The sequence below is a fragment of the Streptomyces sp. NPDC051172 genome, from assembly GCF_040682555.1.
Classification (GTDB): domain Bacteria; phylum Actinomycetota; class Actinomycetes; order Streptomycetales; family Streptomycetaceae; genus Streptomyces.
Map to the genome: position 1 here is coordinate 1 of NZ_JBFBBE010000066.1, position 53,805 is coordinate 53,805.

Annotated in this window: 44 protein-coding genes and 3 pseudogenes; 25 read left to right on the forward strand and 22 right to left on the reverse strand. The window is 71.4% G+C overall.

All coding sequences use genetic code 11. From position 1 onward, the window contains the following. Window positions 1-63: 63 nt before the first annotated feature. Complete coding sequence (locus AB0N07_RS31900) at window positions 64-774, reverse strand: hypothetical protein (RefSeq protein ID WP_365840994.1); 711 nt, start codon at window positions 772-774, stop codon at window positions 64-66. Between the two features lie 47 nt (window positions 775-821). Between AB0N07_RS31900 and AB0N07_RS31905 the strand changes: the two genes are divergently transcribed. Further along, window positions 822-1,010 carry a DUF5703 family protein gene (locus AB0N07_RS31905; RefSeq protein WP_005485166.1) on the forward strand — a complete coding sequence of 63 codons (189 nt, stop codon included), beginning with the start codon at window positions 822-824 and terminating at the stop codon, window positions 1,008-1,010. A gap of 114 nt (window positions 1,011-1,124) precedes the next feature. On the opposite strand, the gene AB0N07_RS31910 is transcribed toward AB0N07_RS31905, so the two are convergent. Together AB0N07_RS31910 and AB0N07_RS31915 are read right to left on the reverse strand one after the other, a co-directional pair. Then, a complete protein-coding gene (locus AB0N07_RS31910; protein ID WP_365840995.1) occupies window positions 1,125-1,973 on the reverse strand; it encodes a chaplin in 849 nt (282 codons plus the stop codon). A gap of 203 nt (window positions 1,974-2,176) precedes the next feature. Further along, a complete protein-coding gene (locus AB0N07_RS31915; protein WP_365840997.1) occupies window positions 2,177-3,487 on the reverse strand; it encodes a lipase family protein in 1,311 nt (436 codons plus the stop codon). Between the two features lie 222 nt (window positions 3,488-3,709). Between AB0N07_RS31915 and AB0N07_RS31920 the strand changes: the two genes are divergently transcribed. Both AB0N07_RS31920 and AB0N07_RS31925 read left to right on the forward strand, forming a co-directional pair. Continuing rightward, window positions 3,710-4,894, forward strand: a complete 1,185-nt coding sequence (locus AB0N07_RS31920; RefSeq protein ID WP_365840999.1) for a sensor histidine kinase — start codon at window positions 3,710-3,712, stop codon at window positions 4,892-4,894. Then, window positions 4,891-5,559, forward strand: coding sequence for a response regulator transcription factor (locus AB0N07_RS31925; protein ID WP_365841001.1), 669 nt, complete (start codon window positions 4,891-4,893; stop codon window positions 5,557-5,559). Before AB0N07_RS31920 ends, AB0N07_RS31925 begins: the two co-directional genes overlap by 4 nt. Here AB0N07_RS31925 and AB0N07_RS31930 read toward each other — a convergent pair. Continuing rightward, window positions 5,556-5,974, reverse strand: a pseudogene (locus AB0N07_RS31930) (VOC family protein). The gene AB0N07_RS31925 and the pseudogene AB0N07_RS31930 overlap by 4 nt on opposite strands. 209 nt (window positions 5,975-6,183) lie before the next feature. Between AB0N07_RS31930 and AB0N07_RS31935 the strand changes: the two are divergent. Then, window positions 6,184-8,283 (forward strand): MMPL family transporter, encoded by a 2,100-nt coding sequence (locus AB0N07_RS31935; protein WP_365841073.1) that lies wholly within the window; start codon window positions 6,184-6,186, stop codon window positions 8,281-8,283. Window positions 8,284-8,406: 123 nt separating this feature from the next. Here AB0N07_RS31935 and AB0N07_RS31940 read toward each other — a convergent pair whose 3' ends face one another. After that, window positions 8,407-11,085 (reverse strand): FAD/NAD(P)-binding protein, encoded by a 2,679-nt coding sequence (locus AB0N07_RS31940; RefSeq protein WP_365841003.1) that lies wholly within the window; start codon window positions 11,083-11,085, stop codon window positions 8,407-8,409. Between the two features lie 440 nt (window positions 11,086-11,525). Here AB0N07_RS31940 and AB0N07_RS31945 point away from each other — a divergent pair, with 440 nt between their 5' ends. The 3 genes from AB0N07_RS31945 (at window position 11,526) to AB0N07_RS31955 (ending at window position 14,418) form a co-directional block, all read left to right on the forward strand. After that, complete coding sequence (locus AB0N07_RS31945; protein WP_365841005.1) at window positions 11,526-12,914, forward strand: glycoside hydrolase family 16 protein; 1,389 nt, start codon at window positions 11,526-11,528, stop codon at window positions 12,912-12,914. A 65-nt stretch (window positions 12,915-12,979) separates the two neighbouring features. Further along, window positions 12,980-14,002 (forward strand): NADP-dependent oxidoreductase, encoded by a 1,023-nt coding sequence (locus tag AB0N07_RS31950; protein ID WP_365841007.1) that lies wholly within the window; start codon window positions 12,980-12,982, stop codon window positions 14,000-14,002. A 5-nt stretch (window positions 14,003-14,007) separates the two neighbouring features. Beyond that, window positions 14,008-14,418, forward strand: coding sequence for a MerR family transcriptional regulator (locus tag AB0N07_RS31955; protein WP_365841009.1), 411 nt, complete (start codon window positions 14,008-14,010; stop codon window positions 14,416-14,418). Window position 14,419: 1 nt separating this feature from the next. On the opposite strand, the gene AB0N07_RS31960 is transcribed toward AB0N07_RS31955, so the two are convergent. Next, entirely contained in the window at window positions 14,420-15,325 is a 906-nt protein-coding gene (locus AB0N07_RS31960; protein ID WP_365841011.1) for an AraC family transcriptional regulator, read from the reverse strand. 146 nt (window positions 15,326-15,471) lie between these two features. Here AB0N07_RS31960 and tkt point away from each other — a divergent pair, with 146 nt between their 5' ends. The 8 genes from tkt (at window position 15,472) to AB0N07_RS32000 (ending at window position 26,059) form a co-directional block, all read left to right on the forward strand. Beyond that, window positions 15,472-17,547 carry a transketolase gene (tkt, locus tag AB0N07_RS31965; protein WP_365841013.1) on the forward strand — a complete coding sequence of 692 codons (2,076 nt, stop codon included), beginning with the start codon at window positions 15,472-15,474 and terminating at the stop codon, window positions 17,545-17,547. Between the two features lie 19 nt (window positions 17,548-17,566). Further along, a complete protein-coding gene (gene tal / locus AB0N07_RS31970) occupies window positions 17,567-18,712 on the forward strand; it encodes a transaldolase (RefSeq protein ID WP_365841015.1) in 1,146 nt (381 codons plus the stop codon). Beyond that, a complete protein-coding gene (gene zwf, locus AB0N07_RS31975; RefSeq protein ID WP_365841017.1) occupies window positions 18,709-20,262 on the forward strand; it encodes a glucose-6-phosphate dehydrogenase in 1,554 nt (517 codons plus the stop codon). The genes tal and zwf overlap by 4 nt, the downstream gene beginning before the upstream one ends. After that, window positions 20,259-21,194 (forward strand): glucose-6-phosphate dehydrogenase assembly protein OpcA, encoded by a 936-nt coding sequence (gene opcA / locus AB0N07_RS31980; RefSeq protein ID WP_365841019.1) that lies wholly within the window; start codon window positions 20,259-20,261, stop codon window positions 21,192-21,194. The genes zwf and opcA overlap by 4 nt, the downstream gene beginning before the upstream one ends. Then, entirely contained in the window at window positions 21,187-22,851 is a 1,665-nt protein-coding gene (gene pgi / locus AB0N07_RS31985) for a glucose-6-phosphate isomerase (protein ID WP_365841021.1), read from the forward strand. Before opcA ends, pgi begins: the two co-directional genes overlap by 8 nt. Window positions 22,852-22,853: 2 nt before the next feature. Further along, entirely contained in the window at window positions 22,854-23,732 is an 879-nt protein-coding gene (gnd, locus tag AB0N07_RS31990; protein WP_365841023.1) for a phosphogluconate dehydrogenase (NAD(+)-dependent, decarboxylating), read from the forward strand. 7 nt (window positions 23,733-23,739) lie between these two features. Then, a complete protein-coding gene (locus AB0N07_RS31995; protein WP_365841025.1) occupies window positions 23,740-24,327 on the forward strand; it encodes a histidine phosphatase family protein in 588 nt (195 codons plus the stop codon). Between the two features lie 265 nt (window positions 24,328-24,592). Then, window positions 24,593-26,059, forward strand: a complete 1,467-nt coding sequence (locus tag AB0N07_RS32000; RefSeq protein ID WP_365841027.1) for a membrane-associated oxidoreductase — start codon at window positions 24,593-24,595, stop codon at window positions 26,057-26,059. Here AB0N07_RS32000 and AB0N07_RS32005 read toward each other — a convergent pair. Beyond that, on the reverse strand, window positions 26,046-27,845 hold the full coding sequence (locus AB0N07_RS32005; protein WP_365841029.1) for a TIM barrel protein: 1,800 nt from the start codon (window positions 27,843-27,845) through the stop codon (window positions 26,046-26,048). The genes AB0N07_RS32000 and AB0N07_RS32005 overlap by 14 nt on opposite strands. A 113-nt stretch (window positions 27,846-27,958) precedes the next feature. Beyond that, window positions 27,959-28,840 carry a shikimate dehydrogenase gene (locus tag AB0N07_RS32010; RefSeq protein ID WP_365841031.1) on the reverse strand — a complete coding sequence of 294 codons (882 nt, stop codon included), beginning with the start codon at window positions 28,838-28,840 and terminating at the stop codon, window positions 27,959-27,961. Between the two features lie 141 nt (window positions 28,841-28,981). Between AB0N07_RS32010 and AB0N07_RS32015 the strand changes: the two genes are divergently transcribed. Continuing rightward, window positions 28,982-29,647, forward strand: coding sequence for a TetR/AcrR family transcriptional regulator (locus tag AB0N07_RS32015; protein ID WP_365841033.1), 666 nt, complete (start codon window positions 28,982-28,984; stop codon window positions 29,645-29,647). Between the two features lie 220 nt (window positions 29,648-29,867). Next, window positions 29,868-31,208, forward strand: a complete 1,341-nt coding sequence (locus AB0N07_RS32020) for an MFS transporter (protein ID WP_365841035.1) — start codon at window positions 29,868-29,870, stop codon at window positions 31,206-31,208. A 513-nt stretch (window positions 31,209-31,721) separates the two neighbouring features. Here the strand turns inward: AB0N07_RS32020 and AB0N07_RS32025 are convergent. From AB0N07_RS32025 to AB0N07_RS32035, 3 genes are read right to left on the reverse strand one after another with little or no spacing between them, the layout of a single operon-like run. After that, complete coding sequence (locus tag AB0N07_RS32025) at window positions 31,722-32,063, reverse strand: VOC family protein (protein WP_365841037.1); 342 nt, start codon at window positions 32,061-32,063, stop codon at window positions 31,722-31,724. Window positions 32,064-32,116: 53 nt separating this feature from the next. Further along, the gene (locus AB0N07_RS32030; protein WP_365841039.1) at window positions 32,117-32,551 is read right to left on the reverse strand and encodes a VOC family protein; all 435 of its coding nucleotides are present in this window, start codon (window positions 32,549-32,551) and stop codon (window positions 32,117-32,119) included. A 51-nt stretch (window positions 32,552-32,602) separates the two neighbouring features. Next, window positions 32,603-33,013, reverse strand: coding sequence for a VOC family protein (locus AB0N07_RS32035; protein ID WP_365841041.1), 411 nt, complete (start codon window positions 33,011-33,013; stop codon window positions 32,603-32,605). A gap of 702 nt (window positions 33,014-33,715) precedes the next feature. Between AB0N07_RS32035 and AB0N07_RS32040 the strand changes: the two genes are divergently transcribed. Beyond that, the gene (locus tag AB0N07_RS32040; RefSeq protein WP_365841043.1) at window positions 33,716-35,014 is read left to right on the forward strand and encodes a hypothetical protein; all 1,299 of its coding nucleotides are present in this window, start codon (window positions 33,716-33,718) and stop codon (window positions 35,012-35,014) included. A gap of 82 nt (window positions 35,015-35,096) precedes the next feature. Here AB0N07_RS32040 and AB0N07_RS32045 read toward each other — a convergent pair whose 3' ends face one another. Both AB0N07_RS32045 and AB0N07_RS32050 read right to left on the reverse strand, forming a co-directional pair. Further along, window positions 35,097-37,187 carry a tetratricopeptide repeat protein gene (locus tag AB0N07_RS32045; RefSeq protein WP_365841045.1) on the reverse strand — a complete coding sequence of 697 codons (2,091 nt, stop codon included), beginning with the start codon at window positions 37,185-37,187 and terminating at the stop codon, window positions 35,097-35,099. A 133-nt stretch (window positions 37,188-37,320) separates the two neighbouring features. Beyond that, window positions 37,321-37,758, reverse strand: coding sequence for a PPOX class F420-dependent oxidoreductase (locus AB0N07_RS32050; RefSeq protein WP_365841047.1), 438 nt, complete (start codon window positions 37,756-37,758; stop codon window positions 37,321-37,323). A gap of 87 nt (window positions 37,759-37,845) precedes the next feature. Here AB0N07_RS32050 and AB0N07_RS32055 point away from each other — a divergent pair, with 87 nt between their 5' ends. The 3 genes and pseudogenes from AB0N07_RS32055 to AB0N07_RS32065 all read left to right on the forward strand — a co-directional run bounded on the left by AB0N07_RS32055 (window position 37,846) and on the right by AB0N07_RS32065 (window position 41,172). Further along, window positions 37,846-38,421: a TetR/AcrR family transcriptional regulator gene (locus AB0N07_RS32055; RefSeq protein WP_365841049.1), complete on the forward strand. Its 576-nt coding sequence runs from the start codon at window positions 37,846-37,848 to the stop codon at window positions 38,419-38,421. Beyond that, window positions 38,418-39,795, forward strand: a pseudogene (locus AB0N07_RS32060) (MFS transporter). The gene AB0N07_RS32055 and the pseudogene AB0N07_RS32060 overlap by 4 nt, the downstream one beginning before the upstream one ends. Before the next feature lie 147 nt (window positions 39,796-39,942). Continuing rightward, complete coding sequence (locus tag AB0N07_RS32065) at window positions 39,943-41,172, forward strand: serine hydrolase domain-containing protein (protein ID WP_365841051.1); 1,230 nt, start codon at window positions 39,943-39,945, stop codon at window positions 41,170-41,172. 70 nt (window positions 41,173-41,242) lie between these two features. On the opposite strand, the gene ribA is transcribed toward AB0N07_RS32065, so the two are convergent. Then, entirely contained in the window at window positions 41,243-41,902 is a 660-nt protein-coding gene (ribA, locus tag AB0N07_RS32070; RefSeq protein ID WP_365841053.1) for a GTP cyclohydrolase II, read from the reverse strand. 38 nt (window positions 41,903-41,940) lie between these two features. Between ribA and AB0N07_RS32075 the strand changes: the two genes are divergently transcribed. Further along, a complete protein-coding gene (locus AB0N07_RS32075) occupies window positions 41,941-42,747 on the forward strand; it encodes a creatininase family protein (RefSeq protein WP_365841055.1) in 807 nt (268 codons plus the stop codon). Window positions 42,748-42,851: 104 nt separating this feature from the next. Here the strand turns inward: AB0N07_RS32075 and AB0N07_RS32080 are convergent. From AB0N07_RS32080 to AB0N07_RS32100, 5 genes and pseudogenes are all read right to left on the reverse strand, one after another. Further along, window positions 42,852-44,093 (reverse strand): annotated as a pseudogene (locus AB0N07_RS32080) (lysylphosphatidylglycerol synthase transmembrane domain-containing protein); the annotation flags it as partial. After that, window positions 44,090-45,103 carry a class I SAM-dependent methyltransferase gene (locus AB0N07_RS32085; RefSeq protein WP_365841057.1) on the reverse strand — a complete coding sequence of 338 codons (1,014 nt, stop codon included), beginning with the start codon at window positions 45,101-45,103 and terminating at the stop codon, window positions 44,090-44,092. The gene AB0N07_RS32085 and the pseudogene AB0N07_RS32080, both read right to left, overlap by 4 nt. After that, window positions 45,100-46,308, reverse strand: a complete 1,209-nt coding sequence (locus AB0N07_RS32090; RefSeq protein WP_365841059.1) for a glycosyltransferase family 4 protein — start codon at window positions 46,306-46,308, stop codon at window positions 45,100-45,102. The genes AB0N07_RS32085 and AB0N07_RS32090 overlap by 4 nt, the downstream gene beginning before the upstream one ends. Continuing rightward, window positions 46,305-46,703, reverse strand: coding sequence for a 6-carboxytetrahydropterin synthase (locus AB0N07_RS32095; protein ID WP_115910305.1), 399 nt, complete (start codon window positions 46,701-46,703; stop codon window positions 46,305-46,307). The genes AB0N07_RS32090 and AB0N07_RS32095 overlap by 4 nt, the downstream gene beginning before the upstream one ends. A gap of 116 nt (window positions 46,704-46,819) precedes the next feature. Beyond that, window positions 46,820-47,800 carry a dehydrogenase gene (locus AB0N07_RS32100; protein ID WP_365841061.1) on the reverse strand — a complete coding sequence of 327 codons (981 nt, stop codon included), beginning with the start codon at window positions 47,798-47,800 and terminating at the stop codon, window positions 46,820-46,822. A 108-nt stretch (window positions 47,801-47,908) separates the two neighbouring features. Between AB0N07_RS32100 and AB0N07_RS32105 the strand changes: the two genes are divergently transcribed. Beyond that, window positions 47,909-48,685, forward strand: a complete 777-nt coding sequence (locus AB0N07_RS32105; RefSeq protein WP_365841063.1) for a CDP-alcohol phosphatidyltransferase family protein — start codon at window positions 47,909-47,911, stop codon at window positions 48,683-48,685. Between the two features lie 7 nt (window positions 48,686-48,692). Here the strand turns inward: AB0N07_RS32105 and AB0N07_RS32110 are convergent, their stop codons facing one another. Then, on the reverse strand, window positions 48,693-48,851 hold the full coding sequence (locus tag AB0N07_RS32110) for a GNAT family N-acetyltransferase (protein WP_365841076.1): 159 nt from the start codon (window positions 48,849-48,851) through the stop codon (window positions 48,693-48,695). Window positions 48,852-49,310: 459 nt separating this feature from the next. On the opposite strand from AB0N07_RS32110, the gene AB0N07_RS32115 reads away from it, so the two are divergent. Beyond that, complete coding sequence (locus AB0N07_RS32115) at window positions 49,311-50,267, forward strand: ATP-binding protein (RefSeq protein ID WP_365841065.1); 957 nt, start codon at window positions 49,311-49,313, stop codon at window positions 50,265-50,267. A gap of 59 nt (window positions 50,268-50,326) precedes the next feature. Next, on the forward strand, window positions 50,327-50,719 hold the full coding sequence (locus AB0N07_RS32120) for an SCO5389 family protein (RefSeq protein ID WP_365841067.1): 393 nt from the start codon (window positions 50,327-50,329) through the stop codon (window positions 50,717-50,719). Between the two features lie 42 nt (window positions 50,720-50,761). On the opposite strand, the gene AB0N07_RS32125 is transcribed toward AB0N07_RS32120, so the two are convergent. Next, window positions 50,762-52,405 carry an APC family permease gene (locus AB0N07_RS32125; protein ID WP_365841069.1) on the reverse strand — a complete coding sequence of 548 codons (1,644 nt, stop codon included), beginning with the start codon at window positions 52,403-52,405 and terminating at the stop codon, window positions 50,762-50,764. Between the two features lie 167 nt (window positions 52,406-52,572). Then, window positions 52,573-53,805, reverse strand: a 1,233-nt coding sequence (locus tag AB0N07_RS32130; RefSeq protein ID WP_365841071.1) for a GH1 family beta-glucosidase, incomplete at its 5' end; no start/stop codon positions are given.

Consider the following 53,805-nt stretch of genomic DNA (forward strand, 5'->3'; position numbering starts at 1 on the left):
GAGATCGACGACGGCCGCCTAGCCGGCGTGAACGCCGCCGCCGTAGATCGGTCCGGCTCCGCGCTAGCGGTCCGCGTCCAGTGGCTCCAGGTCCTCGTCGCCGTCCAGGTCGGTGTCGAGTTCGTCCTCGAGGTCGTCGTCGTTCACGCCGGCTAGGCGGCCGTCGTCGATCTCGTCGTCGAAGACCGCGCTGACGTCGAAGCGGCAGACCACCCGCTGCGGATCGATCTGCTCGAACGGCGCCTCCAGCCAGTCGCCCGGCTCGGCCGGTTCGTCCGCGGCCGTCACCCAGAGCGTGGAGTCGCCCTCCTCGAGGCCGAACTCCTTGTGGCGCGAGGCGATCTCGTCCGGTTCGAACTCCCCGAACAGCACGCCCAGCGCCCCGTGCACGGTCGCGGAGGTCTCCGCTCCCCGCCCGTCGTCGTCCGCCGCCTCCACCCGCTGCGCCTGCGCCAGCAGCCGATGCTGGTCCGCCACGGCGTAGTCGCGGCGGATCAGCACACTCAGCGCGTTCGGCTCCTCGGGGCCCGTGTACGGCGGCAGCGTGTCCTCCGCACCGGGGATCTCGAAGGGCGTGACCTCGTCGTAGCGGTCGTAGAGCAACTCGTCGTACGTCTCGGCGGCCGCGGCCAGCTCGTTGAACGCCTCGTAGACGGCCTGGTCGTCCTCCCCGGACCTGCGTTCGACCGCGGCCAGGTGACGGTCGAGCGCGGTCTTGACCGCCTCGGCGGCGGCTCGTACCTCGGCAGCGGTGGGCTGCGCAGCATCAGACATAGTGCAGACGCTATCCGTACCGGGCCCCAGCCCGCACAATAGATGCGATGCCGGAATACGAATTTGTCGACGTGTACGTTCCGCGCGGGGTGTCCCGCAAGGACGCCACACGCCTGCTGACGGACCATGCGGAGTACGGACACTGGGAGTTGGACCGTCTGAGCCTGCTGCGCGACGGCAGCCGCAGGGTGCGGTTGCGCCGGCGGATCATCCGCCAGGTGCGGGCCACGTGGTGAGCTGAGGCGAGGACGGAGACGACGGAAACGGAGCGGGCCCCGCCAGCACGGGGCCCGCTCCGTTCTGCGCACCGTAGGGGAAGTTTGCGGTGCTTGGCGTGAATGTGCGCCGGTTCAGACCGAGGCACGCGCCTTGCGGTACATGACCGCGCCCGCCAGCAGCGCCCCTGCGCCCACCGGGAGCACGACGCCGATCGGCAGGTCACTGCCGGTGTGCGCGAGCTGCGCGCCGCCCTGCGGCTGGGTCACCGTCTGGGCGCCCGGGTGGTTGGTGTGCGAGGAGCCGCCCGGCGTGCTCGGGTTGCCGGGGTGGTTCGGGTTGCCCGGGTGGCCAGGGGTGCCCGGGTGGCCGGGGGTGCCCGGGTGGCCGGGGGTGCACGGGTGGCCGGGGTTGCCCGGGTGACCGGGATGACCCGGGTGTCCCGGATTGCCGGGGTGTCCGGGGTTGCCGGGGTGCCCCGGGTTCCCGGGCGGCGGCGTCTGGTTGCCGCCTCCCGGAGGCGTCGTGTGCCCGCCGCCAGAACCGCCGTTGGTGCACTCGTTGTCCTCGGCGGCGTTGCCGATGCCGACGATGTTGACGCTGTTGCCGCAGACATTGACCGGCACGTCGACCGGCGCCTGGACGGTGTTGCCCGAGCCGATGCCGGGTGAGTCACTGGAATGTCCGCCGGCCTGGGCTCCGCCGCCGGAACCGCCGTGCTCGCCGGACGAGCTGCCGCCGCCCTTGTTGCTGCACTCGTTGCCGCTCGCCGGGTTGAGCAGTCCGACGACGTTGACCGTGTTGCCGCAGACGTTCACCGGCACATGTACCGGCGCCTGCACCGTGTTGCCGGACAGTACGCCGGGCGAGTCCGAGGCGGAGCCGTTCGCGCCCGAGTCGGCGTGGGCGTAACCGCCCGCCGCGGCGAGCACGCCGGTCGCCGCCATCACGGTCATCAGGCCCTTGCGGGTGACCTGTCGCATTGCTGAATTCTCCCTGCCTTCATTCCTGACCTGGAATCCCGCGAAATCCCACCTGGAAATTCGCGAAACGGCCGGGGGGGGGGCGCGGGGGGGGGGGGCGGCGCGCGGCGGCCGGGGGGGGCGGGCCCCGGCGGGGGGGGTTGCGCCACGCGGCATTTCGCGGGCCCTGGGGTGGCGGCCGGCGAAGGAGCCGTAGAGACGCCTCAGCAGTTGCCGGGCATCGGTTTGCCCGCGAACCGGTCGGTGAGCCAGTTGACCGAGTCGCCGATGGCCTGCGGGTCGCCGAGGAGATGGTCGCCGGCGTACGAGGTCCACTGCGTGGCTATCCCCGCGTCGCAGTAGGCGCGACGGGTGGCCTGGCCGGTCGCGGCGGGGATCACCTCGTCGAGGAGGCCGCGGTACTGCAGGACCGGGAAGCCGATCTCGTAGCGGGCCCCGGATCCGGACGGGCCCACGCCGACGCCGAGTCTGTTGGTGTCGGCGATCTCGCCCCAGGTCGTGCCGTCGGGGCCGCGCAGGGCGTAGAGCTGGTCGAGGGTGAGCCTGTCCTTGGTGTAGTTCTCGATGTGGACGCCGGTGAAGCGTGCGACGGTGCCGACCGCGCAGAGCGACTCGGCGTCCTTGACCGCCTGGCGGCCCGTGTCGTTGAGGAGTCCGTCGAACGGCATGTCCGGGTGGGTGACCGACAGACCGATCACCGCGTCCACCAGGAACCCGGCGAACGCCCCGCCGTCGAGCGAGTTGCCGACTTGCTTCAGGTCGCCCGGGATCCCGCCGGACGCCACACCGGCCACCTTCACCTCGGGGGCGTACGACTTGGCGAGCTGCGCGGCCCACAGACTGCCCGAACCGCCCTCCGAGTAGCCCCAGATCCCGACCTGGGCATCGGGGCTCACCCCGCTGCCGGGCAGCCGGTAGGCGGCGCGTACGACGTCGAGGACCGCGTGTGCGGCGTCGGCGCCGGAGACGTACGGATGGACCTGGCCGTCCAGGTATCCGGCGCCGTCGGTGGCCGCGACGGCGAACCCGGCCTTGAGCAGCGCCGCGATGTTCGGCCCCTCGTAGGCGTCCTGGTACTCGCCGGCGAGCTGCTTGGAGAAGGCGCACTGCGGTCCGATGCCGAGGGTGCCGGGCACGAAGGCGACCAGCGGTCGCTCGCCCGGGCCCTGCCACGCCTCGCGGGGCACGATCACCGTGCCGGCGACGGCGTCCTTCCTGCCGTGGCCGTCGGTGGAGCCGTACAGCACCTTCCATGCGGTGATCGGGGTGCCGGTTCCCACCATGGGCAGGGAGTCGACCGTGCGGCAGGCGATGACCTCGCCCGGCGCGGCGCTCACGCTCACCGGTGGTCGGTAGATGGCGGCATCGGTGTCGCTGCACGCCCCGCTCGTTCCGGCCGAAGCAGTCACGGCCGGAACGGCCAACAGCCCGCCGAGCAGGGCTCCGGCCCCGATGAGTGCGGCTCTCCGGTTGCGCGGCTTCTTCGTGTGGTTCTTCGTGTGGTTCTTCGTCACCTCAGAACGTCCCTTCTGCGTGGTGACCGGGAGCCGCGAGGTTACGGACGAGTAGGTAAGCGCTGATAGTTAAAGGGCGACAAAGCGGAAGCGGTCCGCTGCGCTCCGCTGACAAAGCAGGTCGGAGGCGACCAATGCCGACTTGGATATCCCTCTCCCCGGCGAGGCCCCGCCCAGGGACCCTCGCGATACTGGAACGGCCCTTGCCCCGAGGAGCCGCCCATGTCACCGCAGTCCTGGTTCACGCAGGCCGCCGCGCGCCTGCGGTCGGCGAATCCGTACGCCGTCGACGCCGCCCTCGCCGGGCTCGTCCTGTTCGCCGTCTCGCTCCAGTGGCTCTTCCCCGACGAGGGGAACGACCGGCTCACCTGGCAGGGCTGGCTGCTGGGTGCCGCGACGGCGGTGCCGCTGGTGTGGCGGCGGCGGGCGCCGTTCGCGACCGCGTGGGCCGTGTCGGCGGCCACGCCCGCGATGGCCGTCTACCACGCGCCCCCGCCCGGTGTGGTGTGGGGCGGCCTGGTCGTCCTCTACACCTTGGCCGCCCGGGCCCTGCCCTGGCAGCGGCGCGTGATGCTGGTCGGCTGGGTGATCGGGGCCACCGTCACCATGCAGCAAAAGGAGAACGCCCGGCCCTTCGAGTACGCCTTCCACCTGCTCTGCATCGCCTGCGCGTACTCGCTCGGGTGGCTGGCCCGCGTCCAGCGCGCCTACACCGCGGAACTGGAGGACCGGGCCCGGCGGGTGGAGCGGGAGCGCGTCGCGGACACCGCACGGACCATCGCCCGGGAACGCGCCCGGATCGCCCGGGACATGCACGACATCCTCGCCCACGCGGTGAGCCTCATGGTCGTCCAGGCGGAGGCGGGACCGGTCGTGGTGCGCAGTGATCCGGACCGTGCGGAGGCCTCCTTCGACGCGATCGCGGCGGCCGGGCGGGACGCGATGGCGCAGCTGCGACGGATCCTCGGCGTGCTCAAGGAGGAGCAGGACAACGGCACTTCACCACAGCCGGGCGTGGCGGCGCTCCCGCAGCTGCTGCGGCAGGTCGGCGAATCGGCGGGCCTGCGGGTGGAGTTGCACACCACGGGCAGCCCGCGTCCCCTGCCCGCGGACGCCGAAGTCGCCGCCTACCGCGTGGTGCAGGAGGCCCTGACCAACACGGTGAAGCATGCGTACGCTGCCTGCGCGACCGTCGAACTCGACTGGACGGAGGACCTGTTGACCCTCACGGTGACCGACGACGGACGGGGCCCGGTGGCGCCCGGCGGCGGGCACGGGCTGATCGGCATCCGGGAGCGGGCCGCCGCGTGCGGGGGCAGCGCCGAGGCCGGGCGCGGACCGGACGGCGGCTTCCGGGTCGTCGTACGCCTGCCTGCCGCCGCCGACCGTCAGGCGGCCCTCGGGTGAGCATCCGGGTGGTCGTCGCCGACGACCAGGAACTGGTCCGCAGCGGTTTCAGCATGATCCTTCAGGCGCAGCAGGACATCGAGGTGGTCGCCGAGGCCGGCGACGGCGAGCAGGCGGTCGCGGCGGTCCAGCGGCACAGGCCTGACGTGCTGCTCCTGGACATCCGGATGCCGGTCATGGACGGCCTGGAGGCGGCGCGGCGGGTCTGCGCGCACTCCAGCTGCAAGGTCGTCATGCTGACCACGTTCGACCTGGACGAGTACGTGTACGAGGCGCTGTACGCGGGCGCCAGCGGCTTCCTCCTCAAGGACGTGCGCCGCGACGACCTGGTGCACGCCGTACGGGTGGTCGCGGCCGGCGACTCGCTTCTCGCACCGACGGTGACACGGCGGCTGGTCGCGGACATCGTGCGGCGACGCCGCGAGCAGGCCGCCGACCCGGTCGTCCCCCAGCGGCTGGACGCCCTGACCGCCCGCGAGGTGGAGACGCTGCGGCTGCTGGCCCGCGGCCTGTCCAACGCCGAGATCGCCACGGCCTTCTTCGTGAGCGAGCACACCGTCAAGACCCATGTCAGCAACGTGCTGAGCAAGCTGGGGCTCAGGGACCGGGTGCAGGCGGTGATCTGCGCGTATGAGACGGGGCTGGTGACGCCGGGGGCCTCCTAGTCCGCCCGGTCTGCCTCATCGCCCAGATCCTCGAAGAGGGTCAGTTGGTGGGCGCCCGGAGCTTCGAGCCGGGAGTTCAGCGAGTTCCACGGGGTGCGCGTCGGCTCGGCGAGCACCTCGGCCCCTGCGGCGGCCAGTCGTGCCGTGGCGACGCCGGCGTCGTCGACCTGGAAGGCGACCCGGATGTGCCCGGCCACGCGGTGCCCCACCTCGACGTCGTCGATGAAGGCGACATGGTTCGGGTCGGTCACAGCGTGGCGCGGCCCGCTTCGAGGACGGTGACTCTTCCGTCGGGAGACGAGAAGGCGGCACGCTCGGGCAGGCCGAGGGCATCACGGTAGAAGCGCAGGGCCTCGTCGTAGTCGGGTGCCGTGACGACGAGACGGAGTTCGCGGACGGCGGGTTCATCGGGCATACGGACTCCTCCGAGATCGCGGTTGCTCTGCCCCGTCGACTCCGGCGCCCGTGCGCAGGATTCCCGCCGTCTCCCTCTCGGGAGTGAGCCGGACGTCTGTCTCCCTCGTACGACCGAGGCCTTGAAACCACTCCCTCCGGCGATCCGCCACACCCTCCGTCACCACGAACCTGAGGGCGATGAGAACCGACGACCCACCGGGAGGGACCGTGCTCTCCACACTCGCCCGGGCGGCGACCCGCCGCCCGCTGACCGTCATCCTGCTGTGGATGCTCTTCCTGCTGCTCGGCTTCGGGCTGGGGACGGGCGTCTTCGGGCGGCTCTCCGACAACGTGCCCGAGGTGCCGGGCACCGAGTCGGAGCGGGCCGCCCAGTACCTGGACCGCGTGGACCCGACGGGTGAGTCGATCACCGCCGTCGTCGCGGGGACCGCCGTCTCCGACCCCGGTCTGCGCGAACAGGTCGAGCGGGCCGTGACGGACGTACGAGACATCGCCGGTGTCGCCGCGGTCCCGGACCCGTACCGGACCCGCGGTCTGACCGCCACCGACCGGCAGGCCCTGATCGTCCCCGTCACCTTCAAGGGCGGGCTCGGCGACGGCGCCGAAAAGAAGGCGGTGGACGCGGCGGCCGACCGCATCAAGCGGATCGACGCGCCCGAAGTACACGTCAGCGGGGGCCCGTTGCTCGGCAAACAGCTCGGTGAGCGGGCCCAACAGGACGTGAAGAACGCCGAGTTGATCTCACTCCCCGTCGTCCTCGCCCTGCTGCTCGTCGTGTTCGGTGGGCTGCGCGCGGCCGGACTGCCGCTGGTGATCGCGGTGAGCGGGATCGCGGGCGCCTTCCTGGCACTGTTCGGGTTCAGCCAGGTCACCGACATCTCGGTGTACGCGATCCAGGTGACGACCATGCTGGGCCTCGGACTCGCCGTGGACTACGCCCTGCTGATGCTGGTCCGCTTCCGCGAGGAGCGCCGCAGCACCGAGGACGTCGTGGAGGCGGTGCACCGGACGGTCGCCGCGGCCGGTCGGACGGTGCTGTTCTCCGGGCTCACGGTGGCCGTCTGCCTGGCCGGTCTGCTCGTCTTCCCCAGCGTTTTCCTGCGCAGCATGGGCCTGGCGGTGGCCGCCGTGGTCGCCATCGACATGCTGGCCGCGCTGACGCTGCTCCCGGCGCTGCTGGCCAGGTTCGGCGCGAAGATCGCCCCGGCGAAGGCCGCGCCGGAGGGTGAGGAGGGCCGTTTCTTCGCCCGGGTGGCCCGCTTCTCGGCCCGCCGCCGCGTCGCCGTCCTGGCCACGGTGGTCCCGGCCCTGCTCGTCCTGGCACTGCCCGTCACCGGTATGAGGATCGAGATCGGCGACGCCACGCAGTTGCCCGCGAGCACCGAGGCACGCCAGTTGTACGACACGGTCGACGCGCACTTCCCGGCGGGCACGGGGGTCTCGCCGGTCACCGTCGTCCTGAAGCCGGGCACCGACTCCACGACCGCCGACCGGATCCTTGCCCTCTCTTCGACGGCACAGTCCCGCGAACTCCCCGGCGGAGGGACTGTCGTACAACTCCAGCCGTCGGGCCGGGTCGACGGCAAGGAGGCCACCGACCTGGTCGATCGGGTACGGGACCTGCGCGGCACCGAGCCGGTCCTGGTCACCGGGCAGGCCGCCCGTCTGGTCGACTTCCGTGCGATGCTGTCCGACCGGGCGCCCTGGGCCGCCCTGACGGTGCTGTCCGGCATCTTCGTCCTGCTGTTCGCGTTCACGGGCTCGGTGCTGATCCCGTTGCGCACGATCCTGACCACGCTGCTCAGCCTGGGCGCGGCGCTCGGCATGGTGGTGTGGGTCTTCCAGGACGGCCACCTGGCGGGCGCACTGGGCGCCGAGGGCCTGGGTGCGCTGAGCCTGACCGCCCCGCCCCTGATCGTCGCGATCGCCTTCGGACTGGCCATGGACTACGAGCTGTTCATCCTGGCCCGGATGCGCGAGGCCCGGCACCTGACCGGCGACGACCAGGAGGCGGTGGTGACCGGCCTGCGCCGCTCCGGCCGCGTGGTCACCTGCGCCGCCCTGCTCCTCGCCGTCGTCTTCGGCGCCTTCATGACGGGCGGCTTCTCCCCCATCCTCCAGATCGGCCTCGGCCTCACCCTCGCAGTCCTGATCGACGCAACGGTCGTACGCATGCTGCTGGTCCCGGCGACGATGACCCTGCTGGGGCGCCACGCATGGTGGGCCCCGCGGCCGCTGCGGCGACGGCACGACAGGTTCGGCTTGCACGAAGAGGCGACGGAACAAGCGGAGTTGGTAAGCCGCTGACCCGGGTCGGCACACCCCGCGCCCCAAAGGGGCGCGGGGCTGTATCGATATGCGGCTCCGCCGCGTGGGCGCGACCAGCCACGACGGCGCCGCAGACGAACGACAAGCCACCTCGTGGAGCGCTTACGCAGACAGACCCGCCCGCATCCGCCGGTCCCGCGGAGCCTCCTTCCGATCCAACCGCGCATCCAACAGCCGACGCGCGGCGTCAGACCGCCCCGCCGACACCAGCGCATACAGCAACGTCTCCTCGACGACCTCCCGTTGAGCGGCACTGCCGCCAACGCGCCGCAGCACCGGCAACACCGCGTCAAGCCCCCGTACGGCGTCCTGGAACCGCTCCTCCACCACCGCGGCGAACGCCTCGCACAGCGGCACGATCACCTCCCGCTGCACCTCGTCGGCACCGGCGGCATGGTCCCGCAACCGCCGCAGCGCCGCCAGATCCCCCGCGGCGGCGAGAGCCACGGCCGCATGCAGGGCGGTGAAGGCGGTGGCCGGACGCTCCAGGACGTCCAAGGCGACCGCGGAAAGGACATCCCCCGCGGGCAGCTCGCCCCGCCAGCTGTCGCTCAGCCGGGCCCGCCACAGCAGCGACCCCGAGTCGACGAGTGCCCGCACCCCGGTCACCACCCGCCCCGGTGCGAGCTGCGCGAACCAGCGCCTGCGCACCGCTGCCGGGTCGTCGAGGGCGAGTTCGTGCAGGGCGATGTGCCAGGAGAAGTGGGCCCGGTGGACGGCGCCCCGCCCCTGCCCGGACACCCAGCCGTCCAGCCAGTCGCGGCCCGCCTGGTGCACGCCGGACTCGTAGTGGACGTGGGCGAGCGCGTGCACGGCATGTCCGGAGGCCGGCTCCACGGCCAGGGCGCGGTGGGCGAGTTCGCCGGCCTCGTGCAGCCGGCCCTGCTCCTGCCGGAGGAAGGCGAGCAGCGAGGTGTGGAACCAGTGGCCGTCGTAGGCGGGAGAAGTCCGCTCGACCAGTCGCAGCGCGTGGTCCTCGTCGAGGTCGGTGACGCCGGAGAAGGCGATGGTGGGCACTGCGGCAGCGAGCGCGAGGGCATCGGAAGGGTACGCGTCGAGGTGGCGTACGAGAGCGGTGTCGCCGTCATCGCCGTGCACCCGGCGCGTGACCACGGCCACGAAGGAACGCTCCCGCTCGTCGGCGTGTTCGCGTGCGGAGCGCTGCGCCTCGGCGAGTGCCCGCGGTACATCGACGGCGGCGCCGCACTCGTGGCCCAGCAGGGCGAGGGCCGCATGGCCGAGGGCGAACCCGGGGTCGAGCGCCACGGCCCGGGCGAAGGCGTCCTCGGCGCCGGCGCGGACCTTCAGGACCCGGTTCAGGCCCGAGCGGTAGGCGGCGGCCGCCTCGGCGTGGGTGGACAGGGCGAGTCCGTGCCCGTCGACGGGACGGCGGGAGAGGCGGGGCCTGCCCGTCGTCCCCGTCAGCGGGGCCAGCAACTGCACCGCCAGGGCTGCCGCCTGGACGCGGATCTCGGGGATCGCGGTCGTCTCCCACAGTTCGCCGCGGCGCGGGGCGCCCAGCGTGAACAGCGGGCGCTCGGCGCGGCCTTCCGAGTCCAGCAGCCGCCCCTCGCGGGTGGCCACGCCCATGCCGAGGGGGCCCGGCACCGCGGCCCCGGACGCGAACAGGGAGCGCCACAGCGGGTCGTCGAACCGTCGGCCCGGTCCGGTGCAGTCGATCACCCAACCAACCTTCAGCGTACGGCCGTTGGAAAGAGCGACCATGAGTTGGCCGTCGTGCTCGACCACTTCCGTCACCGCGCCGGTGTGGACGGTGAGCCGTCGGGCCGTACGGGCCCGGATGACGGACTCGGCGGTGGCGGGGGCCATGCGGTGGCGGTGCGTGTTCCACAGGGCGCCCTCGCGGGCGAGGAACTCGGCCCGGTCCTCGGGGGTGAGGCTCTCCCAGAGGCGGGCGGTGTGCGGGCGCAGGCTGTCGAGGGCGGGGCGCCAGTCCCCGTGGGTGCGCACGGAGCGGCTGATGTGACGGTAGACGGCCCTGCGGAGGCGGCCCAGCGAGGTGTCGTCGAGGCCCTCGGGCGCGCCCATCGGGCCGGCCGGGGTGAGGGCGTGCGGCTGCGGCAGCAGACCGCTGCGGGAGAGGGCGTGGACCGTGCGGCCGGGACGGTCGAGGGTGAGGGAGAGGTCGACGGCCGTCAGACCGGTGCCGACGAGGAGGACGTCGGCGGTGTCGGAGAGCGGTCCGTCCAGCCCGCCCGTCGCCCAGGGCGCCGCGATGAAACGGGCCGAGGCGCGCAGGGCGGGCGGGGCCCAGCTCGCGGAGGGGGCGGCCGGGCCGGTGGCCAGGACCGCGCTGTCGGCGGCGAGATGTCCCCCGTCGGCGAGGCGGAGCTCCAGCCCGCCCTCGGGGGTGCCGGTACAGCTCTCGGCGCGGGTGCGCAGCCGGCGTACCGTCACCGTGCCCTGGGCCCGGACGATGGCCTGCGCGAGGGTGTCGGCGAGATAGGCGCCGTAGCGGTAGCGGGTGGCGAAGTCGGCCCCGGTGACGGATGGTTCGCCGTGCCGGCACAGCCAGCGGGTGAAGTGGCCGGGGTCGTCGGGGTAGCAACTCATTCCGCCCGCGGGCACGTTGAGGCGGTGGCGCGGATCCCGGGTGGCGTACGCGGTGCCGCGGCCTGCCTCCGGGGCCGGGTCGAGAAGGACGAGGCCGAGCGGTGTCCGGCGGCGCGCCGCCGTCTCGCAGAGCTGGACGGCGGTCAGTGTGCCCGCCGCGCCCGCTCCGACGACGGCCACGGTGTGCGGCTCGCGGACTTCGGTCACGTATACCTCCGGCGTTGTTCGGTCGCTCAAGCCCGGGGCGGGCCGCACATACTCTGTTCACAGCCCCGAGGGCTGAGACAACCGTGGTTTCGGGCGTTCTGAAGGCGACTCCTCACCGGAATCTCAGGAATCGGCCCGGAAATTCAAAGGATCAACAAATTTACGGCTCGGCGGGCGCAGCGGACGACACGGCGAAGGTCGCCTCCGCGAAGGCCGCGGCGAAGAAGCCCCGGCTGGAACCTGTCGTGGGCGGAGCGGAAGGCGGGGAGCACGCTTTAACACCTTTGCACCCTTCAGGGCATGAACTTCCACGCCGGGAAAGGACTTTCCTTGCTTTAACTCTTGACGGTTCCGGTGACGGAGAGCACATTGGGCCCACTTTGAGAGCGCTCTCAAGGGCACCCGCAGCACCCATCACTCCGTACCCGGGAGGCACCCCCATGAGTGCAACCTCCGGCATGCCCAGACGGCGACGCGCGCTCCTCGCCGTACTCAGCACGCTCGGCCTGGCGGCCGTGCTCGCCACGGCCGCCACCCAGTCCGCCGACGCCTCGGCGCCCGCACCCCCGTCGGGCTGGACACAGCTCTTCCTCGACGACTTCAACGGCTCGGCCGGAACCGGCGTCAACACCTCCAACTGGCAGTACGACACCGGGACTTCGTACCCCGGCGGAGCCGCCAACTGGGGCACCGGCGAGGTCGAGACGATGACGAACAGCACCAGCAACGTCTCGCTCGACGGCAGCGGCAACCTGAAGATCACCCCGGTCCGCGACTCCGCCGGCAACTGGACCTCGGGCCGTATCGAGACCAACCGCACCGACTTCCAGCCCCCGGCCGGCGGCAAACTGCGCGTCGAGGCCCGCCTGCAGATGCCCAACGTCACCGGCGGTGCGGGCGCGGGCTACTGGCCGGCGTTCTGGATGCTGGGCGCCCCCTATCGCGGCAACTACCAGAACTGGCCGAGCGTCGGCGAGCTGGACATCATGGAGAACGTGCAGGGCATCAACAAGGTCTGGGCGACGATGCACTGCGGTACGAACCCGGGCGGCCCCTGCAACGAGACGACGGGCCTCGGAAATTCGATCGCGTGTCCAGGCACCACCTGCCAGTCCGGCTTCCACACCTACACCATGGAGTGGGACCGTTCGGTCAGCCCCGAGGCGATCCGCTTCTACGTCGACGGCGTCAACTACCAGACCGTCACGGCCGATCAGATGGACGCCACGACCTGGGCCAATGCCACCAACCACGGTTTCTTCGTCATCCTGAACGTGGCGATGGGCGGCGCCTTCCCGGCTGCGTTCGGCGGCGGCCCGACCAGTGCCACGGAGTCCGGCCACCCGATGCTCGTGGACTACGTCCAGGTCCTGTCGAGCGGCGGCGGGAGCACCACCACACCCCCGCCCTCCGGTAACCGTGACGCCTACAGTGCCATCCAGGCGGAGTCGTACGACAGCCAGTCCGGCACCGTCACGGAGAGCACCACGGACACCGGCGGCGGCCAGGACATCGGCTCCCTGGCCAACGGCGACTGGGCCCTCTACAAGGGCGTCGACTTCGGTTCCACGGCGGCCACGCAGTTCTACGCACGCGTGGCGAGCGGCGCCGGGTCCGGGGTGAGCGGCCTGGTCGAGGTGCGCCTGGACAGCCGTACCGCCGCACCGATCGGCAGCTTCGCCCTCGCCAACACGGGCGGCTGGCAGTCCTGGAAGACGGTCCCGGCCAACATCGGCGCGGTGACCGGCACCCACGACGTCTATCTGACCTTCACCAGCGGCCAGCCGGCGGACTTCGTGAACGTGAACTGGTTCGACTTCGGGCACTGACCGGGCGGGCGGCGGCGCGGGACGACTTGACCTTCACGTATGGGTCAACCCCTAGCGTCGCCGCCATGACCACTTCCGCTGTGAAATCCCGTACGGGCCTGGAGGTTCGACTCGCCTCCCGGCCCGACGGCCTGCCCACCCCCGACGACTTCGAGATCGCCGAGGTGCCGGTGCCCGATCCGGCCCCCGGCCAGGTGCTGGTCCGCAACCTCTACCTGTCCCTCGACCCCGGCATGCTGACGCTGATGTCGGCCGAACCCGCCGTACCCCGGCCCCGCTACGAGATCGGCGAGGTGCTGTACGGGGACGCCGTCGGCGAGGTGATCGCCTCGGCCGACCCCTCCCTGACGGAGGGCGCCCTGGTGGTGCACCGGCTGGGCTGGCGGGAGTACGCCGTGGCCGGGGCGGAGGTCTTCCGGCGCGTCGACCGGACCGCCTACCCGACTCCCTCGCTCCATCTCGGCTTCGGCCTGGTCGCCTACGTCGGACTCGTCCATGTCGCCCTGCTGCGGCCCGGCGAGACGGTGTTCGTCTCCAGCGCGGCGGGCGCGATCGGCTCTCTCGCCGGGCAGATCGCCCGGCTCAAGGGCGCGGCGCGGGTGATCGGCAGCGCGGGGTCACCGGAGAAGGTCCGGCACCTCACCGGCAGGCTCGGCTTCGACGCGGCCTTCGACCGCCATGACGGCCCCGCCCTGGACCGGTTGCGCGAGGCCGCCCCCGAGGGCATCGACGTCTACTTCGACAACGTGGGCGGCGAGCAGCTGCGGGCCGCCGTCGAGGTGATGAACCCCCATGGCCGCATCGCCGTCTGCGGGGCACTCGCCCGCCAGAGCTCAGGCCGCCCCGACCAGGGCCCCGGAGACCTGCTGACCGTGGCCGCCAAGCGGCTGACCATCCGCGGCTTCACCGTCGTCGACCACCTGGACAAGGCGGCCGAGTTCGGGCAGCAGTTCCGCGGCTGGCTGCGCGAAGGGGCGATCGTCTACGACGAGACGGTGATCGACGGGCTGCCGAACGCCCCCCGCGCCCTGACCGACCTCGTCCGTGGCGCATACACCGGGAAGACCGTGGTACGGCTGGGGAGTTGACCCCCGTGGACAACGAGAGAGGTGACACGGAAGTGAGCGAGATGCTGATCGGTGACCTGGCCGCGCGGACCGGCACGACGACCCGCGCCCTGCGCTACTACGAGGAGCAGGGCCTGCTGGAGTCCGGGCGGAGCGCGGGGGGTTACCGCGTCTACGGGCCCGGAGCCCAGACGCGCGTGCGCAACATCCGCGATCTGCTCGCTTCCGGGTTCACCGTGGAGAACGTCAAGTCCTTCGTGCGCTTCCTGGACAGCGACCTGCCCGAGGTGTTCGCCTACGCGGACTCCTGCGCCGGGAACTACGAGGTCGGGGCCCAGCGGGTGGCCGAGCTGACGGAGCGGATCGAGGCGCTGACCAGGATGCGGGACACCCTGGTGCGGCGCATGCCGTGGCTCGGCGCCCCGGCCGCGTCCTGAGTCACCGCAGCTCCGCCCGGAACGCCGCCAGCGTCAGCTCCGTGTGCTGCTGGAAGAACTTGGAGAAGTTCGCCGCGTCGGGAAAGCCGATCGCCGCGCCCACCCGGCCGATCGGCAGGTCCGTGTGGGCCAGCAGGCGTTTCGCCTCCAGGACGACCCGCTTGTCGATGAAGCCCTTGGGCGTCTGACCGGTCGCGGCGCGGACCGCGCGGACGAGGGTGCGGCGGGAGTAGCCGAGGGCGTCGGCGTAGGCGCTGACGCTGTGGTTGGTGGCGAAGTCCTTCTCCACGGCGTCGCGGAACAGCGTGAACGTCGTGTCCGACTGACGGCGTGCCGCCTCCGCGGAGCTGGCCGCCAGATGGGCGAGGCGCAGCAGGAACGCTGTCAACGAGTGGCGCAGCACCGCGGTGTGCAGGCTGAGCGGCAGGGTCGTATTGTCCTCGTACTCGCGTTGGAGTTGGGCGAGGGCGGCCCTGAGGGCGGTGAGCTGGGCCTCGTCGGGGTGGAGCAGGGGGGGCAGGTCGTAGCGGTAGAGGCCGGTGGCCTCCACCGTGGCGCGCGGCAGAAAGCCGGGTTGCATGGTCAGCACGGTTCCGCGGTACCCGCTCGTGGGCGAGAAGCGGTGGACCTGGCCGGGACGGATCCACAGCAGTTCGCCGGCCGCCGCCTCGTACTCGGCGAAGTCGATCATGTGGCGGACCGGGGCGCCGTCGAAGAGCATCACGACATGGAAGTCGATACGGTGCACGCGCTCCAGCGGGGCCTCGGCGTGCCAGGTGTGGCCGGCCCCCATGGGGCCGACCTGCATACCGACTCCGCCCACACTCAGCTCGACCGGGAAAGGGAACGTTCGGATGCCGTCCACCCCACCGTCACCGTCTCCACCTTGGATGGTTCTGCCCGCCATGTCCTACTCGCGCCGCCTCGGTCGTGCCGTCGGTGTCCCACTTTCACCACAGGCTGACACACAGCGACCTTCCCTCGGAAAAGTCAGACTTTTAAGTTTGAACGCATCAGAGCCGTTCAGTCGCTTCGATCGAGGACTTCTTGAAGATGAGTACCCAGACTCCGGACAGCTTCGAATGGACCGAACTCGACCGGCGTGCCGTCGACACGGCGCGTCTGCTCGCGGCCGACGCCGTGCAGAAGGTCGGCAACGGCCACCCGGGCACGGCGATGAGCCTGGCCCCGGCCGCGTACACGATCTTTCAGAAGGTGATGCGTCACGATCCCGCGGACCCCGAGTGGACCGGCCGGGATCGTTTCGTGCTGTCCCCCGGCCACACCTCGCTGACGCTCTACACGCAGCTGTTCCTGGCCGGGTACGAGGTCGAGCTCGATGATCTGAAGGCGTTCCGGACGCATGGTTCCAAGACGCCCGGCCACCCCGAGTACGGGCACACCGCCGGCGTCGAGACCACCACCGGGCCGCTCGGCCAGGGTGTCGCCAACGCGGTGGGAATGGCGATGGCCGCCCGCTACGAGCGCGGTCTGTTCGACCCGGAGGCCCCCGAGGGCACCTCCCCCTTCGATCACACCATCTGGGCGATCGTCTCCGACGGCGACCTGGAGGAGGGCGTCTCCGCCGAGGCCTCCTCGCTGGCCGGCCACCAGAAGCTCGGCAACCTGGTCTTCCTCTACGACGACAACCACATCTCCATCGAGGGCGACACCGCGACGGCGTTCTCCGAGGACGTCCTGAAGCGCTACGAGGCCTACGGCTGGCATGTGCAGCGCGTCGAGCCCTCGCTCGGCGGCGACATCGACGTACCGGCCCTCTACGCGGCCCTGAAGGCGGCGCAGGCCGAGACCGAGCGGCCCTCGATCATCGCGATGCGCACGATCATCGCCTGGCCCGCCCCGAACGCGCAGAACACCGAGGCCTCCCACGGCTCCGCACTCGGTGCCGAGGAGATCGCCGCCACCAAGCGCGTCCTCGGCTTCGACCCGGAGCAGTCCTTCCAGGTCGACGCCGATGTGCTGGCCCACGCCCGCGAGGCCCTGGACCGCGGCGCCGAGGCGCATGCCGCCTGGGACAAGCAGATCGACAAGTGGCGCGGTGCCAACCCGGAGCGCGCCGAGCTGTTCGACCGGATCGTCGCCGGCCAGCTGCCCGAGGGCTGGGAGGACGCCCTGCCGGTCTTCGAGGAGGGCAAGGCCGTCGCCACCCGCGCCGCCTCCGGCAAGGTGCTGCAGGCGCTCGGCGCGATCGTCCCCGAACTGTGGGGCGGCTCCGCCGACCTGGCCGGCTCGAACAACACCACCATCGACAAGACCTCGTCCTTCCTGCCGAAGGGCAACCCGCTCCCGGAGGCCGACCCCTACGGCCGCACCGTCCACTTCGGCATCCGCGAGTTCTCGATGGCCGCCGAGATGAACGGCATCGCGCTGCACGGCAACACCCGTATCTACGGCGGCACCTTCCTGGTGTTCTCCGACTACATGCGCAACGCGGTGCGGATGTCGGCCATCATGCAGCTCCCGGTGACGTACATCTGGACGCACGACTCCATCGGTCTCGGCGAGGACGGCCCGACCCACCAGCCGGTCGAGCACCTGGCCTCCCTGCGCGCCATCCCGGGCCTGAACGTCGTACGCCCGGCCGACGCCAACGAGACCGCGATCGCCTGGGGCGAGATCCTCAAGCGGCACGCCACCGACCCGGCCCCGCACGGCCTCGCCCTCACCCGCCAGGGTGTGCCGACGTACGCGCCCAACCCCGATGCGGCGAAGGGCGGTTACGTCCTGAAGGAGTCCTCTGCCGAGACCCCGGACGTCGTCCTGATCGCCACCGGCTCCGAGGTCCAGCTCGCCGTCGCCGCGCGCGAGCAGCTGGAGGCCGAGGGGATCGGCACCCGGGTGGTGTCGATGCCGTCCGTGGAGTGGTTCGAGGAGCAGCCGCGGGAGTACCGCGAGCGCGTCCTTCCGCCGTCCGTGCGGGCCCGCGTCGCCGTGGAGGCAGGGATCGGTCTGACGTGGTACCGCTACACAGGTGACGCAGGACGCATCGTCTCCCTGGAGCACTTCGGCGCCTCCGCCGACGCCAAGACCCTGTTCGCCGAGTTCGGCTTCACCCCCGAGAACGTCGCCGCCAAGGCCCGGGAATCCCTGGCCGCCGCCCGCGGTTGATCCGATCGCCAGAAAGAAGATGATCAAAGTGACCGAAGCAACCGCGACCGCGGGAGCACTCAAGCGCCTGTCCGACGAGGGCGTCTCCATCTGGCTGGACGACCTCTCCCGCAGGCGGATCGAGTCCGGCAACCTCGCCGAACTCGTCGAGAACAGCAACGTGGTGGGCGTGACCACCAACCCGTCCATCTTCCAGGCCGCCATCGGCTCCGGCGAGGGCTACGAGGAGCAGCTCGCCGACCTCGCCGTCCGCGGTGTCACGGTCGAAGAGGCCGTACGGATGATGACCACCGCCGACGTCCGCGCCGCCGCCGACATCCTGCGGCCCGTGTACGACGCCACCGGCGGCCGCGACGGCCGGGTCTCCATCGAGGTCGACCCGCGCCTGGCCCACGACACCAAGGCGACGATCGCCGAGGCCAAGCAGCTGGCGTGGCTGGTCGACCGGCCCAACGTCATGATCAAGATCCCGGCGACCAAGGCGGGCCTCCCGGCCATCACCGAGGTCATCGGCCTGGGCATCAGCGTCAACGTCACGCTGATCTTCTCCCTGGAGCGCTACCGCGAGGTCATGGACGCCTATCTCGCCGGCCTGGAGAAGGCCGCCGCGAAGGGCCTCGACCTCTCGACCATCCACTCCGTGGCCTCCTTCTTCGTCTCCCGCGTCGACTCCGAGATCGACAAGCGGCTGGACGGCCTCAGCTCCCCCGAGGCGTCCGTCCTCAAGGGCAAGGCGGCGCTCGCCAACGCCCGTCTCGCCTACGAGGCGTACGAGGAGGTCTTCGGTGGTGAGCGCTGGACCGCCCTCGCCGGCGCCAGGGCCAACAAGCAGCGCCCCCTGTGGGCCTCGACCGGCGTGAAGGACCCCTCGTACAAGGACACCCTGTACGTGGACGAGCTGGTCGCGCCCGGCACCGTCAACACCATGCCGGAGGCCACCCTCAACGCCACCGCCGACCACGGCGAGATCACCGGCGACACGGTGACCGGCGGCTACGCGCAGGCCCGCGCCGACCTGGCCGCCGTGGAGGCCCTCGGGATCTCCTACGACGAGGTTGTGCAGAAGCTCGAGGACGAGGGCGTCGCCAAGTTCGAGACGGCCTGGCAGGACCTGCTGGACGCCGTCACCAAGTCCCTCGACAGCAAGGGAGTTGAGACGGAATGACCGAGCACGCCACCGTCGACTCCGCGCTCGACTGGACCAACCCCCTGCGCGACGACCGCGACCGCCGGCTCCCGCGCATCGCGGGCCCGTCCGGGCTCGTCATCTTCGGCGTCACCGGCGACCTGTCCCGCAAGAAGCTGATGCCCGCCGTCTACGACCTCGCCAACCGCGGCCTGCTCCCGCCGGGCTTCTCCCTCGTCGGGTTCGCCCGCCGGGACTGGGAGGACCAGGACTTCGCGCAGGTCGTGCACGACGCGGTCCGCGAGCACGCCCGCACCGAGTTCCGTGAGGAGGTCTGGCAGCAGCTCGCCGAGGGCATGCGGTTCATCCCCGGCGACTTCGACGACGACACGGCGTTCAAGCAGCTGAAGTCGGCCGTCGACGAGCTGGACGCCTCCCGCGGCACCGGAGGCAACTTCGCCTTCTACCTGTCCGTGCCGCCGAAGTTCTTCCCCAAGGTGGTCCAGCAGCTCAAGAAGCACGGCCTGGCGAACGGGCGTGAGGGCTCCTGGCGGCGCGCGGTGATCGAGAAGCCGTTCGGGCGCGACCTGGCGAGCGCCCGCGAGCTCAACGCGATCTTGCACGACGTGTTCGAGCCGGACCAGGTCTTCCGCATCGACCACTACCTGGGCAAGGAGACCGTCCAGAACATCCTGGCGCTGCGCTTCGCCAACCAGATGTACGAGCCGATCTGGAACCGGTCGTACGTCGACCACATCCAGATCACCATGGCCGAGGACATCGGCATCGGCGGCCGGGCCGGCTACTACGACGGCATCGGCGCCGCCCGTGACGTCATCCAGAACCACCTGCTGCAGCTGATGGCGCTCACCGCCATGGAGGAGCCGATCGCGTTCGACGCGGAGTCGCTGCTCACCGAGAAGCTGAAGGTCCTGAAGTCCGTGCGGCTGCCGGAGAAGCTGGGCGAGCACACGGTCCTCGCGCAGTACGCGGAGGGCTGGCAGGGCGGCGAGAAGGTGGCCGGCTATCTGCAGGAGGACGGCATCGACCCGAACTCCAAGACCGACACCTACGCGGCCATCAAGCTGGAGGTGGACAACCGCCGCTGGGCGGGCATCCCCTTCTACCTGCGCACCGGCAAGCGCCTGGGCCGCCGCGTCACCGAGATCGCGGTGGTCTTCAAGCGGGCGCCGCACTCCCCCTTCGACTCCACCGCCACCGAGGAGCTCGGACAGAACGCCATCGTCGTCCGGGTCCAGCCCGACGAGGGCATGACGGTCCGGTTCGGCTCCAAGGTGCCGGGCACCTCGATGGAGATCCGGGACGTGTCGATGGACTTCGCCTACGGCGAGTCCTTCACCGAGTCCAGCCCGGAGGCGTACGAGCGGCTCATCCTGGACGTGCTGCTCGGCGACGCCAACCTGTTCCCCCGTCACCAGGAAGTGGAAGAGTCCTGGAAGATCCTCGACCCGATCGAGGAGTACTGGGCGCGGCACGGCAAGCCCGCGCAGTACGCCTCGGGCAGCTGGGGACCCGAGGAAGCCGACGAGATGCTCGCACGAGACGGACGGAGCTGGCGCAGGCCATGAAGATCGACCTGACCGACACCACGGCAAGCAAGATCAACAAGGCGCTGGTGCAGGGCCGCCGCGCCATCGGCACACCGGCCGTGGGCATGGTCCTGACGATGGTCATCGTCACGGACGAGGAGAACGCCTACGACGCGATCAAGGCGGCCGAGGAGGCCTCGCACGAGCACCCCTCGCGCACCCTGGTCGTCATCAAGCGGCACGCCCGCACCCCGCGCGACCGCATGGCCTCCAAGCTGGACGCCGAGGTCCGGGTGGGCGCCGACGCCGGCACCGGCGAGACGGTGGTGCTGCGCACCTACGGCGAGGTGTCCGACCACGCCGACTCGGTCGTCCTGCCGCTGCTGCTGCCGGACGCTCCGGTCGTCGTGTGGTGGCCGGTGGACGCGCCCGAGGTGCCCGCCAAGGACCCGCTGGGCGCCCTCGCGCAGCGCAGGATCACCGACCTGTACGCCGTCGAGAACGCCGCCGAGACCCTGGAGCAGCGGGCCCGCTCCTACGCGCCCGGCGACACCGACCTGGCCTGGACCCGGCTGACGCCGTGGCGCTCGATGCTGGCGGCGGCCCTGGACCAGGCCCGCACCCGGATCGTGTCGGGGGCGGTGGAGGCCGAGGCCGAGAACCCGGCGGCCGAACTGCTGGCGCGCTGGCTGGAGGCACGGCTGAACGTGAAGATCGACCGTGTGGTCACCGCGGGCCCGGTCGTCACGGCCGTGCGTCTGGGGACCGCGGACGGCGAGATCGTCATCGACCGCCCCGAGGGCCCGCTGGCCACGCTCACCCTGCCCGGCCAGCCCTCGCGCACCCTCGCGCTGAAGGTCCGCACCACCTCCGAACTCATCGCCGAGGAGCTCCGCCGCCTCGACGCCGACGAGATGTACGCCGTCGCCCTGCGGGGCGAGGCCACCAAGGAGAACCTCTCCCATGTCTGACTCCCCGAAGCTCACCCGGCGCCCCGAGTGGACCGCTCTGGAGGACCACCGCGCCCAGGGCCAGCCGGTGCTGCGTGAGCTGTTCGCAAGCGACCCCGGCCGCGCCGAGCGGTACGTCGTGCGCGTCGGCGACCTGCGCATCGACTACTCCAAGCACCTCGTCCACGACGAGACCCTGGCGCTGCTGCAGGAACTGGCCGCCGCCACCGACGTGTTCGGGCTGCGCGACGCCATGTTCCGCGGCGAGAAGATCAACGTCACCGAGGACCGGGCCGTGCTGCACACCGCGCTGCGCGCCCCGCGGGACGCGGTGATCGAGGTCGACGGCGAGAACGTGGTGCCCCAGGTGCACGCCGTGCTGGACAAGATGAGCGACTTCGCCGAGCGGGTACGCTCCGGCGCCTGGACCGGCCACACCGGCAGGCGCATCAGGAACGTCGTCAACATCGGCATCGGCGGCTCCGACCTGGGCCCGGCGATGGCGTACGAGGCGCTGCGCACCTTCACGGCCCGCGAGCTGACGTTCCGCTTCGTCTCCAACGTGGACGGCGCCGACCTGCACGAGGCGGTACGGGACCTGGACCCGGCGGAGACCCTGTTCATCGTCGCCTCCAAGACCTTCACCACGATCGAGACCATCACCAACGCCACCTCGGCCCGTTCCTGGCTGCTGAACGGGCCCGGCGGGCTCGGCGAGGAGAAGGCGGTCGCCAAGCACTTCGTGGCGCTGTCCACGAACGCCGGCAAGGTCACCGAGTTCGGTATCGACCCGGACAACATGTTCGAGTTCTGGGACTGGGTCGGCGGCCGCTACTCCTTCGACTCGGCCATCGGCCTGTCGCTGATGATCGCGATCGGCCCGGACCGCTTCCGGGAGCTGCTCGACGGCTTCCACACCGTCGACGAGCACTTCCGGACCGCGCCCGCGGAGGCCAACGCCCCGCTGATCCTCGGCCTGTTGGGCATCTGGTACGGCAATTTCTTCGGCGCCGAGTCCCATGCGGTGCTGCCGTACTGCCACTACCTGTCGAAGTTCACGGCGTATCTGCAGCAGCTGGACATGGAGTCCAACGGCAAGTCGGTCGACCGCGACGGCCATGTGGTGGGCTGGGAGACCGGCCCGGTGGTGTGGGGCACGCCCGGCACCAACGGGCAGCACGCCTACTACCAGTTGATCCACCAGGGCACCCGGCTCATCCCCGCGGACCTGATCGGGTTCGCACGTCCGGCGGCCGAGCTCGGCGACGAACTGGCCGCGCAGCACGACCTGTTGATGGCCAACCTGTTCGCGCAGGGCCAGGCGCTGGCCTTCGGCAAGACCGCCGACGAGGTGCGCGCGGAGGGGATCCCCGAGGAGCAGGTGCCGCACCGCACCTTCCACGGCAACCACCCCACCACGACGATCCTGGCGAAGGAACTGACCCCGTCGGTCCTCGGCCAGCTGATCGCCCTCTACGAGCACAAGGTGTTCGTCCAGGGCGCCGTCTGGAACATCGACTCCTTCGACCAGTGGGGCGTCGAGCTCGGCAAGGTCCTCGCCAAGCGCGTCGAGCCCGCACTGACCCAAGGCGCGGACGTCCCCGGCCTCGACCCCTCCACCACCGCTCTCGTGGCCGCGTACCGCGAGCTCAAGAACGCTCAGGAAGAAGTGAACTGACCATGCAGATCGGACTCATCGGGCTCGGCAAGATGGGCGGCAACATGCGCGAGCGGATCCGCCGCGCCGGCCACACCGTCATCGGCTACGACCGCAACCCCGACCTCTCCGACGCGGCGAGCCTCGCCGAACTGGTCGACAAGCTCGAAGCGCCGCGCGTGGTGTGGGTGATGGTCCCGGCGGGCGCCCCCACCCAGTCCGTCGTCGACGAGCTCGGCGGCCTCCTCTCCCCCGGCGACACGGTCGTCGACGGCGGCAACTCCCGCTGGACGGACGACGAGAAGCACGCCGGGGAGCTCGGAACCAAGGGCATCGGCTTCGTCGACGCGGGCGTCTCCGGCGGTGTGTGGGGCCTGCAGAACGGCTACGCGCTGATGGTCGGCGGCGACAAGGAGCACGTCGAGCGGCTCCAGCCGATCTTCGAGGCGCTCAAGCCGGAGGGCCCGTACGGCTATGTCCACGCGGGCAAGGTCGGCGCCGGGCACTTCTCCAAGATGGTCCACAACGGCATCGAGTACGCCATGATGCAGGCCTACGCCGAGGGCTGGGAGCTGCTGGAGAAGATCGAGTCGGTGGACAGCGTCCGGGATGTGTTCCGCTCCTGGCAGGACGGCACGGTCATCCGTTCCTGGCTGCTCGACCTCGCGGTCAACGCCCTCGACGAGGACGAGCACCTGGACAAGCTGAAGGGCTTCGCGCAGGACTCCGGTGAGGGCCGCTGGACGGTCGAGGCGGCCATCGACAACGCGGTGCCGCTGCCCGCCATCACGGCTTCCCTTTTCGCGCGGTTCGCCTCCCGCCAGGACGACTCCCCGCAGATGAAGATGATCGCGGCCCTGCGCAACCAGTTCGGCGGACACGCCGTCGAGTCGAAGGAGTAGCGCAGTCGTGGGGGACCTTCTCCTGGTCCGCCACGGCGAGACGGAGTGGAGCGTGTCGGGACGGCACACCAGCTGGACCGACCTGCCCCTCACCCAGCACGGTGAGGAGCAGGCCAAGTCGCTCGCTCCACTCCTCTCGCAGCGGACCTACGCACTTGCACTCACCAGCCCGCTCGGCCGCGCGATACGCACCGCCGAACTCGCGGGCATCACCGGCACGGTGGTCGAACCCGACCTGCACGAGTGGGACTACGGCGGCTACGAGGGCATCACCACCGTCGAGATCCACCGCACCCGCCCCGACTGGTACCTGTGGACCGACGGCGTGCCGCCCGGCCCCGAGGGACACCCCGGCGAGTCCCCCGCCCAGACCGGGCAGCGCGCCGACCGCGTACTGTCCCGCGTGGACGCGGCCCTCCCCGACGGTGACGTGATCCTCGTGGCTCACGCCCATTTCCTACGCGTCCTGACGGCCCGCCGCCTGGGCCTGCCGCCCGCGGACGGCCGCCTGTTCCAACTGGCAACGGGCACCGTCAGCCGCCTGTCGACCGAACACGACCGCCCGGTGATCGCCGAGTGGAACACCCGGCCCTGACACTCCGGGGCGGGGGGCTGTATCGATGTGCGGCTCCGCCATGCGGGCGCGACCAGCCCCGACGGCACCGCAGCCGAAAGACGGAGCAGCACATCGGCACCCCCCGCGGAGCGGCTGAAGCACGTCTCCGTACCCGTTCAACACCCCCGGGCATCCGGCCGCAGACCCATCACCTGGAACGGGAGTACTACGAGCGCTGCTTCGTGAACGGAGTGACCGTCACCCACCGGCGGCAAGCGGAGCTCTGGGATTAGAGTCCCGCTCTGTGGAGATCAACGATCTGACGCCGGCCGAGCAGCAGGTGTGGCGGGCGTTCTCGACGGGGGCGACGGTCGACTTCCGGGAGGGAGGCGACGACGAGGACACGGCGGAGGGTGCGCGGTGGGGGCCTGAACGGAGCGTCAGGGCAACAGTGTTGCGGGCTCTGCTCCTCAACGGCCCCCGGGTGCCGGGGGAAGTGGCCGCGCTGAAGGTCCAAGGCGCCCGGATCACCGGCATCCTTGACCTGAGGCACGCGACGGTCGACAGCATCGTCCATCTGAGCCACTGTCACTTCGCCGACGCCCCGGACCTCTCCGGCGCCCACCTCCCCTACCTCAACCTGCGTGACTCCGTGCTGCCCGGCCTGATGATCGCGCGGGCCCGCGTGGACGGCAGCGTCCGGCTGACCCGGTGCCGGTTCACCGGAGTGGTGCACCTGGGCGGGTCGCACATCTCCGGGGTGCTGTTCCTCGAACGGGCCGAGTTCGCCGCGGCGCCGGGGTCCGAGCCGGTCCTGAAGCTCAGCCACGTCACCATCGAGGACGACCTGTGCGCCCCCGGGCTGCGCACCCACGGCGAGATACGACTCGACGGCGCCGCCGTCGCCGGATCCGTCGACCTCAACGACGCCCGGCTCCACCACCCCGGCAACGCCGTCCTCGACGCCCAGACCCTCGTCGTGGAAGGGGACCTCCTGATGCGGCGCGTGGAGGCGACAGGCTGGGTCGGCCTGCGGGGCGCACGCATCGCGGGTCGCTTCGACCTGTCGTACTCCCGCCTGTCGAACCCCGACGACTCGGCCCTGCGGGCGAGCAGCTGCACCATCGGCGAGCTCTGGCTGCGCAAGGGCCCGCCCCTGGACGGACGGCTCAATCTGCGCCGCGCCCAGGTGGACGTCCTGTTCCTGGAACCGGAGGTGGTGCCCGCCGAGGTCTATCTCAGCAACCTCGTCTACACCACTCTCACCCCCCACGAACCCGCCGAGCGCCGCCTCCCCATGCTGGAACGCGATGCCGAGGGCTATGTCCCACACGCCTACGAGCAGTTGGCCACCGCCTACCGCCGTGTCGGCGACGACCACGCCGCCCGCCTGGTCCAGCTCGCCAAGCAGCGCCGCCTGCGCTCCACCCGTGCCTGGTACGGCCGCCTCTGGGGCTACGTCCAGGACGCCACCGTCGGCTACGGCTTCCGCCCGCTGCGCGCAGCCGTATGGCTGCTGTCGCTCCTCGCCATCGGCTCGACCGCCTACGCGCTGCACCACCCCCACGCGCTCAAGGCGTCGGAGGCCCCGCACTTCAACCCGGTCTTCTACACCCTCGACCTGCTGCTGCCGGTGATCTCCTTCGGCCAGGAGGAGGCGTTCGCGCCGGACGGCTGGTACCAGTACCTCGCCTACGCCCTGATCATCACCGGCTGGATCCTGGCCACGACGGTCGTCACCGGCGTGACCAGAACCGTCAGCCGCCAGTGAGCCGCCGCGCGGCATGCTGCGCGGCCAGCCGCACGGGCGCGTTCTGGGCGCCGTACCCCTGGTATCCGCCGTCACGCTGGACGAGCTCGAAGAAGACCCGACCCACGGTCCGCGTGTAGCAGTGCCGGAACTCCCCGCACCGATCCCGGTCATAGAGGATCCCGAGCTCGCGATACGTCTCCAACTCCCCCTCGGCGAACTCGAACCGGGCCGCAAGGTCGTCGTAGTAGTTCGCCGGCATCGCCAGCAGCAGCCCGCCCGCCTTGCGGAAGCGGCGCGCCGCGGCCACCACGTCGTCCGTCGCCAGCGCGATGTGCTGGGCACGGACCGTGTCGTCGGCGGGCGCGGCACCGACGGACAGGGCGATGCGGACGCTGCCGTCGGCGGCGGTCACGGCACGACTGCGCAACAGACCGTACGGGTCGGCGACGTCCACGCTCTCCTGGGCCGACAGGCCGAGCACGCTGCGGTGGAAGAGGGTGGCCTCGTCGAAGTGGTGCCAGGGCTGGACGAGAGCGAGATGGTCGATGCGCCGCATGTCCGGGGCCGCCGGGCCTACGTGCTCGACGTCCTCGAAGTCACCGCGCCAATCGGGCAGTTCGGGCCGACCGGTCGCGCAGAAGAACAACTCCGTGCCGTCCGGGGCCGCCACCGCATCCAGCGGGGCGTCCTCGCTCGCCCGACGGCGCGGCAGCACGGGCGCCAGCAGCGCCTCGGCACGCCGGGCGGCGCCCGCCGGGTCCGGGGACTCCAGACCGATCGCGGCGAGCCCGGTGCCGTCGCGCCGGGCGGCCGGCCCGGTGTTGACGAGCACCCGGGCCTCCCCCGCCTGCCACAGATCGACCGGCTTGCTGCGGTGCCGCGCGGTCCGGGCGAAACCGAGGGCCCCCAGCACCTCGCTGACCGGCTCGGCGTCGGGAGTGACCAGCTCGGCAAAGGCGACCCCCGTGGGGACCACAGGGGCGGGCAGCTCGGCCAGCCCCACCGCCTCCTGGAGCACCAGCAGCGACCGGTGTGCGTCCACGGCCGTCGGCCCGGCCTCGGCCTGCCGGAAGACGTCGTTGAAGACCTCCAGGGAGAGCGGCCCGGCGTACCCGGTGCGCAGCACATGCCGCACGAGCCCGGCGACGTCGAAGCCGCCCTGCCCCGGGAAGCAGCGATAGTGGCGACTCCACTGCAGGACGTCCATCGCGAGCAGCGGAGCATCCGCGAGCTGCAGAAAGAAGATCTTCTCGCCCGGGATGCCCTCGATGCCCTTGGGATCGGACCCGCGGGAGAGAATGTGAAAGCTGTCGAGACAGGTACCGAGCGCGGGATGGTCCGCCGTCTCGACGACATGCCAGGCATGGTCGTACGTACTGACGTGCCGCCCCCAGGCAAGCGCCTCGTAGGCGACACGGATCCCGAAGTCCTGGGCCAGATCGGCGAGTCGGCTGAGCTGCTCGGCGGCGAGGGCATCGTCGTCCACGGCCAGCGGACTCACACTGGAACAGACGAGGACCGTATCGGCCCCCAGCCGCCGCATGACCCCGAACTTGTGCCGAGCCCGACGCAGATTGCGCGCGAACTCGTCCTCCGGGACGGCTTCGATGTCCCGCATGGGCTGGTAGAGGTCGATGCCGAGCCCGAGATCGACACAACGGGCCCGGATCTCCTCGGGACTGAGGGGACTCGCAAGCAGGTCGTTCTCGAAGATCTCGACCCCGCCGAACCCGCCCCGGGAGGCGGCGGTGAGCTTCTCGGTCAGAGATCCGCTGAGCGAGACGGTGGCAATGCATGTGCGCATGACGGTGCCCTTTCAACTTGCGTCACTGCAGCGCCCCTTCAGGGGCGCGGGGCTGTGTTCGATGTGCGGCTACCGCCGCGTGGGCGCGACCAGCCACAGACAACCCGCACGCGTCACACGGCCCCGCCAACCGAGCTCTCCACAGCAATCTCCGAGAAGTCGGCAAGCATCCGCCCACTGTCGGGCTCCCGCCCCGTGAACAACCGGAACGCATCCGCAGCCTGGAACACAGCCATCCCACCCCCATCCAAGGTGGCGCAGCCCACCGCCCGAGCGGCCCGCAGCAACTGCGTCTCCAGGGGCCGATAAACCACCTCGGCAACCCACAGCCCCGGATGAAGCAGCTCAGCAGCGAAGGGCAACCCCGGATGGGCCGCCATCCCGGTAGGCGTGGCATGCACAACCCCGTCGGCCGAGCCGAGCAGCCGACCGAGCTGATCAGGAGTACCGGCGGCCGCCCGGCCGGCACCGAAGTGCCGGTTCAGACCATCGGCAAGATCCGCGGCCCGATCACCCAACGCATCGACAACGGTGACCCGCTCGGCGCCCAGCGTGAGGATGGCGTGCCCAACGGCCGCCCCCGCACCGCCGGCCCCCAGCTGCACCACCCGCTCCAGCGAAGCGTCCGGCAGTCCCCGTGCGAACGAGGCCGCGAACCCGGTGACGTCCGTGTTGTGGCCGATCGCGCGCCCGTCCTCGAAGACGACGGTGTTGACCGCCCCCAACGCCTCGGCCTGCGGAGCGAGTCCGTCGAGGTGCTCGATCACCAGCTGCTTGCACGGGTGCGTGATGTTGAGTCCGTCGAAGCCGAGGTCCCGGGCGGCCCGCACCAGGCCGCCGACCGCCTCCGGCGGCACGCCGAGGGTGTCGATGTCGATGAGCCGGTAGAGACAGCGCAGGCCCTGCCGGTCCGCCTCCCGCTCGTGCAGCGCCGGGCTGAGCGACGGGCCGATTCCGGAGCCGATCAGTCCGACGAGATACGAGTCCTTGGCCACGGGGCCTCCTGAGCCGAGCGTTAATGTACGAACTAGTTCGTTAGCTATATCAGCCCGGCGGCCCCCTGGGAAGACCTCGCCGGCGCCACCCGGCCCGCCTTCTAGAATCTGCGGCACTGGCCGCACTCCCGAAGGAACCCGATGACCAGCGTCGACGAACCGGCACGACCCAACGGGCGGATCCGCGACGCCGCCCGCACCCAGGCCGAGATCCTCGACGTGGCGACACAGGAGTTCGCGCGAGCGGGTTACGACGGCGCCCGAGTGGACGAGATCGCCGCCCGCACCCGCACCACGAAGCGGATGATCTACTACTACTTCGGCGGCAAGGAACAGCTGTTCACGGCCGTCCTGGAGCGGGCGTACGGCGTGATCCGCGACGCCGAGCAGAAGCTGGACGTCGAGCACCTGGACCCGGTCGCGGCCATCCGGCGGCTGGCCGAGCTGACCTTCGACCACCACGAGCAGCACCCGGACTTCATCCGCCTGGTCAGCATCGAGAACATCCACGGCGCCGAGCACATCGCCGCCTCCGAGAAGCTGGGCAGGATCGGCTCCCCCGCGCTCGACGTGATCCGCCGCATCCTTGCCGCCGGGCAGGAGTCGGGCCTGTTCACGGCCGATGTCGACGCGGTCGACCTGCACGCGATGATCAGTTCGTTCTGCTTCTTCCGGGTCTCCAACCGGCACACGTTCGGCGCCCTCTTCGGCCGCGACCTGGTCGACCCGGCCCAGCGCGAGCACTACCGCACGATGCTGGGCGACATGGTGATCGCCTATCTGACGGCGGACCGCGCGACGGACTGATCACGCGGATCACGCGCACGACGGCCGCAAGATCCTTCGGCACCACCCCTTGACACCCGGGAAACGTGGGCGCAACATCCGTAGCCATCCACTACTAACTATCCAGTGGGTTCATTAGTCGGGTCGCACCCGGCACGGCCGTCCCGTCACCCCAGGGATCCGGCACTTCTCTCCCGCCGCTCACTCCGCTTACGTTGGAGTTCCCTCGAAGGAGCAAGCCGTGTCCGTCCCCGCCGAAGCCGTCGGGCAGCCGAAAAAGGCGGCCACCGCCGCCTGGATCGGCAGCGCCCTGGAGTACTACGACTTCTTCATCTACGGCAGCGCGGCCGCGCTGATCTTCCCGAAGGTCTTCTTCGACGAGTCCGACCCGGCCACCGCGACCCTGCTGTCGCTGGCCACGTTCGGCGTCGCGTACGCGGCACGGCCGATCGGCGCGCTCTTCCTCGGCCACTTCGGTGACCGTGCCGGCCGTAAGAAGATCATGGTCTTCACGCTGATCCTGATGGGTCTGTCGACCTTCCTCATCGGCTGTCTGCCCACCCGCGCCCAGGTCGGCACGCTCGCGCCGGTCCTGCTGGTCGCCTGCCGTGTGCTGCAGGGCATCTCGGCGGCGGGCGAGCAGGCCAGCGCGAACTCGATGACCCTGGAACACGCGCCACCGCACAGGCGCGGCTTCTTCACCAGCTTCACCCTCAGCGGCACACAGGGCGGCCAGCTCATCGCCACCCTGGTCTTCATCCCGGTGGCCGCGCTCCCCGAGGACCAGCTGCTGTCGTGGGGCTGGCGGGTTCCGTTCTGGGCGAGCGTCGCAGTCGCCGCCGTCGGCTACGTCATCCGCCGCAAGCTCGAGGAGACGCCGGCCTTCGCCAAGCAGGCGGCCACCGCGGGGGTCGTCAAGCTGCCGCTTGCCGTGCTGATGCGTGAGCACTGGGCCGACGTGCTGCGGGTGATCGGGGGCGCGGTCATCGCCTCGGTCTCGACGATCTTCACGGTCTGGGCCCTCGCCTACGCCACCAGCGACTCTGTCGGCATGTCCCGCTCCTCCATGCTGTGGGTGGGCGCGCTCGCCAACCTGGTGGCTCTCGCCGCGATCCCCCTGTGGGCCTCCCTGTCGGACCGCATCGGCCGCCGTCCCGTGTTCCTGATCGGCGCGGCGGGCAGCGCGCTCGCCATGTTCGGCTACCTGTGGGCGATCTCGACGGGCAACTACCCGCTGACCCTCGTCCTGGGCATCGTGGCCTTCGGCATCGTCTACAGCGCCGCGAACGGCGTCTGGCCCTCCTTCTACGGCGAGATGTTCTCCACCCGAGTGCGCCTGTCGGGCATGGCGATCGGCACCCAGATCGGCTTCGCCGTGGCCGGCTTCGCGGTCACGTTCGCCGCGCAGATCGCGGGCCCCGACGGCAACGACTGGTCCTCGGTCGCCCTGTTCACCGCGGCCCTCTGCGTCCCGCCGGTCATCACCGGCCTCTCGGCCCGCGAGACCCACAAGATCCCGACGGAACTCCTGGGCGAGCGGGCCGCCCGGGGAGCGTCACAGCCGGAGACGGTCACCGCCTGACGGCTGCGCCCACACCCCCGGGCCCCGGACACCACACTGCAGCGCCGGCGCCCGGGGGTTCCGGCATGCGCGCCCCACACTCAACCGGCCGGCAGCGATCGCCACGCCTGCGGCACCACAGCCGGAGACGGTCACCGCCTGACGGCTGCGCCCACACCCCCGGGCCCCGGACACGACACCACACTGCGGCTCCGGCGCCCGGGGGTTCCGGCATGCACGCCCCACACTCAACCGGCCGCCTCGGCCACCCACTGGGGCGGATTCCCCCTGCCGGGCCTGCGCGGGCGCCACCGCGTCGGCCTCCCGTCCCGGTCAGGGCCTGCCGCCGCCGGCCGCAGATCTCGTACGCGCCGGGCCACGGCGCCGGAGGCCATCGTCCCGGCCACGCCCTCAAGCCACCCGCCCGCGTGCATCGCACCGCGGCCGTGAGGCTGCCCTCATCGCCTCAACCCCCGCACAGCCCGGCGGACCTCCCAGAGCCGCCGGAGGCCCGGCCGGTGAGGCGTCCGGTTCCTACGCCCGCGGGTGCCGAGGCTCGTAGAGGCCGACCTCGCCGCCGCCCGGCAGCCGGAAGCCGGTCAGGCGGCCCCAGCGCGCCTCCTGCAAGGGCCGGGTGAACTCCACGCCCTTCTCGGTGAGTTCGACGGTCGTGGCGTCGATGTCGTCGCACATCAGCATCAGTTCGTGCGACGGCTCGCCCTCGGCCGGGTGGAAGGCGACCTCGGCGGGCGGCGCCTTGAAGATGAGCCAGCCGTGCCCGGCGTCGACGTGCGCCCAGCCGAGGACGTCCCGGAAGAAGGCGCGGTCCGCCTCGGCGTCGCGGGTGTAGATCACCACATGTGCACCATTGATCACGCGCGGAGGCTAAGTCCCCGGCCCGGGGCGCGGCAAGGGCGGCGCGCGGTCGGTCATCCGGAGAAGGCGGCCACGCAGAACTCGTTGCCCTCCGGATCGGCCATGACGATGTGGTGTTCGCCGAACTCCTCCAGGACGCTCCCGCCCGCCTTCACCAGGCGCTCGGACTCGGCCCGGATGCGGCCCCACCGCTCACCGGGACCACCGCCTCCCGGTACCCGGACGTCCATGTGGAGGCGGTTCTTCGCCGTCTTGGGCTCGGGGACCTTCAGGATGGACAGCCGGGGGCCCACGCCGTCGGGATCGCAGATCCAGACGCCGTCGTCCGCCGAGTCGTCGTCCGGCAGGTCGAACTGCGCAAGCCACTCCTCACGCGTGGTGAAGGGTGCGGGCGGCGGCTCGTCGACATAGCCGAGCGCCGTCTTCCAGAACTCGGCGAGGAGCTTCGCGTCCGCGCAGTCAAGCGTGAGATCGAAGGTGGCTGCCATGCAAGGACCGTACTGCGCACCACTGACAACAGGGCCGCGGCCGGCGTCTGATCAGGCGTTCGACCAGCCCCGCTCGCACAGCACCAGCCGGTAGCCGTCCGGGTCCTCGACGGTGACGCCCCACCGGTTCCAGTACGGATTGGGCGACGGCACCCGCTTGCCGCCGTGCTCCTCCAGCCGGGCCACCAGGTCGTCCGGGACCGGACCGTCGACGTAGACGACGAGGAGGTCCTCCTCGGTGGGCCGGGGCTCGACGGGCCGCGCCGGTTCATGGACGAGCTCCAGATGCCATCCGGCGTCCGGCCAGCCGAGCATCAGCAGGTCGTGCTCGCCGGGTTCGGAACCACCCTCCGCCCGCCAGACCACACTCAACCCGAGTCCCTGCGCCCAGAACCGCTCGGCGGCCGCAAGGTCCCGGGACGGGCGGGCGATACGGATGTGACTGCGGCCGTCGACCGGCATCGTGACCTCTTCCTGAGCTGCGGCATCCTTCCCCGCACCCTAGGCAGTCCGTGATCCGCGAACCATCGGTCGTCCGCCCTGCACCCCGGGACCTAGGTCTCCACCCGCCGCCTTCCCGAACCCTCTGGGCGAAAGGCGCTGTTGAGGCATTGCGCGCACTGCGGTAATCATGAGGGACCTCCGCGCGCTCCGGCCGGATTCAGGGGCGGCCGGGGTGCGCGGACCGACGTTGACTATCGTTGCCCGATCACATGAGCGGGTGGCGAGAGGCGGACGAGGACGTGGCGGGGGACGGGTGGATACGGGTGCCGGTCGGCGACGACGCCGCACGGTGGGCCACCCGCGGGCGCAGCCACAAGGTGCTCCTCGTCGTCCACAACGTGACCGCGGCAACCCGTCTGCTGGACGTCCTGCCACTGTTCCACGACGACTTCAGGGTGCAGCTGCTGGCCACCTGCCCGGGCTCGTCGGCGTTTCGGGCGGGCGTCGCTGAACTGCTGGACGGGACCGGGGTGCCCGTACTGCCGTGGGAGCAGGCGGTCGAGACGCCGGTCGCGTTGGCTGTGTCGGCGAGCTTCGGCGGTCAACTCCGGTCACTTTCCGGTGTATTGGCCGTGCTGTCACACGGTGTCGGATACACTAAAAAACTGGCGACACCCGACACCGGGCAGCGGTCAGAACGAGTCGGATCCGGTCTTCGGAATGTCGCCGGAGTGGCTCCTCGACGAGAACGGCAAGCCGCTCGCGGACGCGCTCGTCCTCTCCCACCCGGAACAGTACGAGCGGCTGCGCACCGTCTGCCCCGAGGCCGCGCCCACGGCCGTGCTCGCCGGGGATCCCTGCTGGGACCGACTGCTGGCGGCCCGCCCGTACCGCGACCGCTTCCGCCGCGCTCTCGGGGTGGGCCGGGGACAGCGCCTGATCGTCCTCAACTCCACCTGGAACCCCGACTCGCTCTTCGGCGACGGCGGCGGCGATGACGTACTCCCTTCTCTCCTGCCCCGTCTGACGTCGGAGCTCCCGGCCGACGAGTACCGTCTCGCGGCGGTGCTGCACCCCAACGTCTGGCACGGCCACGGCCCCGGCCAGATCCGCGCCTGGCTCGACCGCGCCCGCCGCGCCGGCCTGGCCCTGATCGACCCCCTGGAGGGCTGGCGCCAGGCGCTGCTCGCCGCCGACGCAGTGATCGGCGACCACGGTTCGGTCACCTACTACGCCGCCGCCCTCGGCACACCGGTCCTCCTCGGCGCCGCACCCCTCGCCGGCCTGGACCCCGAGGCCCCGGTCCACGCATTCGTCAGCACCGCACCCCGCCTCGACCCCGCACACCCCCTGCGCCCACAACTGGACGCACTCATCGACCACCACCGACCACACCCCGAACCCGCCGAGTCGGTCAGCTCGGCACCAGGCGAGTCCGCCGCCCGCCTGCGACGGCTCTTCTACGACCGCATCGGCATCCCCGAACCTGACGCACCCGCCCGCCTGGAACCACTCCCTCTCCCGCCGTACGAACCGGCGACACCCACCGTCCCGCTGCTGGTCCGCACCCGGCTGCTCGGCTCCGGCGAGGTCCTGGTCACCCGGTACGCGGGCCCGCATCCACCGGCGGACGGGGAGGGCGAGGCCCACACGGCGGTCCACGAGGACACCCGCGAGACGGACCAACTCGCGCTGGCGGACGTGGTGTTCCGGTACGGCAACGAGAACGACCCGCGCTTCGTCTCCCCCGCCCACTGGACGGCGGAGGCCCTCACCCGCCATCCGCACTGCGCGCTGGCCGCCTACGTCACCGGCCCCCGCTCATGCGTCGTCCGCACCCGTACGGGTACGTCGGTACGCCTGGACGCCGCTCCGGGCGCGGACGCCGATCCGGCGGCGTACGCCTCCGCCCTGCACGCGTGGCTCGCAGCAGACAAGCCGCCGGAGGAGCCGATGGGACAAGGGCTGACCGTCCGAATCGGAACGGCAGCCCACCCCGTGCGCCTCACTCCGACGTAACGCGCCTTGCAGCAGGCAAGCAGCCGAACCGCCGGCCGGACAGGGTCTGACCATCCCGGGACGGCAGCTCACCCCCAGCGGCTCAGTCCGCCATGACGCACCGCTCCCGCAGTACTCGCAGCCATGCCACCTGGTACTCGGCGTTCTCCCGGGCGAGGGCCGCGAGCGCCTCGTCGATCAGGGGACGTGCGCGGTCCGCGTCGTCGCCGGCCAGGTGGGTTTCGGCGAGGTCCGTGAGGGTGCGGGCCGTGTTGTAGGCCTCCGTGGTGTCGCGGAAGAAGCGCAGGGCGCGTTCCAGGCGCTGTACCGCCTCCTCGCGGCGGCCGAGGCCGCGCAGGGCACGTCCCCGGTGGCGTTCCAGAAGCGCGCGGGCGCGTGGGAGGTCGGCGGCGCCCTCGTCGTCGGGGCCGATGCCGTCGAGGATGCCGTACGCCTCCTCGAAGCAGGCGTACGCCTCCTCGAACCGCCACTGCCGCAGTCGCAGGAGTCCGAGGAACTCGACCGCGGAGGCGTGACCGCGCACATGGCCGGCCGTCTGCTCGTCCCGGGCGGCGGCGAGCGCTTCGGGTTCGGCCTCGTCCCAGCGTCGCAACTCCGTGAGAGTGTGGGCGAGTTGGGCGTGCAGGGCGCCGGCCGTGCGCGTGCCGGGGAAGTGCTCGTCGGCGGTGCGTGCCCCGGCGCGCAGTGCGGGCAGCAGGACGTCGTGGTGGCCGGCCTTGAGCTGGAGCGGCCACAGGGCCTGGCAGAGCAGCACGACCGTGGCCCAGTCCCGGAAGTCCTCCGCCGCGTGCACCGCCTCGACGAGACCGGGCGCCTCGGCAGCCAGGGCGGCGACGGCCGTGCCCCGGTCCGGGAAGGACACCGGTGACTCGGCGGCGGGCACCCGCCAGCTCTCGGGCAGTGCGGCCCGTGCCGCGCCGACGGCCAGGTCCCGGTAGCCGGCGACGACGCGGCTGACGGCGGCCGAGCAGGCCGCGATTCCGTCCAGGGCGGCCGCCGTGTGCTCGGCGTGGGCGCGGACGGCGGGGCGGTAGCGGTAGCGGCCGGAGTCGGTGCGTTCCAGGAGGAGGGCCTCGGCGAGTTCCTCCAGGTGGCGGGCGGCTTCGCCCTCGTCGAGGTCCGCGGCGCGGGCGGCCGCGGCGGGGTCGAGCGCGGGCCAGTCGCGCAGGGCGGCGAGCCGGTAGAGACGGGCCGCGACGGGTGTGAGCAGACGGTACGAGTCCTCGGCGGCGGCGCGGACGGGGTCGCCATCGGGCCCGGCGGGTGGCTCCGTGGGCGCGGCCAGGCGCGGTGCCGCGGCACGCAGGGCGTAGGGTGAGCCGGCGCAGCGGTCGAGGACCGCGGGCAGCGCGGCACGGGCAGCGCTGATCGCCGGTTTGCCGACGAGGTCGGTGAGCAGCCGTACGGCGTCCCGCCTGGCCAGCGGGCCGACCGGGATGCGCAGGGCGTCCAGACCGGTGAGCGGCTGCCGGGCGACGACGATCGTGAAGACCCCGGGCGCCGAGGTCAGCAGCGGCCGGAGCTGGGCGGCGGACCGGGCGTGGTCGAGCACGAGCAGCAGCCGCCGGTCGGCCAGACAGCGCCTGAGGAGTTCAGCGCGGTCGGCGGCTGCCGGGGGCACCTCCTCGTCGGGCACGCCGAGTCCGCGCAGCAGACTGCCGAGAACCGCTTCGGGCGCGCGGGCGCGCAGGTCGGCGTAGAGCTGGCCGTCGGGGAAGCGGGCGGTCTGCCGCCAGCCCCAGTGGATGGCGAGGGTGCTGGTGCCGATGCCTTCGGGGCCGTGGAGGAGCACCAGCCGTGGGCGTCCGGCGAACGCGCGCGTGGCCTCCTTGTCCAGCGCCTTCAGGGCCTTTTGGCGGTCCGTGAAGAAGTGCGGGGCGGTGGGCAGGCAGGGGCGGTGCGGTCCCGATCCGGTGCCGGGAGCCCGTACACCGGCGGCGAACTGCGCCCATGCCTGCGCCAGTTGAGGATCCCGCTGGACACGCTCGTGCACCAGGCGGGCCACGTCGTCCAGTTGGCCGGGGGTGGTGGGAGCCGTCACCTCACCCCCGGCGATGCGGCGGACCAGACCGCCGGCCGACTCCCACGCCCACTTGCCGGCCTCGTTCGCCATGCCCGACCCGACGGCTCCGAGCACCGCGCCGATGGCGCCCAGCGAAACCGGATCCACCATGCCGCGCTCCCCGTCTTCCGCTCTCCGCCGTTCCACTCGCCGCCCTCGGTGATCAACCCTAGCCGCAGTGACGGAACATGACAGGGCATCACGGGACGCGGTTCTCCGGACCCGCCGGATCGGCTCATGGCTTTCAGCCCTGGTTGGCCCCCTTCGGAATGCCGTACGCCCGCTCCACCTTCAGCCGCACCACCAGACGTCGGTCGCGGACCATCGCGGCCCGGTAGTCGTCCCAGTCCGGGTGTTCACCCAGGACGTCGCGGTACAGCCGGATCAGCTCCTCCACCGTGTCGTCGTGCGGGTCCTTGGCGACGGGTGTGAGCTCGGCGGTTCCCTCGACGACCGTGTAGGCGCGGCGGTCCGGGGCGGACACGTGGTACGACGCCCGCGCGTCCCGACGCAGATTGCGGGTCTTGGCCCGGTCGTCGGTGACGGAGATCCGGATGATGCCCTCGTCCGGGTAGTAGTGATGGCTGACGTTAGACAGCTGGGGCCGGCCGTCGCGCTTGAGGGTGACCAGTACGCCGCTGCGGTCGTCGGAGAGCAGCTCGAGCAGTGTGTCGTGAGTCATACCCGGATCAACCCGCGGGACCGATCCACGCATTCCCGTCCCCCTTCCGAGTAGACACTGTCTACGAGCGACTGGTAGACAGCGTCTGTGGATGCATCGGAGGGTGGACTGCGGGACCGGCTGGTCGACGTCGGAGTGGAACTGGTCACCGGCGAGGGCGCGCAGGCGCTGACCCTGCGGGAGATCGCGCGTCGGGCGGGCGTCTCGCACGGCGCGCCCCGCCGCTACTTCCCCACCCACCTGGAGCTGCTGTCCGCCATCGCCCGCCGCGGCTTCGCCGAGCTGATCGAGCGGGCGACGGCGGCGACCGGCGACGGCACAGCGGCCCCGCGCGAGCAGCTGACGGCCCTGGCGCGGGTCTACCTGGAGTTCGCCGTCGACAGCCGCGGCATGTACGAGTTGATGTTCCGTCACGAGCTGCTGGCGAGCGGGCACTTGGCACTGCGGGACACCGGCCTGCCGCTGTTCGCGCGTCTGGTGGAGCTGGTCGGGCGGGTCCGGCCCGACGCGGACGCCCGGGTCGTCGCGGGCGCGCTGTGGGCGAACCTGCACGGCATCGCCCAGCTGTGGGGCTGGGGCAGCCTCCGACTCGCCACGGACGCCGACGACTTCGTGCCTATGCTGCGTTCGGCCCTCGACGCCCATCTGGGGGACGGCGCATGAGCGGGCACCGCGCGCTGACGCCGGCGTGCAGTGTGGTCGGGGCGGTGATCGTCGCCCTGGACGGCACGGTCCTCACCGTCGTGCAGCCCACCCTGCAACGCGACCTGGGGGCATCCTTCGCGCAGGTTCAGTGGACCAGCACCGGCTATCTCATCTCGGTGGCGGGCCTGTTGGTGTTCTCCCGGACGGCTCGGCGACCGGTACGGGCATCAACGGCTCTTCGCCGTGGGGATGCCGGGTTTCGGGGCGACGTCGGCGGGCATCGGTCTGGCGCCCGGTATCGGCTGGGTGATCGCTCTGCGGGTCCTGCAAGGTGTGTTCGGGGCGTTGCTGCAGCCTGCCACGCTGGGGATGCTGCGGGCCGCTTTCCCGCCCGACCGGCTGCGGATGCCGATCGCCGTGCGGACCGGCGCGATCGGGCTCGCGGCCGCGGCGGGGCCCGTACTGGGCGGGGCGCTGGTGGCAGGGCCGGGCCGGCGGGCGGTGTTCTTCCTCGACGTCGTACCGGCACTCGTCCTCGGCCTGCTCGCGCTCACGCTGCGCGACCCGCGCCCTGGGCAGTCCTCCTCCGCACGCCTGGACGTGCCCGGCGCGCTCCTGCTCGCGGTGACCCTGGCCTGCCTGGTCCACACCCTGGTCGCGCTGCCGGACGGCGGATGGACGTCGACGGGCCCGCTCGGCCTGGTGGTGGCCGTGGTCGCAGGTGCCGTGTTCGTACGGCACGAGCGGCGGGCCACGAGCCCACTCGTGCCGCCGGACGTCGTGGGCTCGACGGCCGTCGGCTGCGCGCTCGGCATGCTGGTCGCCGCGTCGGCCGCCCTGAACGGCACACTGTTCGTCGCCACCTTCCTGCTCCAGGACACGCTCGGTCTCGACCCGGTGCACATGGCCCTGCTCAGCCTGCCGCTCGCGGCGCTGACGATCGTCGCGGCGCCGGGGTGCGCGGTGCTGCTGCGCCGCGCCGGGGCCCGCCGTACGAGCGTGGCGGCGATGGCCGTTCCGGCCGCCGGGATCCTGGTGCTGTGCCGGGCCCCCGGCACGGTCGGCCTCTGCACCGGGTTCGCGCTGGTGGGGGTCGGGTTCGGCACGGTGATGGTGGCAGCCACCCATGTCGTCGTACGCGAGGCCGCCGTCGGATCGGCCGGGGTGGCGGGCGGGTTGCAGCAGACCGCGATGAACGTCGGGCCGGCCCTGGGCGTGGCGACAGCGACGACGCTGATGGGGCTCGGCCACGGACACGGGCTGCCGCTGGTCGTCCTCGCCGCGGTGGCCGTGGCCGGGGCGGCGGCGGGCCGCGCACTGCCGGAACCTTCCACCGAAACGATCAATCATGGTCAACAGGGAGCCATCGCCGCCATTCCTGAGCGACGATGAGACCAGGCAGAACAGGCGAAGTCCGCTGCGGCCGCGCGCCTCTATAGGGGCGCGGGGAACTGCGCGACCAGCCACGATGGTGCCGCAGACGACAGACGGTCTGTCGCGGCACTCAGAGGAGCGCACAGCGCGCCCGGAGGAGAGCGAATGGCACAGCTGCGACAAGAGGTCGACCCGGGTGAGGCCGGGCTGGACGCCAAGGCGCTGGACCGCCTCGACCAGCACTTCGCCCACTACGTCGACGAGGGCCGCCTGCCCGGCTACCTGGTGGCCGTGGCCCGCGGCGGACGCGTCGCCCACCTCACCACCCACGGCCTGCGCGACATAGCGGCGGGGCTGCCCGTCGAGGCCGACACCCTGTGGCGGATCTACTCCATGACCAAGCCGGTCACCTCGGTCGCCGCGCTGATACTGGTGGAGGAGGGCCGTCTGTCGCTCGACGACCCGGTCGCCCGCCATCTCCCGGCCTTCGCCGACCCGCAAGTCTACGAGAGCGGATCCGGATCCGACCTCCGGACCCGCCCGGCAGCCCGACCTCCGCTGATCCGGCATCTGCTGACCCACACCGCGGGCCTGACCTTCGCCTTCTACCACCAGCACCCCGTCGACGCCCTCTACCGCGAGGCGGGCCTCGATTCGGCCGTACTGCCCGGCTCGGACCTGTCCGGGACCGTCGACGCGTACGCGCGCCTGCCGCTGCAGTTCGAGCCGGGCACCGAGTGGAACTACTCGGTCGCCACCAATGTGCTCGGCAGGGTGATCGAGGTCGTGTCCGGACAACCGCTCGACGTGTTCGTCGCCGAGCGCGTCCTCGGCCCGCTCGGCATGACCGACGCCGGCTTCTGCGTCACGGAGGAACAGGCCCCGAGGCTCTCCGAGTTGTACGGCGAGACCGGCGCCGGCGGCATCGAGCCGATCGCCGGGCTGCCGCTGCGCGGGCGGCCCCGCTTCCTGTCCGGCAGCGGCGGCATGGTGGCCTCCGCCTATGACGTGCACCGCTTCATGGAGCTGCTGCGCCGCCGCGGCGAGCTCGAGGGGATCCGCCTGCTGGCCCCCGGGACGGTGGACCTGATGACCAGCAACCAGCTGCCCGGCGGCGCCGACCTGCGCGCCTTCGGCAGCCGCCCGGCCCACGACGAGCCCGGCAACGACGGCGTCGGCTTCGGCCTCGGCGTCTCCGTCGTCATCGACCCCGAACGGACCCAGGCGCCCTCGGGCCTGGGCACGTTCGGCTGGAGCGGGGTGGCGACGACGACGTTCTGGGTGGACCCCGGCCGTGATCTGACCGTGCAGTTCATGACGCAGGTCCGGCCGAAGTCGTCACTCAGGCTCTTCCCGGACCTCAAGAGGCTGGTCCACGAGGCGGTCGCGGACTGACCGGTCCCCGGGACCGCGACCGGATCACCTCGCCGACCGCCGGTGTCGGCGAGGTGGTGCACGATCCTGCTCAGGACAGGTGGGCCACCGCGTCCAGATGCGGCAGGACGTGGTCGAGCCGCTCCCGCTTGGTGCGCAGATAGGTGATGTTGCTCTCGCACGGCGGGATCAGCAGCGGGACGGTCTCCGCCACCTGGATGCCGTGCCGCACCAACGCCTCCTGCTTGCGCGGGTTGTTGGACATCAGGCGAACCGAGTTCACGCCCAGGTCCTGGAGGATCTTCGCGGCGACGCCGTAGTCGCGGGCGTCCACCGGCAGCCCCAGCGCGAGGTTCGCCTCGACGGTGTCCAGGCCCTCCGCCTGCAGCGCCATCGCCCGCAGCTTGGCGAGCAGACCGATGCCGCGGCCCTCGTGGCCCCTCAAGTAGACGACTATGCCGCTGCCTTCGGCGACGACGGCCTTCAGCGCGGAGGCCAGCTGGTCGCCGCACTCGCAGTGCTGGGAGCCGAACGCGTCACCGGTCAGGCACTCGGAATGCAGCCGGGTGAGAACACCGTCCGTGCCGATGTCACCATGGACGAGGGCCACTTGCTCGTCGCCGCGATCGTGATCCATGTAACCCACCGCCCGGAATTGCCCGTACACCGTGGGCAGGGGGGCATTCACAATCCGTTCCACGCCCGTGCGCTGTGGGGACTTCTTGCCGAGGACGCCGATTTTATCTGTCATGATCTGATTCCTAAGCAGAGACGAAAGGCCGTGAAGAAATGAGTGTTTCGGGCGCGCGTACGGCGGCATACGGGGTGGTGCCGGCGGACACTACGGAAGAGGTACGGACCAGGGCGGCGGGTGTCTCAACGCAGGTCGCAGTCCTTCCGGTCGGGAGCTTCGAGCAGCACGGTCCGTTCCTTCCGCTGGCGACCGACACGCTCGTCGCCTGTGCCGTGGCCCGGGAGATCGCGGCGGCGTACCCGGTGCACCTCCTTCCGCCGGTGACGATCTCCTGCTCGCACGAGCATGCGGCCTGGCCGGGGACCGTCAGCATCTCCTCCGTGACCCTTCACGCGGTGGTGAGTGACATCGCACAGTCGCTGCGCCGCTCCGGCGTCGACGTCCTGGTGGTGGTCAACGGGCACGGCGGAAACTACGTACTGGGCAACGTCGTTCAGGAATCCTCCGCCCGCGGCGAGCGCATGGCACTGTTCCCTGCCGCCGAGGACTGGGAAGCGGCGCGGCAGCGGGCGGGGGTGACCACCTCGCTGCTGACCGACATGCACGCGGGAGAAATCGAGACCTCCATCCTTCTGCACGCTCACCCGGAATTGCTCCGCCCCGGTTATGAGACCTCCGATTTCGTCGCGGACGACCGGCGTCATCTGCTCACCCTCGGTATGTCCGGCTATACCGATTCGGGCGTCATCGGACGCCCTTCGCTCGGTTCCGCGGAAAAGGGGAAGGAACTGCTCGCCGCCCTGGCGGACTCCTTCGGAGCGTATTTCTCACTCCTCACCTCGGCGGACGATTCCGGCACGGAAACCGGAGATACGGGGGAAGCCGGCAGCGCACGCGGATAGTCGGCTTCGCGTGCGGGTTCCGGGGCCGGCTCCGCGGCCGTTCCGGAGCCTGCCCGCAGGCCCGTGTACCAGCGGGCGACGAGGACGGCGAGGCCGGGCAGGGCCGCCACGAAGCTGAGCACCCCGTACACCACGGAGACGGCCACCCCGCTGCTCGCGCCGAGCCCCGCCGCTCCGAACGCCCAGGCGGCGACGCCCTCGCGGGGGCCGAAGCCGCCGACGTTCAGGGGCAGGCCCATCGCGATCAGTGCGAGGACCGCGAGCGGCAGCAGTGCGGCGGCGGAGGCGCCGGATCCGGCGACCCGCGCGGCCAGCACGAACAGCGCGATGTGGCCGACCAGGATGAGCACCGACGAGACGCCGACACCCGGCCAGTTGCGGCGTGACAGCAGCCCCTCGCGCGCCTCGGCGAGCGTCGTGCGCAGCGCCCGCCCGCGGCGGGAGGCGGCCCCGTTCATCCACAGGGCAACCATGACGGCGAGCGCGCCCACCGCCGCGAGCCCCACCAGCGGCGCGAAGTGCCGGGTCTGCGCCAGCACGGGCGACGGCATCGTCAGCAGCACGGCCCCGCCGAGAACGGTCAGCGCGACCTGCCCGGCGACCCGTTCGAGGACCACCGAGCGCACGCCTCGGCCCATGTCACCGGCGCTCTGCCCGTGCCGTACGGCACGGTGCACATCGCCGAGGACACCGCCGGGCAGTGCGGCGTTCAGGAACAACGCCCGGTAGTAGTCGGCGACGGCCGCCCCGAGCGGCAGCCGGATCTTCAGGCCCCGGGCCACGAGGGCCCAGCGCCAGGCGCTGAGCACGGTGGTGGCCACACCGATCAGGAGGGCCGGCACCAGCGTCGTCGCGTCGATCCGCCGCAGCCCGTCCAGGAGGACGCCGGTGCCGAGGTGCCACAGCAGGGCGCCGAGGATGACGACGCCGGCGACGGTGCCGAAGTGGGTCCGTACGGCACGGGAGTTGAGACGGGACACCATGGCACGCCACCGGGGCGTCCGCGCGGCGGCCGACTCGGGCCGGGCCGCGGAGACGATCACGCCGATACGGGCCTCGGAGACGGCGGGACCCACGGGTGGGGCGGACGCGAGTACATCCGCCCGCGTCCGCAGCGCCGCATCCCGCGCGGCGAGGCAGGGCGCGCCGTCCGCCCATACCTCGACCGCGGCGGAGGCGGCACCGCCGGCCGCACCCACCGCTGCCGGGCGGACGGCGCATTCGGTTCGCGTCTCCAGGCCGACGCCGGTCGGCGCCCCGGACACGACGTCCACACCCAACCCGACCGCCACGGCGCCACACCGGTCGGCTCGCACCACGTGTGCCCGTACCGTCTCGATGCTCATGCCGCGCCGCCCGTCGGCCGGGACAGGGCCAGCAGGTCGCTGTGGTGGACCACGACGTGGAGTTCGCCCGCCGCGCAGGCGGCCAGGCGGTCCTGCAGATACCGTTCTGCGCGGGCCTTCAGCTCGGGGCGTTCCTCGACGGCCGCGCCCACCCAGCCGCGCAGCCACTGGGCCGTCAGCGCGGCCTCGTCGGGACCGAGGCGCCAGGGACTGGGGTTGACCCGTACCGTCGCGCCCCGTTCCGAGAAGGCCTCGCAGGCGACCGTGGTCGCGTCCGGGCCGAGCAGGTCGCCACGGCGCTGGTGGGCGTTGAACGCGTCGGTGATCTCCTCGTCCATCGGGTCGGACGGGGTGAGTTCGACGCGTCCGGCCACCGAGAGGGTCAGCAGGGCGGGGCAGCCGGCCCCGGTGCAGGCTTCGGCGAGGGTCTCGATCTCCTCGCGGGTGAGGACGTCGAGGAGGGCGGAGGCCGTCACCAGCGAGGCGCCGGCGAGCGCGTCCGGGGTGAGCCGGCCGACGTCGCCGCGGCGCGTCTCCACGGTGACCCGGCTGCCGTCGGCGGCCGAGCGCGGGGAGGCGACGGCTGCGAAGTGCAGCAGGTACGGGTCGCGGTCGTGCAGGATCCAGTGCTGGGCGCCGTCCAGGCGGGGTGCGAGCCAGCGGCCCATCGAGCCGGTGCCGCAGCCCAGGTCGTGGATGACCAGCCCGGCCTTGCCCGGCAGGTTGGCCAGCCGGATCCGCAGCGGGTCGAGCAGTTCGTGTGCCCGCCCGCCGGCGTCGGCGGGTTCGCGCAGCTCCAGCCACTCGGGCGCGTAACGGGGCGGATCCTCGGGCCCGGTGTCCCGCAGCCGCACGGTGGCGCGCTCGCCGGGACGCGGGGCGGGGCCGGCGCCGGGGATCACGGAGTCGGCCGTCTCGGAGCCGTCGTGACCGGCCGGTTCGGAGCCGCCCCGGGGCCGGGGCTGCGCCGGGATCTTCCCGCCTGTCTTCGCCGGTACCGTCCTGTTCATGCCGCCCTCCTGGGTTCGCTCGGCAGCCGGCCCAGTACTCCGGCCAGGCTTCGGGCCGTGGTCGCCCATCCGTCCAGGGCGGCCCGCCGGCCCCGGGCGGCGGCTTTCAGCCGGCGTCGTACGTCGGCCTCGCCGAACCAGCCGCGCAGTTCGGCGGCGAGGGCGGCGGGGTCCTCCGGCGGCACGAGGATGCCGGGCACACCGCCGTCGGGGGCGCGTCCGACCGCCTCCGGGAGACCGCCGACATCCGTGGCCAGCACGGGGATGCCGCGCGCGAGGGCCTCCGTCACCGCCATGCCGTACGTCTCCGCGTACGAGGTGAGGACCATGAGGTCGGCGGCGTTGTAACTGGCGTCGAGCTCGGCACCGGCCTGCGGTCCGGCAAGGTGGATCCGGTCCTGCAGACCGTGCTCCTTGATCAGCAGCCGCAGCTGGGCGACGTACTCGGGGTCGTGGCCGAGCCCGCCGACGCACACGCAGCTCCACGGCAGGTCGGCCGCCGCGGCCAGCGCCTGCACCAGCCGGTGCTGCCCCTTGCGCGGGGTCACCGAGGCGACGCACAGCAGCCGGGAGACACCGTCGGTGCCGGAGGCGAGGGGCGCGATGTCGGCGCCGGGGGCGGCGACATGCACCCGCTCGGGGGCGAGGCCGTGGTGGGCGACGAGGCGGCGGACCGCCCAGTCGCTGGTGGCGATCACGGCGGGCACGGCCCGCAGCACGTCACGCTCCTTGGCGTCCAACTCGGCGGCCACGGCGGGCTCGAGGCCCCGCTCGTCGCCGAGCGGAAGGTGCACGAGGACCGCCAACTGCAGCCGCTCCGTCTCCGGAACGACGATCTCCGGGACCCCGCAGGCCACGATCCCGTCCAGCAGGACGACCGAGCCGTCCGGCAACTCCCGCAGCGTCCGCGCGAGTTCCGCGCGCGCCGCCGCCCCCGGCCGGGGCCACTCGCCGGCCGCGGCGTGCTTGTGCACCTGCCAGCCGAAGCCGGGCAGGTCCAGACTGACGCGCCGGTCATAGGCGTTGCCGCCGCTCGGCGCGGCCGGGTCGTCCACGCCGCCCGGCATGACGAAGTGCACGGAACGCAGGGACATGGGGATGATCTCGGCGTTCTTCAGGGCGGAGTGCTGCACGGGCACATAGCTGAGCGACATCTCCGCCTCCCCCGGGGCGTTCTCCACCTTCTCCAAGGTCACGTCGGTCACAGGGCACGCTCGTAACTCGCCCAGGCGATGTGCGACTCGTGCAGCGTCACCGAGATGCCGGCGATACCCTTGGCGCCCTCGCCCAGCGCGCCCTTCTCGATCCGCTCGGCGAGCCGGTCGGCGATGACCTTCGCCAGGAACTCCGTGGAGGTGTTGACGCCGGCGAACTCGGGCTCGTTGTCGAGGTTGCGGTAGTTCAGCTCGCTGACGACGGCGCCGAGTTCCTGGGTGGCGAGTCCGATGTCGACGACGATGTTGTCGTCGTCCAGCTGCTCGCGCCGGAACGTGGCGTCCACCAGGAACGTCGCTCCGTGCAGGCGCTGCGCGGGTCCGAAGACCTCGCCGCGGAAGCTGTGGGCGATCATGATGTGATCGCGGACGGTGACACTGAACAACGGACGACCCTCCAGGTGCGGCACGTCTGGTCCTCCGGCCATTGGCTGCCGGAGGATGCCGTGTAGTACGGCTCTTCGCTTCCCCCCGTTCAGCCGAGTCTCACTCTTTTCTCAGGTCAGACCGTTTCGGGGTACCTCACACGGTGACACAGCGCGGGAATCTCGCCGTTGGCCAGCCGGGGCATCACCTCCGGCAGCTCCTCGAACGCGTTTTCCCCTGTGATGAGGGCGTCGAGGGCCGGGTCGGCGAGCAGGTCGAGGGCGAGGGCGAGCCGGTCGGCGTAGCTGCGGTTCGCTCGGGCCGGGGAGACGGTGCCGACCTGGCTGCTGCGGATCGTCAGCCGCCGGGAGTGGAAGGCCTCGCCGAGCGGGAGGCTCACCCTCCGGTCGCCGTACCAGCTCAGTTCCACGACGGTGCCCTCGGCGGCCAGGAGTTCCAGAGCCCGGGCGAGGCCCTGCTCCGTTGCACTGGCGTGCACCACCAGGTCCCTCTCCCCGAGCGCGTCCTCGGGCAGCGCGAAGTCGACTCCGAGGGCCTCGGCTGTCTTGGCGCGGGCCGGGTCGGCGTCGACGAGTTGCACTTGTACGCCCGGGAAGCGGGCCAGCAGCGCGGCCACCGAGCAGCCGACCATGCCGCCGCCGACCACCGCGATCCGGTCGCCGACCAGCGGCGCGGCGTCCCACAGGGCGTTCACCGCGGTCTCCACGGTCCCAGCTAGCACGGCCCGCTCGGCAGGAATGGTGTCCGGAACGACCGTAACGGCCGAAACCGGCACCACATACCGCGTCTGGTGCGGATACAGACAGAAAACCGTACGCCCGACCAGCTCCTCGGGCCCCTCCTCCACCCTCCCGACACTGAGGTAGCCATACTTCACGGGTGCGGGGAACTCACCTTCCTGGAACGGCGCCCGCATGGCCGCGTGCTGACTCTCCGGAACGCCGCCGCGGAAGACGAGTGTCTCCGTGCCGCGGCTGACCCCGGAGTAGAGCGAGCGCACCAGCACCTCGCCCTCGGCGGGTTCGGGCAGGTCGACGCTCCGGATCTCGCCGAGACCCGGACGACTCAGCCAGAACGCGCGTGCGATGCGGTTCATCCGGCCTCCTCCTGAACGATCGGGAAGTTGTTCACGTACCGAGGTGTGCACAGGCCGCGCACAGTACGCGGCGTTGATCGACTTTGTCATACGGCCGGAGGGTGTGCGGTGGCCCTGAACAACACTTACGACGCAAGGCTGGTCCAGCAGGAGACCGCTGTGGGAGCGGGCGTTCAGATCCTGTTGCTGGCCCTGCTCGGCACGGCGATCGGCATGGGGCCGGCGGGCTGGCTGACCGGCCTCGTCTTCGCCGTCGCCACGTGGGCGGTGCTCTCGCGGGCCCTGCACCGCACCCGGCCGCGCTCGTTCGGCCCGGCCAACCGCGTGACGCTCGGCCGGGCGACCCTGGTGGGCGGGGTGACGGCCCTGGTCGCGGACTCCTTCGAGAGCTCCCCGCCGGTCACCGCCCTCGTCGGCCTCACGGCGGTCGCCCTCATCCTGGACGGCGTCGACGGCAAGGTCGCCCGCGCCACCAACACCTCCACCCCGCTGGGCGCCCGCTTCGACATGGAGGTCGACGCGTTCCTGATCCTGGTGCTCAGCGTCTACGTCTCGATGCAGCTCGGCCCGTGGGTCCTGCTCATCGGTGGCATGCGCTACGCCTTCGTCGCCGCGGCCCGCGTCTGGCCGTGGCTGAACGCCTCCCTGCCGCCCAGCACGGCCCGCAAGACGGTCGCCGCGATGCAGGGCATCTGCCTCCTCCTGGCCGCCTCGGGCTACCTGCCCCCCATAGCCTCCCTCGGGGTCGTCGTACTGGCCCTGGCCACACTGATCTGGTCCTTCGGCCGCGACGTCCTGTGGCTGCGACGGACGTCCCGGGTCCGGGACGGCGAGGTGGAGGAGATGCTGGAGCTGGAGTCGGAACGCGAGACGGTGGCGTCCTGAGCGACGCTCACGCCTCGGGCGGGTACCGGTGGACCGTCGACTCCCGGGCCGCGAACCCGAGCCGCTCGTAGAGCCGGTTCGCCGCCTCCCGGTCGGGCCGGGAGGTGAGGTCGACAGTCCGGGCGCCGGCCTCCCGGGCGATGCGCAGGGCCTCCTGCCTCAGCAGCGCCGCAACTCCGTGCCGCCCCGTCCACGACGACGTCCTCGACGCGGGCCCTCAGCCCCGACGGCAGGTGGAGCATGACGAGGGTCAGGGTGCCGACGATCCCGCGGTCGGCCCGGCCACGAGCACGGTGTTCGCGTCGCGATCCAGGATGCGGTCGACCGCCCCGGCGTCGAGCGGGCTCGGCGGACGTGGACAGTTGCGGCAACAGCCGGCCGAACGCGTCGATGACTTCCTGGTCAGCCCGCCCGGCGATCTCCACCCCGATCTTCATGACGGCGACCCTACTGGCGCGGAATCCGCCGACCGCCCAGGGCGCCCGTCCTGCAAAGGGCCGGTTCTCGGCGAGCAGTCCACCTTGATCACTGGACTGCCACCCCCGATTTGACAGACCGTCGGATGCTGCCTAAAACCTAGCTACATGACATTCATTTTCAAAACCAGCCCGATTCCGGTCCGGTAATGCGGGTCGCGTTCGTCGGCAAGGGCGGCAGCGGCAAGACCACCCTCTCAGCGCTCTTCACCCGTCATCTGGCCCGCTCCGGCGCGCCGGTACTCGCCATCGACGGCGACATCAACCAGCACCTGGCCGAGGCGCTGGGACACGACGAGGACCGTCTGGACGCCCCACCCCTGGGCGCCCACCTGCCCGAGATCAAGGAGTATCTGCGGGGCACCAACCCGCGCATCGCCTCCGGTGCGGCGATGATCAAGACCACCCCGCCCGGCCGCGGCTCCCGTCTCCTGCGCCTCCTGGGCGACGACGAACTCCACGCGCGCCACGTCCGGCGCGTGGGCGACGTGCCGCTGATGGTGACGGGCGAGTTCGACGAGAGCGACCTCGGGGTGGCCTGCTACCACTCCAAGCTCGGCGGCGTCGAGCTCTATCTCAACCACCTGGTCGACGGCCCCGGCGAGTACGTGGTGGTCGACATGACCGCCGGCGCGGACGCCTTCGCCTCCGGCCTGTTCACGCGGTTCGACATCACGTTCCTGGTGGCGGAACCGACCCGTAAGGGCGTCTCGGTCTACCGCCAGTACCGCGACCACGCCCGCGAGTTCGGGATCCGTATCGCCGTGATCGGCAACAAGGTGACGGGCGAGGACGACCTGCTGTTCCTCAAGGAGCAGGTGGGCGACGACCTCCTGACCCACCTGGTGCACTCCCCGTGGGTACGGGCAGCCGAACAGGGCCGCACGGAGGGCGGCCTGGACACCCTGGAGCCGCACAACCGCCACGCCCTGACCATCCTGCGCGAGACCGTCGACGCCCACCCCAGGGACTGGCCCGCCCTCCACCGCCACGCCGTCGAGTTCCACCTGCGCAATGCCCGCGCATGGGCGGACGAGGCGACCGGCCTGGGCCTCGCCGCCCAGGTGGACCCGGAGTTCGTACCGGGCCCGACGGCGCTCACCTGACCACTCCCCCCTCCACCGTGAAACACATCCCCCAACTCCTGGAACGGACGCCCCTTCTCATGTCTCTCGACGTCTCCCCGAAGCTCCTCGCCGAAGCCGAGTCCGGTGACATCCGCGAGGAGGACTTCGTGGACACGGTCCGCACGTCCCTCCCGTACGCCTACGACCTGATCGCCTCACTCGCCACCGAACTCAAGGGCGGCACGGCCGAGTTCACCGACAACCAGACCCCTCCCCCCTCCGAGCAGGAGCGCGGCCAGCTCCTGCGTGCCCTCGCGAGCGACGCCATCCGCGGCAGCCTGGAACGCCACTTCGGGGTGGAACTGGCCTTCCAGAACTGCCACCGGGTGGCGGCGTTCCGGCCGGGGGCACGGTACGGGGAGACGTACGGGCGGTTCACGTCGGTGCGGTCGCAGGTGCTCAACCAGTCGCCGGAGTTCCGGGACTGCTGACGCGCCCCGCGCCCTGCCGGCCGGCTCGGCCGAAGGCCCCGGTCAGAGGATCTCTTCCTCCTCGGGGACGACGACCTGGTCGATCATGTACTGGATCTGCTCGGCCGGCAGGGCGACCGCCATGGCCCAGTAGTAGATGATCAGGCTGAAGACGCCGGTGGCGACCATGTCCCACCACAGTGGGAACCACGGGTGCTTCAGGGGTCCGAAGTCACTCAGGTAGACGATCAGGCCCATGCCGACCAGATAGACCGGCAGCCACTGCGCGGCACGCAGGTCCAGCTGAGGGGTGATCGGGTTCATCTTGAACACCCTGTTGGCGACCAGGATGACGTAGCCGATGAGGATGGCGACGCCGAGCTTCCAGTCGGTGGTCCAGCCCGACCACAGGATGAGCAGGTTGGCCACGATGAACGCCAGCGGCGACATCCAGCTCCCGCCGGGCAGCCGGTAGGGGCGGTGGGCGTCGGGCAGACGGCTGCGGAACACACCGAAGGAGAGCGGCGCTCCCGCGTACATCAGCACGCTCGCGCTGGTGATCAGCCCGACCAGGGAGCGCCAGCTCGGGAAGGGCAGGAAGCAGATGCAGCCGATCACGAAAGCGGTGATCAGGCCGACCCACGGGACACCGCGCTTGTTGGTCCGCTCGAATGCGGTCGGCACATAGCCGTTGCGGCTCAGGCCGTACGAGACCCGGGAGGAGCCGGTGATGTAGATCAGGCCGGTGCCCGCGGGGGAGATCACCGCGTCGAGATACAGGATGGTGGCCAGCCAGCCGAGGCTGACCAATGTGGCGACCTGCGCGAATGGCCCGCTCAGGGTATTGAACGCGGAGTTTGCCCAGGTATGGCCGATCTGATGCGCCGGCAGCGCCGCGAGGAAGACCACCTGGAGGAGGATGTAGATGATGATGCCGATGACGATCGACCCGATCACCGCGCGCGGGATGTCCCGCTTGGGATTGGCGCTCTCACCTGCGAGCTGGTCGGCCTGTTCGAAGCCGAGCAGGGCGAAGATGATGCCGCTGGTCGAGACGGCGGACAGGATGCCCTTCGCCCCGTAGGGGTTGAACCCGTCAGCCGCCGTGAAGTTGGCGGTGTGGAACTGCGCGATGGCGAAGACGAAGATCGTCAGCAGCGGGATGCCGACCTTCCACCAGGTCGCCGCGCTGTTGGTGCGGGCCAGCAGGCGGATGCTGAGGAAGTTGATGGCCGTGATGACCGCCATCAGGCCCACCGCGACGGCGATACCGGAACTGGTGAGGACGTGCTGACCGCCCTCGACCTTCTCCCAGCCGTGCGCCCAGGAGTAGTGCTGGCCGTAGGTGATCATGGCCAGGACCTCGATGGGTGCCACCGTGGCCGCCTGCAGCCAGGAGAACCAGCCGAAGGAGGCCCCCGCGGCGCCACCGTAGGCATAGTGCGGGAAGCGGGCGGTGCCGCCGGAGACCGGGTACATCCCGCCGAGCTCGGCGTGCACCAGCGCCAGGATCAGAATGGCGACGCCGCCGATGGCCCAGGAGATGATGGCCGCCGGCCCGGCCGCCGCCAGCGCCCCCTGCGCGCCGAACAACCAACCCGACCCGATGATCGATCCTTCCGAGGCCCAGATGAGGCCTATGAAGCCGATCTCGCGCCGCAGCCCCGGTCTGGTTCCCGCGCCGGGCGCCTCTTCCGATATGGCCATGACACACACCCCCTCATAGGGTGATCCTCGTCACATTATCGTGCCACGTTGGCGCGCTCGCGACAGCTGGCCGTGCGTACACGACTCGGCAAAATGCCCATGGGCCGGGAGACCGCGCCTGTGCCGGATCCGGGCTCCCGCACCCGGGTCCGGCACAGGGTCCTGGCTCAGGCCGCCCTGCAGGCTCGGCCCCGGTGGGCGCGGACGATGTCCGCGTAGCGGTGTCCGCTGCCCTTGATCGTCCGCACCTGCGTCCGATAGTCCACGTGCACCAGCCCGAACCGCTTGTCGTACCCGTACGCCCACTCGAAGTTGTCCAGCAGCGACCACGCGAAGTAACCGGCCAGTGGGGCGCCCTTGCGGACCGCCGAGGCGCAGGCCTCGAGGTGGCGTTCCAGGTAGTCCCGGCGCTCGGGGTCCTCGACGGTGCCGTCCGGGCGTACGACGTCCGGGTAGGCGGAGCCGTTCTCGGTGACGTACAGGCGCCGGGCGCCGTACTCCTCGGTGAGCCGGAGCAGGAGCGTCTCGATGCCGTTCGCGTCGATCTCCCAGTCCATGCCGGTGCGCGGGACGCCGAGGCGGCGGACCGAACGCACATGGGGTGCCGGGGCCGAGGGGTCGTCGGCGACGGTCGCCGGCATGTAGTAGTTCAGGCCGTGCCAGTCGAGCGGGGCGGCGATCGTCGCCGAGTCACCGTCCCGCTCGGGGAGTTCGACGCCGTACACCTCGCGCATGTCGGCCGGGAACCCGCGGCCGTACACCGGGTCCAGCCACCAGCGGTTGACATGGCCGTCCTGTCGGCGGGCGGCCCGTACGTCCTCGTCGCGGTCGGTGGCGGCGTGCACCGTGGAGAGGTTGGTGACGAGGCCGACCTGCGCGGACGGGGCCGCGGCGCGGATCGCCCCGACGGCGAGGCCGTGGCCCAGGAGCAGGTGGTAGGAGGCGCGGACGGCGGCCGTCAGGTCGGTCAGACCGGGGGCCATCCGGCCTTCCAGGTGGCCGATCCAGGCCGAGCACAGCGGTTCGTTGAGCGTGGCCCAGTGCGTCACACGGTCACCGAGACGCTCCGCCACGACCGAGGCGTACTCGGCGAAGGCCAGTGCGGTGTCCCGCTCGGGCCAGCCGCCGCGATCCTGGAGGGCCTGCGGGAGGTCCCAGTGGTAGAGGGTGACAAAGGGGGTGATGCCCGCCTCCAGCAGACCGTCGATCAACTCGTCGTAGAAGGCGAGGCCCTTGGGGTTCACCGGTCCGTTGCCACCCGGCATCACCCTCGGCCACGCGATCGACAACCGGTAGGCGTTCGCGCTCAGCCTCGATCCACCGCGTGAATATTGATCACGGGTGTCGGGCGGGTTGCGGGTGTTTCTTCGGGGTGCGGGCAGCGGTGATCGCCGGGTGGC

Bases quoted from the DNA above. Each gene is read 5' to 3' on its own strand.
- AB0N07_RS31900 (WP_365840994.1), bottom strand. From the start codon at position 774: ATGTCTGATGCTGCGCAGCCCACCGCTGCCGAGGTACGAGCCGCCGCC.
- AB0N07_RS31905 (WP_005485166.1), top strand. From the start codon at position 822: ATGCCGGAATACGAATTTGTCGACGTGTACGTTCCGCGCGGGGTGTCC.
- AB0N07_RS31910 (WP_365840995.1), bottom strand. From the start codon at position 1,973: ATGCGACAGGTCACCCGCAAGGGCCTGATGACCGTGATGGCGGCGACC.
- AB0N07_RS31920 (WP_365840999.1), top strand. From the start codon at position 3,710: ATGTCACCGCAGTCCTGGTTCACGCAGGCCGCCGCGCGCCTGCGGTCG.
- AB0N07_RS31945 (WP_365841005.1), top strand. From the start codon at position 11,526: ATGAGTGCAACCTCCGGCATGCCCAGACGGCGACGCGCGCTCCTCGCC.
- AB0N07_RS31950 (WP_365841007.1), top strand. From the start codon at position 12,980: ATGACCACTTCCGCTGTGAAATCCCGTACGGGCCTGGAGGTTCGACTC.
- AB0N07_RS31960 (WP_365841011.1), bottom strand. From the start codon at position 15,325: ATGGCGGGCAGAACCATCCAAGGTGGAGACGGTGACGGTGGGGTGGAC.
- tkt (WP_365841013.1), top strand. From the start codon at position 15,472: ATGAGTACCCAGACTCCGGACAGCTTCGAATGGACCGAACTCGACCGG.
- tal (WP_365841015.1), top strand. From the start codon at position 17,567: ATGATCAAAGTGACCGAAGCAACCGCGACCGCGGGAGCACTCAAGCGC.
- zwf (WP_365841017.1), top strand. From the start codon at position 18,709: ATGACCGAGCACGCCACCGTCGACTCCGCGCTCGACTGGACCAACCCC.
- opcA (WP_365841019.1), top strand. From the start codon at position 20,259: ATGAAGATCGACCTGACCGACACCACGGCAAGCAAGATCAACAAGGCG.
- pgi (WP_365841021.1), top strand. From the start codon at position 21,187: ATGTCTGACTCCCCGAAGCTCACCCGGCGCCCCGAGTGGACCGCTCTG.
- gnd (WP_365841023.1), top strand. From the start codon at position 22,854: ATGCAGATCGGACTCATCGGGCTCGGCAAGATGGGCGGCAACATGCGC.
- AB0N07_RS32005 (WP_365841029.1), bottom strand. From the start codon at position 27,845: ATGCGCACATGCATTGCCACCGTCTCGCTCAGCGGATCTCTGACCGAG.
- AB0N07_RS32015 (WP_365841033.1), top strand. From the start codon at position 28,982: ATGACCAGCGTCGACGAACCGGCACGACCCAACGGGCGGATCCGCGAC.
- AB0N07_RS32030 (WP_365841039.1), bottom strand. From the start codon at position 32,551: ATGGCAGCCACCTTCGATCTCACGCTTGACTGCGCGGACGCGAAGCTC.
- AB0N07_RS32035 (WP_365841041.1), bottom strand. From the start codon at position 33,013: ATGCCGGTCGACGGCCGCAGTCACATCCGTATCGCCCGCCCGTCCCGG.
- AB0N07_RS32040 (WP_365841043.1), top strand. From the start codon at position 33,716: ATGTCGCCGGAGTGGCTCCTCGACGAGAACGGCAAGCCGCTCGCGGAC.
- AB0N07_RS32045 (WP_365841045.1), bottom strand. From the start codon at position 37,187: ATGGTGGATCCGGTTTCGCTGGGCGCCATCGGCGCGGTGCTCGGAGCC.
- AB0N07_RS32050 (WP_365841047.1), bottom strand. From the start codon at position 37,758: ATGACTCACGACACACTGCTCGAGCTGCTCTCCGACGACCGCAGCGGC.
- AB0N07_RS32065 (WP_365841051.1), top strand. From the start codon at position 39,943: ATGGCACAGCTGCGACAAGAGGTCGACCCGGGTGAGGCCGGGCTGGAC.
- ribA (WP_365841053.1), bottom strand. From the start codon at position 41,902: ATGACAGATAAAATCGGCGTCCTCGGCAAGAAGTCCCCACAGCGCACG.
- AB0N07_RS32075 (WP_365841055.1), top strand. From the start codon at position 41,941: ATGAGTGTTTCGGGCGCGCGTACGGCGGCATACGGGGTGGTGCCGGCG.
- AB0N07_RS32085 (WP_365841057.1), bottom strand. From the start codon at position 45,103: ATGAACAGGACGGTACCGGCGAAGACAGGCGGGAAGATCCCGGCGCAG.
- AB0N07_RS32100 (WP_365841061.1), bottom strand. From the start codon at position 47,800: ATGAACCGCATCGCACGCGCGTTCTGGCTGAGTCGTCCGGGTCTCGGC.
- AB0N07_RS32115 (WP_365841065.1), top strand. From the start codon at position 49,311: ATGCGGGTCGCGTTCGTCGGCAAGGGCGGCAGCGGCAAGACCACCCTC.
- AB0N07_RS32120 (WP_365841067.1), top strand. From the start codon at position 50,327: ATGTCTCTCGACGTCTCCCCGAAGCTCCTCGCCGAAGCCGAGTCCGGT.
- AB0N07_RS32125 (WP_365841069.1), bottom strand. From the start codon at position 52,405: ATGGCCATATCGGAAGAGGCGCCCGGCGCGGGAACCAGACCGGGGCTG.